Annotated in this window: 44 protein-coding genes (1 of these 44 cut by a window edge); 21 read left to right on the forward strand and 23 right to left on the reverse strand. The window is 59.0% G+C overall.

The annotated features are described in order from the left end of the window. The 4 genes from RBB49_RS14930 to RBB49_RS14945 all read right to left on the reverse strand — a co-directional run. Positions 1-315 carry the beginning of a fumarate hydratase gene (locus RBB49_RS14930; protein ID WP_306143638.1) on the reverse strand. 1,323 nt of this gene lie to the left of the window's left edge, so the window shows 315 of its 1,638 coding nt (coding positions 1-315); the start codon lies at positions 313-315; the stop codon falls past the left edge of the window. A gap of 137 nt (positions 316-452) precedes the next feature. After that, the gene (locus RBB49_RS14935; RefSeq protein WP_306143639.1) at positions 453-1,010 is read right to left on the reverse strand and encodes a YceI family protein; all 558 of its coding nucleotides are present in this window, start codon (positions 1,008-1,010) and stop codon (positions 453-455) included. A 24-nt stretch (positions 1,011-1,034) separates the two neighbouring features. Further along, on the reverse strand, positions 1,035-1,619 hold the full coding sequence (locus RBB49_RS14940; protein WP_306143640.1) for a cytochrome b: 585 nt from the start codon (positions 1,617-1,619) through the stop codon (positions 1,035-1,037). Positions 1,620-1,672: 53 nt separating this feature from the next. Further along, entirely contained in the window at positions 1,673-2,257 is a 585-nt protein-coding gene (locus RBB49_RS14945) for a YceI family protein (RefSeq protein WP_306143641.1), read from the reverse strand. Positions 2,258-2,647: 390 nt separating this feature from the next. Between RBB49_RS14945 and RBB49_RS14950 the strand changes: the two genes are divergently transcribed. From RBB49_RS14950 to RBB49_RS14970, 5 genes are all read left to right on the forward strand, one after another. Continuing rightward, on the forward strand, positions 2,648-3,370 hold the full coding sequence (locus tag RBB49_RS14950) for a glycerophosphodiester phosphodiesterase family protein (protein WP_306143642.1): 723 nt from the start codon (positions 2,648-2,650) through the stop codon (positions 3,368-3,370). A 150-nt stretch (positions 3,371-3,520) separates the two neighbouring features. After that, a complete protein-coding gene (locus RBB49_RS14955; RefSeq protein ID WP_306143643.1) occupies positions 3,521-4,465 on the forward strand; it encodes a FecR family protein in 945 nt (314 codons plus the stop codon). Positions 4,466-4,523: 58 nt separating this feature from the next. Next, the gene (locus RBB49_RS14960) at positions 4,524-7,295 is read left to right on the forward strand and encodes an EAL domain-containing protein (protein WP_306143644.1); all 2,772 of its coding nucleotides are present in this window, start codon (positions 4,524-4,526) and stop codon (positions 7,293-7,295) included. A gap of 125 nt (positions 7,296-7,420) precedes the next feature. Beyond that, positions 7,421-8,224: a DeoR/GlpR family DNA-binding transcription regulator gene (locus RBB49_RS14965; RefSeq protein ID WP_306143645.1), complete on the forward strand. Its 804-nt coding sequence runs from the start codon at positions 7,421-7,423 to the stop codon at positions 8,222-8,224. Beyond that, a complete protein-coding gene (locus tag RBB49_RS14970; RefSeq protein ID WP_306143646.1) occupies positions 8,221-9,375 on the forward strand; it encodes an MFS transporter in 1,155 nt (384 codons plus the stop codon). Before RBB49_RS14965 ends, RBB49_RS14970 begins: the two co-directional genes overlap by 4 nt. Positions 9,376-9,451: 76 nt before the next feature. Here the strand turns inward: RBB49_RS14970 and RBB49_RS14975 are convergent, their stop codons facing one another. From RBB49_RS14975 to RBB49_RS15010, 8 genes are all read right to left on the reverse strand, one after another. Beyond that, positions 9,452-10,909 (reverse strand): NAD-dependent succinate-semialdehyde dehydrogenase, encoded by a 1,458-nt coding sequence (locus RBB49_RS14975; protein WP_306143647.1) that lies wholly within the window; start codon positions 10,907-10,909, stop codon positions 9,452-9,454. A gap of 236 nt (positions 10,910-11,145) precedes the next feature. Then, complete coding sequence (locus RBB49_RS14980) at positions 11,146-11,499, reverse strand: helix-turn-helix domain-containing protein (protein WP_306143648.1); 354 nt, start codon at positions 11,497-11,499, stop codon at positions 11,146-11,148. 217 nt (positions 11,500-11,716) lie between these two features. Then, complete coding sequence (locus tag RBB49_RS14985) at positions 11,717-16,066, reverse strand: translocation/assembly module TamB domain-containing protein (RefSeq protein ID WP_306143649.1); 4,350 nt, start codon at positions 16,064-16,066, stop codon at positions 11,717-11,719. Positions 16,067-16,192: 126 nt separating this feature from the next. Further along, entirely contained in the window at positions 16,193-18,100 is a 1,908-nt protein-coding gene (locus RBB49_RS14990) for an autotransporter assembly complex family protein (RefSeq protein WP_306143650.1), read from the reverse strand. Positions 18,101-18,469: 369 nt separating this feature from the next. After that, positions 18,470-19,381, reverse strand: a complete 912-nt coding sequence (folD, locus tag RBB49_RS14995) for a bifunctional methylenetetrahydrofolate dehydrogenase/methenyltetrahydrofolate cyclohydrolase FolD (RefSeq protein ID WP_306143651.1) — start codon at positions 19,379-19,381, stop codon at positions 18,470-18,472. A 132-nt stretch (positions 19,382-19,513) separates the two neighbouring features. Next, entirely contained in the window at positions 19,514-20,692 is a 1,179-nt protein-coding gene (locus tag RBB49_RS15000) for an AGE family epimerase/isomerase (RefSeq protein WP_306143652.1), read from the reverse strand. A gap of 174 nt (positions 20,693-20,866) precedes the next feature. Beyond that, positions 20,867-22,405, reverse strand: coding sequence for a trimethylamine methyltransferase family protein (locus RBB49_RS15005; RefSeq protein WP_306143653.1), 1,539 nt, complete (start codon positions 22,403-22,405; stop codon positions 20,867-20,869). A 769-nt stretch (positions 22,406-23,174) separates the two neighbouring features. After that, positions 23,175-23,489: a putative Ig domain-containing protein gene (locus tag RBB49_RS15010; protein WP_306143654.1), complete on the reverse strand. Its 315-nt coding sequence runs from the start codon at positions 23,487-23,489 to the stop codon at positions 23,175-23,177. A 756-nt stretch (positions 23,490-24,245) separates the two neighbouring features. Between RBB49_RS15010 and RBB49_RS15015 the strand changes: the two genes are divergently transcribed. Together RBB49_RS15015 and bmt are read left to right on the forward strand one after the other, a co-directional pair. Beyond that, complete coding sequence (locus tag RBB49_RS15015; protein ID WP_306143655.1) at positions 24,246-26,807, forward strand: FAD-dependent oxidoreductase; 2,562 nt, start codon at positions 24,246-24,248, stop codon at positions 26,805-26,807. Positions 26,808-26,971: 164 nt separating this feature from the next. Next, entirely contained in the window at positions 26,972-28,003 is a 1,032-nt protein-coding gene (bmt, locus tag RBB49_RS15020; protein ID WP_306143656.1) for a betaine--homocysteine S-methyltransferase, read from the forward strand. 23 nt (positions 28,004-28,026) lie between these two features. Here bmt and RBB49_RS15025 read toward each other — a convergent pair whose 3' ends face one another. Beyond that, on the reverse strand, positions 28,027-28,524 hold the full coding sequence (locus RBB49_RS15025) for a hypothetical protein (RefSeq protein WP_306143657.1): 498 nt from the start codon (positions 28,522-28,524) through the stop codon (positions 28,027-28,029). A gap of 154 nt (positions 28,525-28,678) precedes the next feature. On the opposite strand from RBB49_RS15025, the gene RBB49_RS15030 reads away from it, so the two are divergent. From RBB49_RS15030 to RBB49_RS15045, 4 genes are all read left to right on the forward strand, one after another. Beyond that, entirely contained in the window at positions 28,679-29,107 is a 429-nt protein-coding gene (locus RBB49_RS15030; protein ID WP_306143658.1) for a PaaI family thioesterase, read from the forward strand. A gap of 246 nt (positions 29,108-29,353) precedes the next feature. Then, positions 29,354-29,821 (forward strand): 50S ribosomal protein L13, encoded by a 468-nt coding sequence (gene rplM, locus RBB49_RS15035; protein WP_306143659.1) that lies wholly within the window; start codon positions 29,354-29,356, stop codon positions 29,819-29,821. Between the two features lie 2 nt (positions 29,822-29,823). Then, positions 29,824-30,300 carry a 30S ribosomal protein S9 gene (rpsI, locus tag RBB49_RS15040; protein WP_306143661.1) on the forward strand — a complete coding sequence of 159 codons (477 nt, stop codon included), beginning with the start codon at positions 29,824-29,826 and terminating at the stop codon, positions 30,298-30,300. A 191-nt stretch (positions 30,301-30,491) separates the two neighbouring features. Continuing rightward, positions 30,492-31,889, forward strand: coding sequence for an MATE family efflux transporter (locus RBB49_RS15045; RefSeq protein WP_306143662.1), 1,398 nt, complete (start codon positions 30,492-30,494; stop codon positions 31,887-31,889). A 117-nt stretch (positions 31,890-32,006) separates the two neighbouring features. Here the strand turns inward: RBB49_RS15045 and RBB49_RS15050 are convergent, their stop codons facing one another. Continuing rightward, positions 32,007-32,492: a hypothetical protein gene (locus tag RBB49_RS15050; protein ID WP_306143663.1), complete on the reverse strand. Its 486-nt coding sequence runs from the start codon at positions 32,490-32,492 to the stop codon at positions 32,007-32,009. Between the two features lie 40 nt (positions 32,493-32,532). Continuing rightward, a complete protein-coding gene (locus RBB49_RS15055) occupies positions 32,533-32,970 on the reverse strand; it encodes a helix-turn-helix domain-containing protein (protein WP_306143664.1) in 438 nt (145 codons plus the stop codon). 67 nt (positions 32,971-33,037) lie between these two features. Between RBB49_RS15055 and RBB49_RS15060 the strand changes: the two genes are divergently transcribed. Continuing rightward, a complete protein-coding gene (locus RBB49_RS15060) occupies positions 33,038-34,255 on the forward strand; it encodes an MFS transporter (RefSeq protein ID WP_306143665.1) in 1,218 nt (405 codons plus the stop codon). Positions 34,256-34,260: 5 nt separating this feature from the next. Here RBB49_RS15060 and guaD read toward each other — a convergent pair whose 3' ends face one another. Beyond that, positions 34,261-35,586, reverse strand: a complete 1,326-nt coding sequence (guaD, locus tag RBB49_RS15065; protein WP_306143666.1) for a guanine deaminase — start codon at positions 35,584-35,586, stop codon at positions 34,261-34,263. 251 nt (positions 35,587-35,837) lie between these two features. Here guaD and speB point away from each other — a divergent pair, with 251 nt between their 5' ends. After that, entirely contained in the window at positions 35,838-36,821 is a 984-nt protein-coding gene (gene speB / locus RBB49_RS15070) for an agmatinase (RefSeq protein ID WP_306143667.1), read from the forward strand. A 49-nt stretch (positions 36,822-36,870) separates the two neighbouring features. On the opposite strand, the gene RBB49_RS15075 is transcribed toward speB, so the two are convergent. Beyond that, positions 36,871-37,458: a DUF6653 family protein gene (locus RBB49_RS15075; protein WP_306143668.1), complete on the reverse strand. Its 588-nt coding sequence runs from the start codon at positions 37,456-37,458 to the stop codon at positions 36,871-36,873. Positions 37,459-37,758: 300 nt separating this feature from the next. Here RBB49_RS15075 and RBB49_RS15080 point away from each other — a divergent pair, with 300 nt between their 5' ends. Then, positions 37,759-40,080, forward strand: coding sequence for an EAL domain-containing protein (locus tag RBB49_RS15080; RefSeq protein WP_306143669.1), 2,322 nt, complete (start codon positions 37,759-37,761; stop codon positions 40,078-40,080). Positions 40,081-40,141: 61 nt separating this feature from the next. Here RBB49_RS15080 and RBB49_RS15085 read toward each other — a convergent pair whose 3' ends face one another. Then, the gene (locus tag RBB49_RS15085; RefSeq protein ID WP_306143670.1) at positions 40,142-41,947 is read right to left on the reverse strand and encodes an alpha/beta hydrolase; all 1,806 of its coding nucleotides are present in this window, start codon (positions 41,945-41,947) and stop codon (positions 40,142-40,144) included. Positions 41,948-42,841: 894 nt separating this feature from the next. Here RBB49_RS15085 and RBB49_RS15090 point away from each other — a divergent pair. From RBB49_RS15090 to RBB49_RS15115, 6 genes are all read left to right on the forward strand, one after another. Then, positions 42,842-44,059, forward strand: a complete 1,218-nt coding sequence (locus RBB49_RS15090) for an LL-diaminopimelate aminotransferase (RefSeq protein ID WP_306143671.1) — start codon at positions 42,842-42,844, stop codon at positions 44,057-44,059. Between the two features lie 22 nt (positions 44,060-44,081). Further along, on the forward strand, positions 44,082-45,404 hold the full coding sequence (locus tag RBB49_RS15095) for a homoserine dehydrogenase (RefSeq protein ID WP_306143672.1): 1,323 nt from the start codon (positions 44,082-44,084) through the stop codon (positions 45,402-45,404). A 46-nt stretch (positions 45,405-45,450) separates the two neighbouring features. Beyond that, a complete protein-coding gene (glpX, locus tag RBB49_RS15100) occupies positions 45,451-46,446 on the forward strand; it encodes a class II fructose-bisphosphatase (protein WP_306143673.1) in 996 nt (331 codons plus the stop codon). A 48-nt stretch (positions 46,447-46,494) separates the two neighbouring features. Continuing rightward, positions 46,495-48,312 carry a single-stranded-DNA-specific exonuclease RecJ gene (gene recJ / locus RBB49_RS15105; RefSeq protein WP_306143674.1) on the forward strand — a complete coding sequence of 606 codons (1,818 nt, stop codon included), beginning with the start codon at positions 46,495-46,497 and terminating at the stop codon, positions 48,310-48,312. A 363-nt stretch (positions 48,313-48,675) separates the two neighbouring features. Beyond that, the gene (locus RBB49_RS15110) at positions 48,676-49,590 is read left to right on the forward strand and encodes a nitrilase-related carbon-nitrogen hydrolase (RefSeq protein WP_306143676.1); all 915 of its coding nucleotides are present in this window, start codon (positions 48,676-48,678) and stop codon (positions 49,588-49,590) included. 87 nt (positions 49,591-49,677) lie between these two features. After that, a complete protein-coding gene (locus RBB49_RS15115; RefSeq protein WP_306143677.1) occupies positions 49,678-50,163 on the forward strand; it encodes an NUDIX hydrolase in 486 nt (161 codons plus the stop codon). Here the strand turns inward: RBB49_RS15115 and RBB49_RS15120 are convergent. From RBB49_RS15120 to RBB49_RS15140, 5 genes are all read right to left on the reverse strand, one after another. Further along, positions 50,160-50,906 (reverse strand): endonuclease/exonuclease/phosphatase family protein, encoded by a 747-nt coding sequence (locus tag RBB49_RS15120; protein ID WP_306143678.1) that lies wholly within the window; start codon positions 50,904-50,906, stop codon positions 50,160-50,162. The two genes, RBB49_RS15115 and RBB49_RS15120, sit on opposite strands and share 4 nt — an antisense overlap. Positions 50,907-51,084: 178 nt before the next feature. Next, a complete protein-coding gene (locus RBB49_RS15125; RefSeq protein WP_306143679.1) occupies positions 51,085-51,660 on the reverse strand; it encodes a sarcosine oxidase subunit gamma in 576 nt (191 codons plus the stop codon). Next, a complete protein-coding gene (locus tag RBB49_RS15130) occupies positions 51,653-54,655 on the reverse strand; it encodes a sarcosine oxidase subunit alpha family protein (RefSeq protein ID WP_306143680.1) in 3,003 nt (1,000 codons plus the stop codon). Before RBB49_RS15130 ends, RBB49_RS15125 begins: the two co-directional genes overlap by 8 nt. Continuing rightward, complete coding sequence (locus RBB49_RS15135) at positions 54,652-54,957, reverse strand: sarcosine oxidase subunit delta (protein WP_306143681.1); 306 nt, start codon at positions 54,955-54,957, stop codon at positions 54,652-54,654. Before RBB49_RS15135 ends, RBB49_RS15130 begins: the two co-directional genes overlap by 4 nt. Positions 54,958-54,973: 16 nt before the next feature. After that, positions 54,974-56,227 carry a sarcosine oxidase subunit beta family protein gene (locus RBB49_RS15140; RefSeq protein ID WP_306143682.1) on the reverse strand — a complete coding sequence of 418 codons (1,254 nt, stop codon included), beginning with the start codon at positions 56,225-56,227 and terminating at the stop codon, positions 54,974-54,976. A 394-nt stretch (positions 56,228-56,621) separates the two neighbouring features. On the opposite strand from RBB49_RS15140, the gene RBB49_RS15145 reads away from it, so the two are divergent. Further along, a partial coding sequence (locus RBB49_RS15145) for an alcohol dehydrogenase catalytic domain-containing protein (protein WP_306143683.1) occupies positions 56,622-56,930 on the forward strand: 309 nt, incomplete at its 3' end.

The raw sequence follows: 56,930 nt of genomic DNA on the forward strand, positions 1-56,930 counted from the left end.
CACGCCATGGGAGGCGATGTTGGCGTTTTTCAGAAGATCGAAGGCAACGAATTTGTCGTTTTCGGTTGCTTCCGGATCGTCGAGAATTTTCTTCAACTGTTCCAGATGCCCGGGGCGCAGATAATGATTGATGTCCTTGAAGGCTTCCTCCGCCAGGAGGCGCAGACCTTCCGGCTCAACCATCAGCATTTCCTCGCCGTTGAATTCCGCCGTGCTGACGAAGTCGGATGTCAGCTTCCGGTACGGGGTCTGATCCGCGTCCTGCGGAAAGAGGGCGCTGTGATGATACTCGGGCGGGTTTACGGGAGCGTTCATGGGACGTTTTTCCTGATCTGGCTACGCTCGGCGTAACCCGGCGGAGCTGGAAACATATGTGCCGTTCTCATACGGCAAAAAGGCCGCGAACGCCAAGTCCCGCGGCCTGCACAATTGGTTGCACGCGAATGCGTGTGTCAGCGTGTTGCTGTCAGATCGAGCATCACGGTAACAATATCGCCGACCGTGTCCGTGCCGACGCCGGCACCGAGCTGGTAGTCGAGGCGATTGAGTTTTGCGGTCCCGGTGGCCTTGGCGGTGTCGCCGTCGATGTCCAGCGTGAAGTCGAGGGTGACAGGATGGGACGCGCCCTTGATTGTGAGTGTGCCCTCGGCCCGGTAACTGTTGCCTTCTACGAGCGAAGCGCCCTCCGCCTTAAACTCGGCAACGGGAAAACCGGCGGCGTCGAACCAGTCCGCGGCGGGCAGCGTTGTGTCGAACTGCGGATTGCCCGTTGAAGCGCTGGCCGGATTGATCGTTGCCAGGATCACGGCATTTTCCGGAGCTGAAACATCGAATTCGATGCTGGCATCCCAGGCGGTGAACGTACCCTTCAGCGGCGAACTCCCCTGTGGAACTTCGAAGCCGAGCGTGCTGTTGGCCGCATCCACCGTCCAACTCTCCGCCTGGGCAGCGGATAAGGTCCCGATCATCGAAAGAAAGAAGATTGGAAGTGCAAATTTTTTCAATATCATGCTACGAAGTCCTGAGGTGAGAGTTTAAGACTTGGTCTTGGCCGGCCCCGTCGACACCATGCGCTTGAGCGTGTCGTCCCGGGCGATGAAGTGGTGTTTGAGCGCAGCGGCGACATGAACCACGATCAACGCGATCAGTAGAAATGCGCCATACTCGTGCAGGAACTTGAAGAAGCCTTCTGCCTGTTCCTTTGTGCCAAGGGCCTCGGGTACCGGAAGATGCGGAACGGGCAGGACATTGAACAGGACCGTCGGAATGCCCCAGGGCGATGCCGAAACCATGAACCAACCTGTGATCGGCATCGCGAAAATGAGTGCATAAAGGCCGGCATGACCGAGATGCGCTGCCGTTTTTTCAAGCGGATGCATTCCGGCAGGTAGCTTCGGCGTCGGATTCACAAGCCGCCAGAGCAATCTGAGGATGGCGAGCGCCAGCACCACGAAACCGACTGACTTGTGCAACTGATAGAGCTGAAACGTCTCGGGATCAGTCGGCGGAAGTGACGTCATGTAGAGCCCGAATGCAAGCATTCCGGCGATCAGCAGGGCCATCGTCCAGTGAAACGCGATCGCAACGCGTCCGTAGCCGGTCGAAGTATTGCGCAGCATGGCAGGCTCCCTGGGTTGGGAGACCGGATAAACCGGCCTCCGTTTCTGTCAAATCAGTTCGTGGCTTCCGAAAGCAGTGTTTCTGTATGGAATGTCACGGTGACCTCGTCACCTACATAGGGCACAAATTTGTCCATGCCGAAATCGGAACGCTTCAAGACGGTGGTAACCGCGAAGCCGGCGGCTGGCTTCTTGGCCATCGGATGGTCACCCAACGCCAGAACGTCGACTGTCAGCGTGACTGGTTTTGTGATGCCGCGCAGCGTCAGGTCGCCGGTGACGTCAAGCTGGTTTTCACCGGTCTGCTCAACCTTGGTGCTTTTGAATGTTGCCTGCGGGAACTTGGCTGCATCGAAAAAGTCGGGGCTCTTCAGGTGCGTGTCACGGTCCGCCCAGAATGTATCGAGGCTGTCGATGTTGATCGTGAATTCGACGGAAGAGTTGGCAGGGGTGTCCTTGTCGATCAGGAGCGTGCCGTCCCAGTCACCGAAGCGGCCATCGGTTGTCGAGTAACCGAGGTGATTATAGGTGAAGGAGAGGTTGGCGTGGGACTTGTCGAAATCATAGGCGACCGGTTCGGCGACTGCCGGTGCGGCCAGAAGCGATAGAGCCAGTGCGGATGCTGCAAGACGGATCATGGTTGAACCTCATATCGTTGGTCGGAGAGCGTTCGCTCATGAACGCTGCACCGGGAAAATAAGAAAGAAATTTTGCAGTGCAATTTGACTGACCGTTCGGTGTGGCTGAACAATATGTCGCACCGTGGCCGGACTTCTTCGAAAGGGGGAGTGGTCGTCGATTCTTGGCGTTTCGCGCACGAATCGAAGCGGGATGTGTTCTGACGAAGATGCATTTTCAGGTTGTGAACCAAAAAACATCACCTTTAAGCCCATGAAAAGACGAAACAAGTTGGTCTGTCATCAACCCATCAAGAAATTCAGGCAGCTAGCATTGATAATCTTGTCCAAAGAGGTGAGAAGGCAATTCGGGGGGCGACCGCTTCGGTACGGCTACAAGGAGTATGTTACGTGAAACAGGCAGTCATCGTGTGCCATCGGGGTGCGTGCAGACACGCTCCGGAAAATACATTCGCCTCGCTCGAAAAGGCCATTGAGCTCGGTGCGGACGTCGTTGAACTCGATGTCAGGCCATCGCGGGACGGTGTGCTTTACGTCCTGCATGACGAGACGCTCGAACGGACAACCAACGGATCGGGCCGTCTGTCGGATTATTCCTCCGCCGAATTGGACCTTCTTGACGCCGGTTCTTGGTTTTCGCCCGAATTTTCCGGAGAGCGCATACCGCGTCTGGACGCGTTTCTGGATGCCTGCCGAGGCCGTATCGCAACCTATGTGGAAATCAAGGAAGGCGACCCTGGCGAAGTCCGGGACATGCTGGCCGCCCGCGACATGCTTGACGACGCGTGGACCTTTTCCTTCGATCAGGCGATCCGCGCGGAGGCGCGCGCCAAGGTTCCGGATCTGAAGCGCATGCTTCTCTTCGCGCATGTAGGCTCGGTGGAGCGCGCAGTTGCCCAGGACGCTCACATCCTTGAATTCGACGTCGACACGTTGGAAGAACAACGTGTTCAGGAAGCCAGGGCCGCAAACCTCGTCACCCAGATGTTTTACGCCGGCGACGATCGGCAGGTATTCGAAAATGCCGTCCGCTTTGGCGTCGAACAGATGAACATCGATCACGTCGAAGTCTTCAGAGACGTCGAGAGCGCGGTGCTGTCACCTGTCGGGTGATCAGCACCGTTTTATTCAAAATTACGCACCTACATTAATTCCCTGGAAACCCTGTTTGTTGGTCGCGTCAATTATTTCTAAATATTTATTTTCAGTTAAGCGGAAATCGATAAGAAAAAAGCTGAATTTTACCTGCGAGGTAGTTTAGCTATGGTTGTCTATGACCTTAAAAACAACTTAAAGGCTTCGTGCGAGGCAAGACATTCCAAATATAAAAGCTGGCTGAAACACAAAGTGGCGGTGTTTTTTGCTGCCTTGTTTTTAATACCAGTTCTTCTGACGGCAACCGCGACAGGTGCGGTGGCTTCCGAATGGGTGGTGAAACGCGTGTCGGGAATCGTCTATTTTGTTGCGCCAGGTGTCGAGGCCTTCCGAGTGAAACGAGGAATGGCCTTTGAAGAAGGTTACACCATGGGCACGCGAGCAGGTGGTCGCGCGCTGATCGCGCGCGGTGAAGAAACCATCAGCGTCGGCCCGAACACCACCTTCGCTATGTCCAAGTATCTCAGCAACAATTCTAAAACCACGCTGCTGCAGCGCAAAGGCACGGTTACGGTCGATGTTGCGAAGCGGTCACGTCCGCATTTCTTCGTTGAGACACCGTTTCTTGCAGCCGTGGTCAAGGGTACGCGATTCGATGTGACCGTTGACAATACGCGCGCCCGGGTTTCGGTCGACAGGGGCGTGGTCGGAGTCGAGGACTTTTCGTCTGGTGATCGCGCCGATTTGACGGCTGGCCAGAATGCCTCGAGCGCAAATGGAAACAACGGCGGCCTGAGTGTCGGTGGACGCACCAAACCGGAAGTGCGCAAGGGGCCGAAGAGAAATCCGAAGGTTGCGACACTTGGCCGTCCGGAACCAGTCAATATTCAGAGCGAGAAACCTCAAAAATCAAAAGGTCTGTTTGGTGGACTGTTCGGCTCCAACAGCAACGGTAACTCGAACGGCAACAGCAACGGCAGTTCGAATGGCAATGGCAACGGCAATTCGAACGGCAACGGTAACGGCAATTCGAATGGCAACGGCAACGGCAACAGCAACGGCAACTCGAATGGAAACGGCAACGGCAATTCGAATGGCAACAGCGGAAAGTAACGTGAAGGCGAAGAAGTCGCGCCCGATGCAGCAAGATCTACGAACCGGGTGAGGTGGGGTGCAGGTCTGGTACGAGAAACTTGGTGGGCGTCTCCTGAACGCAATCCTGGTCGCGGTCTTTCTGACCGCGGCTATTCTCGTTTTGCGGGCTTTCGGTCTGACAGAGACCATCGACAGATTTGCCTGGGAAGCCCGGTTCGGTCTGGACACCAAGCCGGTGTCGGATCAGATCGTCTTCATCGATATTGATGCCGGTAGCCTGGAGCAGATCGGTGTCTGGCCGTTTCCGCGTCGCGTCTACGCCGATCTGGTTGACCGCCTCGCTGGGGCAGGAGCACAGGACATTGTCTTCGATGTTGACTTCAGCGCCGCATCAAACGCCGAAGATGACGCACTGTTTGCACGCGCGATCGAGCGGGCGGGCAATGTAAGCCTTGCCGCGTTCCGGCAGGCGGCCTCCGCACATTCGAGCGAGACCGAGGTGATCAATCTTCCCGCGGGCCCGTTTCTGGATCATGCATGGCCGGTTGTTGTCATGGTGCCGATGGAAGCCGACAGCCGGATCTGGCGCAATCTCTACGGCTACGAGATAGACGGGATCACGGAGATCTCCGCCGCCGCCTTTCTGGGAGAACACAGCGGCGACACGCAAGGGGCGTTCTATCTCGACTATGGTATCGACATCGACAGCATGCCGCGCATTCCGCTGACCGATGTTTTGACTGGTGCGGCGCCTCTGGACCAGTTCTCCGGCAAGAAAGTGATCATTGGGGCGAGCGCGCTCGAACTTCGCGACCTTTTTGCCGTGCCGGTCTACGGAATTCTGCCCGGCGCAATGGTTCAGGCACTCGGCGCGGAAACGCTCCTCCAGAAGCGCGCGCTCACCCCGGTCAGCGAAGGATATGCCCTTCTGTTCGCGGTGCTCGTATTCGCGCTTCTGCTGGTCACCAAGATCGAAGGATGGGCGATCAAGCTTGGCATCTTCGTCCTCTCCGCTTCAGCAATCGAGATCGTGGCCTTCGCCGTTCAGCAGTCGCACCCGGTTCTTGTTCCGACCGGTAGTGCGCATGTTCTGCTGGCCCTGGCTGCAATCATTGTAGTTTTGCGTGAGCTTGGTCTGCACAAGCTGCTTGCGCATGTTGCCGATATCAAGCAACGCAACAGCGACCGGATGCTGGGGCAGGTATTCGATGACAGTTTCGATGCCATCATCGTCATCGACAGTGACTGCCTGATCACCGCCGCCAACCGAACCGCACGGTTGCTTTTCTCAAGTGAGACGCTGGCCGGCAGCAGTGCGCGTTCGGTTCTGCCAAATGCCCTGGTGGAAGAAGCCATCGCAACCCTCCAGGCGGCTGAAGGGCGCGCGTCCGTTCCACAGATCCTGGTTCTCGCACAGGACGGCACAAGGCGCCGTTTCATCGAATATGTCGTCACCAAGGCCGAGAAGACACTCGCCGAAGCCAGACACCCGAACAAGGTGGAAACGCGGTCGCTCGCCTGTCTCACTTGCAGGGATGTGACCGACGAGCGGGAATCTGCGGCCCGGCTGGAATATCTGGCACGGTTCGACCCGATCACCGATCTCCTCAACCGCAATGGTTTTGAGCGGGAACTGAAAAAACAGACCGAGAATGCCTGCTCGAAAAGCGAGGCAGTCTGCGTCGTTCAGTTCGCCGTCACCAACCTCGACCAGATTGTCGCAACGCTCGGGTTCACTTATGGCGACCGGGTGCGGCAGTCGATCGCCTCGCGTTTGAAGAGCCATCTTGCCAAGGACGTAACCTGGGCGGCGATCACCGCCGATGTCTTTGCCGGTCTCGCAGTCTCCAGAACCGGAAGCGAAACGGAACTCGGGATTGTCGAGGAAGTCCGGAAAATCATCGGCGAAGACTACGCCATCGACGGCGCGCGTATCTCGGTCCAACTGAAATTCGGTTATGTCGTTTCCGAAGGCGAGGGTGATCCTGACCTTATCCTGAAACGCGCGGGCAATGCTCTGTCGACGGCACGGCGTGACAGTCAGAATCCGATTGTCTGTTTCAAGTCGGAAATGGACACCGCCCTTCAGCGGCGCAGGAAACTTGAGACCGAACTTTTCAAGGCGATCATTCGCGACGAATTGCGTTTGGAATACCAGCCTCTGGTGCGTTTGAACGACGGCACGCTCTTCGGCGTCGAAGCTCTTTTGAGATGGGACAGCCGCGAGTTCGGCCCGGTTTCACCGGTAGAGTTCATTCCGATTGCCGAGGAGAACGGATACATTCAGGAACTGGGCGCCTGGGTGCTGAACCGGGGCATGAAGGAAGCGCTGCACTGGAAACAGCCCTTGCGGCTGTCGGTCAATGTGTCGCCCGTGCAATTCTTCCGCGGTGATCTTGTTGAAACAGTTTCCGAGGCGTTGGAACGTTCAGGCTTTCCAGCCGAAAGGCTTGATCTCGAAGTCACGGAATCGCTTTTCGTCGATGATAGCCCGGAGCTGATGCAGTGCATGCAAGACCTGAAGCAACGCGGCTGCAGTTTCTCGATGGACGATTTCGGAACCGGCTATTCTTCGCTCGGGTACATCACCAAGTTTCCGTTCTCCAAGATCAAGCTCGACAGATCCTTCGTCAAGGAAACGATCGACCGTCAGGAAGACACAGCCGTGATCGAGGCGGTTCTCCTGCTTGCCGAAGGGTATGGCATGTCGGTGGTTGTTGAGGGAATCGAGACTTTCGAGCAATCCTGCCGGCTGCAGGAACTCGGCTGCCTGCTGGGCCAGGGATATTATTTTGGCCGCCCGATGACCGCGATTGACGTAGCCGAACGTCTTGTGGTCGCCGCCTGATCCGGCCCTCTCCACGTCCGTGAAGCCATTTTTTTGAAAACACCTCTTTCTCATGACGGGTGAGTTTTGAGTCACTTTCGTAATTTTTCTTGTTTATGCACATTAATGCATGCTAATGCACGTTTATGTCCAATATCTCTCATCTCCCCAACCAACGCCGGGCTGCCATCCTTGAAACTCTGGCCCGAGGTGAGGCAGTATCGGCGGCGAAGCTCGCAGCCGACTACGCGGTCTCCGAGGATGCAATCCGCAGAGACCTGCGCAAACTGGCCGCCGAGGGCCTCTGTGAGAAAGTCTATGGTGGTGCGCTGCCGGTTGCGCCGTCGGCGCAGCCTGTTTCGGTCCGCACCACGGAGGACGTCGAGCGCAAGGAAGCTCTGGTAAAGGCTGCTCTCACACTGATCAAACCGAGAGACTGTCTGTTTCTGGATGTAGGCAGCACGAACATCTTCCTTGCCGAACACTTGCCCCGGAACTTTGAACTGACGGTCGTGACCAACTCCGTTCCCGTGATTGCAAAGCTGATGGGACGGAAGGGCCTTGCGCTCTTTTCGCTCGGCGGTGCGGTCAACGCTGATGTTGGCGGCACGACCGGATCGCAAGCCATCAAGGCCCTGGAGCAATTCCAGTTCGACCTGACCTTTCTGGGCACGTGCGGCCTCTGCCGTCAGACCGGCGTGAGCGCCTATGATGCCGGGGATGCCGAGGTGAAACGCGCAGCAGTCCAGAACAGCCGGCGCGTCGCCATTCTGGCGACAGCGAAGAAGCTAGGCACGCGCTTGCCGCACAAGGTTCTCTCCTTTGAGAGGATCGACTGTCTGGTTCTGGAGGCCGATGCAGGTGAAGAGCACCGCACGGAATTCGAGACAGACGTTAACCAGGTGGTCGTGGCGGGGCCTGCCGCGGCAAGCCGGACGGTTGTTCGATGAGTGTGCAGGCGACCGAGTTTTCGCCGGACCGGCCCGAAACCAGGCTCGCGACGCGCCTTGCGTTTTTTGCAGCCGGGTTCGTGCTGGGCTGCTGGTCGCCGCTTATTCCCTACGTGAAGCAGAGACTGGGCCTGGATGATGCAGGTCTCGGCCTGCTGCTCCTCAGTCTCGGAGCCGGGTCGGTTGTTGCCATGCCGCTCGCCGGTATTGCCTGCACGCATTTCGGAACGCGCCGGGTAACGGTCGTAGGTGGCCTGGGCCTGGCGCTTCTGTTTCCCGCAGTCGGGTTTGTTGGATCTGTGTGGGAAATGGGCGCTTGTGTCGTCCTGATCGGGGGCTTTCTCGGCATGCTTGAAGTCGGCATGAATTCACATGCCGTTGAAGTGGAGCGCGGATCATCGAAGCCACTCATGTCCGGGTTTCATGCATTGTTCAGCATTGGAGGATTTGCCGGCGCCGGAGGTGCCACGGTGTTGCTGTCTTCCGGTGCAACGCCCGGTGTCACCGCAGGTGCCTGCGCCGCGCTGGCACTTGGCGCCATCCTCGTGTCCTGGCCTATGTTGCTGAAGGCGGAACCGGCATCAGAGGCAGGTGCCATCGTGTTCCCGAGAGGGATCGTACTTGTCATCGCATTGCTGACCGCCGCGACATTTCTTGTCGAAGGCGCAATCCTGGATTGGGGCGCCTTGCTTGTCACCGAACAAGGGCTCGTCGGCATTGCCATGGGCGGGTTCGGTTACATGCTGTTCTCGGTTGCTATGACGGTTGGCCGGATATTCGGCGACAGGTTTGTTGCCGCGGTCGGGAGCCGCCGGTGCCTTCTTTGGGGCGGAGCCGTCACGATTTCCGGAATACTGCTCGTCACGCTGACGCCTCACATCGCGGTCTCTGCAATCGGCTTCGTCGCGATCGGACTTGGTGCGTCCAACATCGTGCCCGTCCTGTTCAGTCTCGCCGGAACCCAGACCGACATGCCGAGCGGGCAGGCGGTCGCGGCTGTCGCAACGACCGGCTATGGCGGCATCCTGCTCGGACCGGCGGCCATAGGTTTCGTGGCGAATGCCACCAGCCTTCAGACCGCTTTCCTCGCGCTTGCGCTCCTCATGTGCCTCGTTCCGTTCCTGGCAGTCCGCGTGACGCGGACAACCTGACGTCTAAAAACCAAGAAGGTTTTTAGCTTTGACTAACGCAGACGGGGCACGGAGAAAGGCAGCCCGACCGTCGCACTTAGAGGCCGAGCCCGCCGAGGCAGTTGTATTTGACGTTGAGATAGTCATCGAGGCCGTATTTCGAGCCTTCGTTGCCGACGCCGCTTTCCTTGAACCCGCCGAAGGGCGCAACCTCGGTGGTGATCACGCCTTCATTGACACCAACGAGACCATATTCAAGCGCTTCCATCACGCGGAAACACCGGCCGAGATCCTGCGAATAGAAATAACAGGCGAGACCGTATTCGGTGTCGTTGGCGAGTTGGATGGCATCGGCCTCGGTTTCGAAGCGGAACAGCGCCGCGAGCGGACCGAAGGTCTCTTCATGCGCGACCTTCATATCAGGCGTGGCACCAAGAATGAGCGTTGGTTCAAAGAACGTGCCGTCTCCCCCTGGGCGGTTGCCGCCGGAAACGAGTTCACCGCCCTTGCTCAGGGCGTCCTGCACATGCGCTGCAACCTTGTCGACGGCAGCCTCGTTGATCAGCGGGCCCTGGGTAACCCCGGCCTCAAGCCCGTTGCCGACCTTCAGTTGCTCGGCCATTGCGGCTTTGAGTTTTTCTGCAAAGGCGTCGTAGACACCCGCCTGTACATAAATCCTGTTGGCGCAGACGCAGGTCTGTCCGGAGTTGCGGAACTTGCTGGCGATTGCACCGCTGATGGCCCGGTCCAGATCGGCATCGTCGAACACGATGAAAGGCGCATTGCCGCCGAGTTCCATCGATATCTTTTTCATGTTCTTGCCGGCATTCGCTGCCAGCAGCTTTCCGACCCGTGTCGACCCGGTGAACGTGATCTTGCGCACGGCCGGATTTTCGCACATCTCTTCGCCGATCGCCGGTGCGTCGCCTGTGACGATGTTGACGACACCTGCCGGAAGTCCGACCTTGTCAGCCATGATGCCGTAGATCAACGCGGAATAGGGTGTGAATTCGGCCGGTTTCATGACCATGGTGCAGCCGGAGGCGAGCGCCGCGCCAAGTTTCCTGGCAATCATGGAATTCGGGAAATTCCAAGGCGTGATCGACGCGACCACACCAACGGGTTCCTTCGTGACCAGGATACGGCGGTCCGCCCAGGGTGAGGGGATCGTGTCGCCGTAAATGCGTTTTCCTTCTTCGGCAAAGAAACGGATGTATTTCACGCCCAGGGTGATCTCGCCCTTCGCCTCTGCGAGCGGTTTGCCCATTTCGGTGGTCAGCAGCACCGCCAGGTCGTCTACCTGGTCCATGATCGCGTCGCAGAGCTTGTGCATGTAGTCCGCACGCGCATCCGCCGTCAGCGCTTTCCATGCGGGAAACGCCGCTTTTGCGGCGGCAATGGCGCGCGCCGTCTCGCCACGTCCGCAATAGGGGATCGTCCCGATGCTTTCGCCGGTTGCCGGATTGGCAACGGCGATGGTCTGGCCGCTATCCGCATCAACCCATTCGCCGTTGATATAGACATTCTGCTTGATTAGAGCGGTGTTCAAGGACATGGATCACTCCCGATTTTTGTGCGGAGAAGGGCTGCCGACAGGCCAGCCGTACCGGTTTTCAAAGAGATAGAGCGCCTTTCCGCCGTCTGGCAAGCGCTTTTCAGGCCACGAAGGCAATTGAGCCTGGCGCGCAGCGTCCACCAGGTCGGAAAATCGGCAAACACGTTCGCAGGGGCGTGTGGATCAGCTTGATGGCGGGGAAAGGAAAACGGGCCCTGGAGGGCCCGGTGTCATCTTCAGGATCCGCTGAGGCGTTCCTGCAAAACCGCGATTTCATCGGCGAGTGCCTGGGCCTGTTTCTGCACGCGGTCGAGCGCAACCTTCATGCTGTCGAGATCCGTGTTGTCCTGGTCTTCGGCAAAAGGAGGCGTGCCCCGGCCGACAAGAAGCCATGTCGGGCTGACATTTAGAACGCCCGCCAGCAGCACCAGTTTGTTGGAACGCGGTTCGGAGCGATCGCTTTCCCAGCTCTGCATGGTCGAGGTCTTGATCCCGAGGCGGCGGGCAAGCTGAGCCGTCGACAGCCCGGAGGCGTCGCGCGCCTTGCAGATACGCTCGCCCAGAGTGTATTCGCTGCTTCTTGTCGACATGACTGAACTCCCGTCGCGACCGGTTCGATCCGTCACCAAATGAACGGTTTCGTCCGGCAGGAACGGAACATTTTTTCTGAAATGATGGGTCATGGCGCGCACACTTGCATGTTCCGCCTGTGCAGTGCAACAGCTGCCGGGCGATTTGTCGCATTGAGAGTGTGTCGCGGCGGGATTGCGCAAATTGCTCGTCAAAAATAACGGTTTCGGTCGGCGCTCAGTATTCCCGTTCGAAGAAAATACCGGCCTTTGATTCACCGTCCGCACCGACTTCACCGCGTACTTTCAGCCCGCGATCGAGATCGATGTCGACCTTGACGCGGCTGGAGCCGGACCCGGTTCCCTGTTCCACGCCAAGATAGATGTTGTCGTTTATGTATTTTCCGACAGCGACGGACGGTCCGTCTTCGCCATCTGTGTTGATATCGATCGCATCCAGTCCGAGCGATTTCCTGAGCGTTGCAAGCGGACCGCTGTCGCTTCCTCCCGTAAGGGTCGCGATTGCGGCTGCAAGACTGGCTATTTGTGTCGCCGAAAGATTACCAACGCTCTTGCCGAACAGCAGAAGGGCCAGAACCTCGTCCTGAGGCAGTTCGGGCGAGGATGTGAACGCGATTTCCGGATCGTCCGCCTGGCCGCTCACGGTTACCGTAATGGTTGTGTCGTTGACGGTTGTCGTTGCCGCGAAATCGATCAGCGGCGTCAGCGAACCATCGAAGGTGGCGCTGCCGCGCTGGAATGTCAGACGGCGGGTCAGGATATCGAGCTGCCCGCGCTTCAACGAGAAGGCCCCGATGGCCTGCGGGTCCGCGGTCGTGCCGACCACCTTGAGATTGCCCTGTAGTTCCGCATCGAGGCCGCGGCCCCTTATGAAGATCCGGCCCGGGGCCTTCAGCACTATATCAAGGCGCGGCGGAACCGATTTCTGCTCGGCCTGCGACTGTTTGGGTTCGCCGCCGAGATCGGCCACCTGTTGCCGGATCGCCTGGGAGGCATTCACGTGCTTCACCTCAACGGGCGGGATGGCACCCGGGAGATATTCGGGGATCGAGACATCTGCCTTGTTGATGGTGACCGTTCCGCCGATCAGCGCCGAGTTCGACGCGGAGGCGAGCGGTCCGGTAATCTTGATATCCGCATCGACTTCCGCCGTGACAAGACCGGGATCGACGTAACGTCCGCGATTGAGTTTGAGGGCAAGGTCGGCGGGAAATCCATTGTTCATCCCGACGGTTCCGGATGCGGCGAGCGAACCGCCGGTGGCGAGTTCCCCCGTGATCGAATTCAAGGAAGCCTGTTCCTGTGTAACCGTTGCCGTGCCCGCAATGTTCTGAACCGTCAGACCTGTCGACAAGCTGGTGACCTTGAGACCTGAGGGCGTCGCGGTAATCTGGTATGTCGGCGCACTCGTGGAGCCTCCGACATTGCCCTTAAGGGACACGGCTCCGTCACCCCGTAGGCCGGCCTCGAGCAATGGACGCTTCAACGCGTTGATCGGAACCGTTCCGTTGAGTGTGATTGCAAGCGCATTGGGCTGCGACAGTCCCACGGTCCCGGACGCTGAGAAGGTGAGGCCGTTCGGGTCACTGACCGTTGTTTCCTGGGAAACCTGATTGTCCTTCAGCGTGCCTGTTGTCTTCAGGGCGAGCGTGGAAAGGCCGTTGTTCTTGAGTTCGGTTGCCGTCAGGCCCGCACCCGTGATCGACCAGGTCGCTTCCGGCGAAGACGAACTGCCCTGGGCCTTCACAGAACCGGAGAGTGTCCCCCCCAGCCCGAGAGAAGGCACAAAGGCGTTGGCGAGATTGAGCGGCACGGCATTCAGCTCTGCGGACATGTCAAGCGATTGTCCGGCGGTTCCTGAAACGGCCAGCGATCCGTCACCGAGCTTGAGCCGGAGCGGTTGGATGTCGGCATTTCCACCCGCATACGAAATCCGTGTTGCCTCGAGGAGCTGGCTTGCCAGGCCCTGATACCGCATCGACAATTCGGACAGGTCGACAACGTAGCTGTCGGTGGCGGGTTGGGAAACCCGGGCGGCTAGGGAAAGCCCGTCATCGCCGCCCTGGTCAATCTTGACATCCGCATTGATCGACGTGCCGTCTCCCTCGGGCTTTGCAAGCAGCCTCACCGCGTGGACTGGCGTTGCGTCCGTGATCAGATCGGAGAGCTCGACATCGGCGGTCGCCGTTTGCGGAGAGTAGGGAGCAGCAATGTCCGCTTTCACCTTGACGCTGCCGATGCTGAGAGACGGAACATCTATGTCGGAACCGGTGAGATCGATTGCGAGTTTCTTCGCGTCCGGATCGGCAAGCACGCGTCCCTTCAACTCGCCGCCGATCTCAGTCAGGACGAGGGGAGACAGCGACGCAAGATCAGGGGCATTGATCTCAAGGTCGCCCTTCAGTGTCTCGACGGGCTTTTCCAGATCGGTAATCGCGAGTGCGCCTGTCACCGTGTTTCCGGCAAGCTTCACTGAAAGCGGGTTGATGTCTGCGCCGCCATTTTCGCTTTTGAGTTCGATGTCGACGGCAATCGGCTGGCCCTTGAGGCTGGCCGTGGATGTCACTTTGGCGCTCGGCGCGGCCATGTCCGCGATCGCTGTCGCGGTGAACTCAAGCGCATCCAGCGGCGTCCCGGCAAGCAGGATCTGTTCAGACGATGCATCCAGTTCGACATTCAGCGCATCGATGGCCCCGGACGTTTTGGCGGAAAGCGTTGCGGCTCCGGCAAGTTGCGCATCGAGTTTGCTCAGATCGGAAAGATCTAGCGAGACATTCGAAGCAAGCTCCGATTTTTCATAACGCGCGTTTCCGTCAATCGCGATAGCGGCGTTTTTGACGGAAAGGCTCTCCAGCGTAACATCGTCCACGCCCTCGAGCGTGACAACGGCGTCGAGCTGGGTCGAGCCGGCCATCAGCGCGTCCGCCTGGGCAATCCCCGTCACCACGTCCCGCGTCGCGACGGCCGCTGTCGCCTTGCCGGAGACGTCGACCGGGTTCAGATCCGCCGTGAACGTTGCCGAAACGCTTCCGCCGAGATCCCGCTGCGCAAGCTTCGAAAGGACACCGAGGTCGGAAAGCGAAAGCCGGCCCTGACCGGAAACACTGCTGGCGGAAAGCAACGTGTCGGTAAGGGCGAGCGCGGCCGCTGATGAGGTGAACGCAAGATCGGATATCCGGGCCTCCTGCGCGCTTCCGTTGGCCGTTCCCGACGCCTTGAGCGACAGGTTGCCGGTGAGCGGTTCTGTCTCGGCTGTCTGACCTTCGAGATCGGCGACCGAGACTTCAACGTCGAAGGGGGAGGTCAGGACATCCGCTTGCAGATTGGCACCGGAGCCGCTGGCTTCAAGCCGGATTGCGCCTGTCCTGGCTTCGGTCGTCTGGAACGAGCCCATACCGATCTTTGCCGACCAGTCCGCATCTGACTGGCTGCCACTGACCGAAAGCACCGCGTCGACGGGCCCGAAAACGATACGCCGGTCACCAAGATCAAGGGCAATGAGGGCATTGTCCCCGGCATTGACCGATATTTTGGCCCCGGCGTTGATGTTTTGGTCGGCAAGATCCGCTGACGCATCCAGCGCCACGGTTCGGGTTTTGAGGTTGATATCAGCCGAAACAGGAGCGAATTCGGACGTGAAGCGCGCGCTGCCGGCCGCGTTTGTCGTACCGGCCAGAAACGCCTTTGCCTGCGGTGGTGCGAGCGGCTCCAGGTCTCCGTCCAGATCGAAGGTCAGGACCCGTTCCGTCTCGCTCTCTTCAAGATTGGCGGACCCGGTTACCGTTGTCCGGCCATCCAGAGCAATGCCGAGATTGGCTGCCCAGTCGGTGAGCGGACCGCTTCCTTGCAGTTCCAGACGGATCGAGGGAAGATCCGGAACTTCAAGAAGGCGTGCTGCCATTCCGCCTCGGGGTTCCGACAGGGCAAGATCGAAGGCAAGTGTTTCCGCGGAAGGCTCGAATTCGGCGCTGGCATTCAGCGTTGCATCGATGCCATCCACCCGCTGAACGTCGAGTTTTCCAGAAACCAGGGCCGGGTCGCGCACGAACGCGCCGGAACCGGAAACCGAAACAGAGACCGGTTCGCCGATCACGGGAGCGCCGACATTGATCTCGCGAAGTTCCAGCGTGTTCAGTGAGATATCAAGCGGCAGAGCAAAGCCTCCGGACTGCTCGCTCGTCCCGGTCTCGCTTTCGGAAGATGCTGCCGGTTCGGAAGAGGGGAGCCGGTTGAGATCCATCCTGTCAGCCGTGAATGCGGCGACATCGAGCGTTCCGGACAGGAGTTGCAGCGGATTCCAGTTCAGCCCGACTTGCTCTGCCTCGAACCAGACACCCTGCTGATCGGCCAGCGAAACGTCCTCGACTGCCGCGTTCAGGCCGAAGCTGAGATAGAGCCCTTCGATCTTGATGGTCTGTGTTTCGCTAGAAGCAACCGAACTGACAACATTGGAGACAAGATTGCGGCCGGAGGGAACCTGAAGAATCGCGATCAAAAGCAAGGGAATCGCGACAACGAGTGCGATGATAAATCCGAAAATACGTAAGGTCAGGTTCAAAAAACGCATGTGGATCAGAAGTTTCTACTGTCCGGTTCTGTGCAGCTGATTAATTTGTCTTCGCGGGTTTAGCCGGTTCGGCAGCATCAGGCGAGGGAGCCGCACCGTCGAACATGTGGTCATGGTGCCAGGGTCCTAGAAGGCCTGACTCAAGCCCACATACAGCGCGAAGTCCGGATCATCCTTGCCCGGGTCGAGCGGAATCGCGGCGTCAACACGAAGCGGGCCGATGGGTGTAAAATACCGCAAACCGGCACCGACGCCCACCTTCAATTCCTCTGAAAAATCGGGAACACTGTCTTCATAGGCATTTCCGGCGTCGACAAATCCGACAACGCCGATGGTTTCCGTTACCCGGACCCGGACTTCTCCTGACAGTTCTACCAGGGAGCGTCCGCCGACAACCTCACCATTTACCCTCGGGCCGACATTGCGATAGGCGTAGCCGCGGATGGAGCCGCCACCACCGGCAATAAGACGGCGGCTTGCCGGAACCGATTCGATCGACGGTGCGAAGATCGACCCGAGCGAGACCCTGCCGGCCAGAATGAACCGCTTGGCCTTGTCCAGCGCGTAATAGCTGGAAACCGTGCCTTTCACGAAACCCATCGCGTTGGAATTGAGCGTGTCATAGGCCGGCTCGGCGAAGACCGCCGCAAACACACCCTTGGACGGGTTGAGCTTGTCGTCCCTGTTGTCGAATGTGAGATCGGCAGGCAGACCGACGAGCAGATATTCGTTCTCGCCGAATGCATCTTCCTCGTCGGCAAAGAAAACCTCTGCGCCCGCTCGGCCCTTGAGGGTGTCTGAAAATTCGCGGTTGAGAAACGCATTGAAGGTCGCGGTGCGGCTCTTGTAGGCGTCCGGATTCTCCTGTCTTGCCTCAAGGCTGGTGGAAAAACTCGTCAGAGGGCCGAAAACGCCGGGTTTTTCAAACGCGATCCGTGCCGAATATTCCTGGTTTTCAAAACTCTCGGTGCCGATACGGCCAACAGAGCCTTCGACGGAAAGCAGTTCGCCGCGGCCAAAGAGGTTCCGTCGGCGCCAGTAGGCCTCGACACCGAAGCCCTCGGTGCTCGACCAGGACGCACCGGCACCGATCACATGCCGTTTGCGTTCGCTGACCTCGATCGTGATCGGAAGAGTGCCGTCAGGTCCTGCAATGTCGCCCTCGACAAAACGGATGGAGGAAAAGATGCCGAGATCGTTCAGCCGCTTGCGGGCGCGCGCAATATCCTCAGGGGAATAGATGCCACCTTCCGGCAACATGGCCTGCTGTTTGACGAAGTCCGGATCGGTGACCTCGGTGCCGTTGACGGCGACCGGACCGAACCGCGCCTGCGGTCCCGCATCGGCCACAAGCGCAACATCGAGCCTGTTGGAGCTGTGATCGGCGGTAATCCGTCGCTCGGCGATCTTCGCCTTCGGATAACCGCGTCCGCGCAGGAGGGCGACAATACGTCCCTCTGCGGAGAGGATCTTTCCCGACTCTGCAGGCTCACCCTGCGTCAGACCCCAGAAAGAAGGGTCCGTCGACAATTCGCTCGTGTTTGAGGAAATCGAAACGTTGCCGAAGGTAAACACCGGGCCCGGGTTGACCAGGATGGAGACTTTCACCGGACGAGCGTTGGGCAGGTCGCTTTGCTCAAGCGCGGTTTCCAGCGGAATGCCCGCCAGTTTGATGGACACGGTGCCGCCGTAGCGGCCTTCCGAATAAAGCTTTGCAACGAGCCGCTCGCGGTCGGAAAGCGCGCGGGCGATCAGGCCTGCCTCACCGGATGGCGGTTTGTCCTGCTGCTGAACGAGAAGGGAAGCGCCCTTCAGATCGCCGGTCAGGTCTTCGTCACCTGTCGAGACGGCGAGCTCAGCCTCATACGGGGTCGGGTCAGGAACCGCTTCCCCCTGTTCTTCTTCCTCACCGCCAAAGGGTTTCCACCCGAAAATCTCGAATGCGGTGGCGGGAACAACGGGCAGCGCGAGGCACAGGAGCAACGTTGCGATTGCGGCAGCGGACCTGGAAACACAAAAAGGGCCGGCCGCCAAACTGGCAACCAACGTCCTTGGTGCGGTTGAAACCGCGCTCCGGGAAGTCCCGGAGAAGCAAGACGGTAGACCCTTCACTAACTGCCGCCTGACGGGTTGGTCCGACCGGCCTTTTGAATCAAAAGACACATCGGCCGGACTGCTTATGCAGCCCTACAATTGCAAGCGTATGCTGCCATGGTTAAATCTTGCTGAATCTTGATAGATCATGATGACTGTCTGAAAGCAAGAGAGAAGGCAGTGCAACGGCTTGGCGGAATAAGTTGAAGCGGTTCTGTTCGTGAACCAAAACTCATTTCCCTTAAGGAAAAATACCAACACGCCGGACAAGTCCGGCGTGTTTTACTGTCCATCGAAGGGTCTTTGCACTCAGAACAGGGGGTCTTCTTCGGGAAGTCCCATCAGCCGCCGGGCGGCTGTCAGCGTATTGACCATGAGCATCGCGATCGTCATCGGACCGACGCCGCCGGGAACCGGAGTGATTGCCCCGGCATGGTCCACGGCCTCGTCAAAGGCGACGTCGCCGACCAGCCGCGATTTGCCTTCACCGCGTTCCGGTGCCGGTATCCTGTTGATGCCGACATCGATCACCGTTGCACCGTCCTTGATCCAGTCGCCCTTGACCATCTCCGGACGGCCGACAGCGGCGACCACGATATCCGCGGCGCGCACCACGTCTGGCAAATCTTTTGTGCGGCTGTGGGCAATTGTCACCGTGCAGCTTTCCTGTAGCAGCAGGCTGGCCATCGGTTTGCCGACAATGTTGGAGCGGCCGACAACGACCGCAGTCTTGCCGGACAGGGAATCGCCGAGCGTGCGCTTCAGGAGCACCAGACTTCCCGCCGGGGTACACGGAACAAGCGCGCTGTCGCGTTCGCCGGCAGTCAGAAGACCGACATTGACCGGGTGGAAACCGTCGACATCCTTTTCCGGGCGGATCAGGCGCAGGACCTTGCTTTCATCGATGTGGCCGGGCAGGGGCAACTGGACCAGAATCCCGTGAATTTCCGGATCGTTGTTGAGCTGGTCGACCAGCGCCAGCACCTTCTCCTCGCTGGAGGCGGCATCAAGTGTGTGCTTGACCGAATGAAAGCCGCAGGCTTCCGCCGCGCGGTCCTTGTTGCGCACATAGACCTGGCTGGCCGGGTCTTCACCGACAAGCACGACGGCGAGCCCCGGACGTTTCCCGCTTTCTTTCAGAAGAGCGGCTGCCCTGCGCGTGATTTCATCGCGCACGGATTCCGCAATGGCTTTGCCATCAATGATTTGGGCCTGGGGCATTCAGCCTCCTTGTCGCTGATACGATTGGAACAACAGAATTCGGCGAACAGCTATAGAATGGCCGTCGGAATTGAAAAAGGCAGATTGCGTCGTTTCTTACTCTGGTTTCGCCACGGCAGCGGTTCGCATCTTTCAGCCGCCGCGCGCAAATCTCTCCAGTTCCGATATCGCACAGACGATATGGTAAAGCGAACTGGCAGGGGCCGGCTCGTCGGCAAAACTGCCGTCAGGCGCCAGTTTGTCGAGGTAAAGTCCTGCCGGTGCGTTCTTGAAATAGACGCGCAAGGCTGCGACCGATGCCGGAATATCGGCGAGATAGGCTTCTTTCTCCGGACCGGATGAAATTTCGGCCAGTGCGACCGCCGCCTTGATCCATTCGGTCTGCCCCCAAAGGCGGGCAACCGGGTTCTCAACGGTGAAATCGTCGTTGAGCGCCATGAAGGTGACGCTCCGGTTTTCATCGATGCCATACGTCCAGGCAATGTCGTAGAGGCGCCTTGCGGCAACCAATGCACCGGCGTCGTCCCGGGACCGGCCCCATCTGCACAAAAGCCAGGCCCATTCGAACTGGTGGCCGGGTTCCATGATCCGGCCCTTGTCGCCGGGCATCGGTGTCCAGTCCAGATCGAAGAATTCCCTCAGGCCGCCGCTGACCGGATCTATGAAGCTGTTCATCGCAAGCTCGGCAATCTCGTCCGCAAGCTCGGCCCAGACCGGATCATCGGAAACCGCTTCCCAGGCGAGACACGCTTCGAACAGGTGCATGTGCGGATTGGAGCAAAGGGGCGGCTTGTCCGGATTTGCTTCCCTGAAACCCGCCTCGCTGTGCCGGTAGTTCTCCAGAAGGTAATTCAGCAGATTGGCGGCGTGTTCTTCCGCAAGCGCTTTCCGGCTTTCAACGGACGCAGCGATATTCGCGAAACCGAACAGCGCAAAGGCCTGATTATAGAGATCGAATGTGTCGTTCGTGATCTCGTTTTTCAAGTTTGCCGCGGCGGCAATGTAGCCGGCCTTCGTCAGATAGGTGTTTGTAAACCAGTCGAACAGGCCCGTTGCGATCTCTTCAGCCGGGCCGTTCCATCCCAGCCGAGCGCCTTCCAGAAACGAATAGATCTGCCGGGGCACGATACGTGCCCGGCGTGGCACATCGATGGCTTTTCGGTCAACGAGGTCGATGGCTTCGAAACATTCGCCCCGGGAAAGATCGACACCCTCGGCAAGCCAGATTGGCAGGGCCTCGTCATTCTGCCACTTGATGAGATCGGCGGACAGCTGCCTGATCGGCCCGGGGCCTGCGTTCTGGGATGCCATTTGTGTCCTCATGCCTGGGTAAGACGGATGCTCGAAGAGAATCGGATTGAAACCGGTCAGGACGTTTTAGCGAAAAAGTTCAAAGAAAGAAAAACACCGGACTTCGCGCGCGCATCTGCTTGTACCGGTGACATGAGGAGTGTCCCGGCGCGGGCCGGGACACCGTGTGCCGGTTCAGACATTGCTGTCCGGGAAAGACGCCTTGCGCTCGGCCATGAAGCTGACAAGAGCGTCGTCGATGGCCGGGTCCAGCTCAGGGCCGGTATAGGACCTGAGCATTTCCTTCCATTTGCCATTGGCCCTCTTGGCAGCATCGAGTTCGCCGTCCGCGAGCCACTGTTCGTAGGAATTGTTGTCGGCGATTGAAGACCGGTAGAAGGCGCTCTCGAAGTTCCGCTGGGTATGGGCTGCGCCCAGGAAGTGCCCGCCCGGGCCGACTTCCTGCAGGGCATCCATTGCCAGGGTTTCGTCATCGACCTCGATCCCTTTCGCCAGCACGTGCATCATGCCGAGCTGGTCGGCATCCATGACGAACTTTTCGTAGGACGAACACAGCCCGCCCTCCAGCCAACCTGCGGAGTGGAGAGCGAAGTTCACACCCGACTGCAGCGTCGCCAGGATCGTCTGCGCCGATTCCTGCGCAGACTGGGCATCCGGCAGCTTGGACGCGGTGAAGGAACCGCCCGAGCGGAAGGGCAGGTTGAGCCGGCGTGCCAGCTTGGCGGCCCCGTTCAGAAGGAGCGAGCCTTCCGGGCTGCCGAAGGTCGGTGCGCCGGACTGCATGGAGATGGAGCTGACAAAAGCGCCGAACACGACAGGTGCACCGGGGCGGATGAGCTGTGTCAGTGCGCATCCCGCCATCGCCTCGGCCAGGACCTGGGACAGCGTTCCGGCAACGGTGACCGGGCTCATGGCGCCGGCCAGGATGAACGGTGACACGATGCAGGCCTGGTTGTTCTTCGCATAGACCTTCAGCGCGCCCAGCATGGTGGCATCGAAGACAAGCGGCGAGTTCGCGTTGATCAGCTGGATCATGACGCAGTTCTGGTCGACGAACTCCTCGCCGAAGGTGATCTGCGCCATCTTGACGGAGTCTTCCGCGCGCTCAGGGGCGGTCACCGAGCCCATGAACGGCTTGTCGGAATACTTGATGTGCGAATAGACCATGTCGAAATGGCGCTTGTTCACCGGAAGGTCCACCGGTTCGCAGACCGTCCCGCCCGAATGGTGCATCCAGGGAGACATGTAGGCCAGTTTCACGAAATTGCGGAAATCCTCGATCGTGCCGTAGCGGCGGCCCTGATCCAGATCGGTCACGAAAGGAGGCCCGTAGACCGGCGCAAACACGAGGTTGTTTCCGCCGATCTCGACGTTGCGGGCCGGGTTGCGGGCGTGCTGGGTGAACTGGCTTGGCGCGGTCTTCAGGATCTCGCGCAGCATGTCTTTCGGAAACCGGACACGCTCGCCGTCGACATCCGCGCCGGCGTCCTTCCAGATCTGAAGCACTTCCGGGTCTTCGCGGAATTCCAGTCCGATTTCCGCAAGAATGCGATCCGCATTCGCCTCGACCTTCAAAACGCCCTCTTCGCTGAGGACGTCGTAAATCGGCAGTTTGCGGGAAATATAGGGGACAGCCTGGCCGGCCGGACCCGCTTGCCTGCGCTCGCGGCGGGCGGATCGGCCTCTGCGGCCCGACGGGGCGGCGTCTGACATCATTCAGCTCCAAGGGTGGTGTTTTGAGTTGTGCGTAGTCTTTCTCAGGCGCAAGTGCAACCCGGCTCCAGATGCGTCGCACTTTGCCATAAATGCGTCATGTCCCTGTCTTGATCGAACTTAAGCTGCCGGTGCCGGGAAGCGCGCAGTTTAGCACTCTTGAAGGAAAGCCGTTTGAAATTCGGCTCTATGGCTACCTTCGGTTCGTTCCAGCCTCGATTGCCGCGTCGCCGATGATTATCGCATCCGCCCGATCCGGTATCTTTTTCGCGCTTCCGTTTTCGCGCAAATGGAGCCGGATCACCTCTGGCAATTGCGCCAAAACTTAAGGTGTCCAGAGGTGGCGATCTGGACACAGGCCAGCCTCCAACCGGCGTCATGCCATGGCTCGACCCACCGCTGTCCGCTTTAACCCGGCAATGATCTATTGCGGCGATCCCTGGTCGATGAACTTGTCATCCCTGCTGAAGCGGAGCGGAAGGAAGGGAACCAGTACCCTCTTGTTTCTCCATCTTCCTCTAACCTCCGGCGACACGGCGTACTGGGTCCCGGTCTTGCCGCATATGCGTCAAACCGGGACGACAAATCCGGGGAGCAAGTCTGTATCCCGACTTTGTGTCGATCGGAATTATGAAGCTTTCTCAACGGCATAAGTTCGATTGCAACTTCTAAACTGGACAGCAGTGGGCTCGACCAAGGCATCCAGGCCGTTTCGCCACCGTTTCACGGTGTTCGTGTCTGTTGAAGCGTCAGGGCATGGATCGCCGGATCAGGTACCTGTCACCGCATTGAAACTCAGCCAGGACGGCACGGCCGACCCGTCTGCCAGGGTGGCCGACAGGGTGAGCAGGTCGCCGTCGGCATCGGTAAAGGCATCTGTGGGGATGGTAAAGCTGACGGAGGTGTCCTCGTCGAAGGACTGATCAACAAGAGGGGCGCCTATCTCTGGACCGAAGTTGAAGCTAGAGACACCGACAGCGTCGGTCTCAGACGCGGGATCAGCGTTGCCGTTGCTTTTGCCTATGTTATTGATTTCCATGTCTCCCGCGGCATTTGCGAAACCAAAGACGGGTATGGTGCTCATTGTCCTGTCACTTTCTGTTTTTGCTTGTTGGATGGCGCGAGGGGCCAGGTGCTGCAAGAGCGGCCGTCAGGGGGGGCGGGGCTGTCAGAACGGAGGTATTCCCCGCCGCGCTGAAAGCTTTGCCGACCCCTTCCGGCAGGCAAATCGCACCGGAAACGGCGTCGGGACCGGATAGGCTCGTCTTTCTGGAAATGGCCTGATGGCGTGGCACTTGGGACCGGCCTTCTTGTTGAATTCATCCCCGGCAACCGGTCCCCACTGCTGCCGTGCCCCAATTCTTGATTGTCAGATTTTAGTGCGCAACCAACCGGAGATCCCGTATAAAGTGTATTCAGGTTGCGGCTTCTTAAAAGATGCGCTTGGGGAAGGTGTAATTTTTGCGTGTATTTCCGCTGCTTGGAAAACCTTCACGCCCGCAACCTGAAATCCGCGGTTATCGGAAATTTAGGAAAGCGTTAATCTTTTCGGGCGGAGCGCTCGCCGGGTCTCTTTTTGGGCTGCAGGGCATGCGAAGGTATTTGTCCGCCAATAGTGTCCGAAAGTGAACACCATGGCGGTCTTCCTTCTGACCGCTCCACTCCGGATTTGGCACCAAGGTGTCGTGGTCATAATGTCGCCGTGACGCATTCACGCTATTCGTGTTCCGGTTCTGTCGCGATACTGCGCTCCAAGGATCGATGCGTCGGTCGTGCACACCACAGGCGAACGAGGCGGCGAAGTCGCAGGCCGCTTCCGCGTATTGAAGAGGAATGAAACATGTCAGCATTTCCTGACAGGGCACAGGTAGTGATCGTCGGGTTGGGAGGCATCGTCGGTGCCTCGGTGGCACACCACCTTCTCGAGCGCGGCTGGACAGATGTCGTCGGCATCGACAAGTCCGGTATTCCGACCGACATCGGATCGACGGCGCATGCCTCCGACTTCTGCTATACGACCAGCCACGACTATCTGAGCGTCTGGACGACGCAGTATTCCATCGAGTTTTTCGACAGGATGGGCCACTACGCAAGGGTTGGCGGGCTCGAGGTCGCGCGCACCGGCGACGACACCTGGATGGAAGAGATCAAGCGCAAGGTCACGTCGGGCAAGGCCTTCGGCACCAATGTCCGCCTCGTCGATCCTGCCGAGATCAAGGAGCTGTTTCCGCTGATCGAGGAAGACCAGGTCCAGGGCGGCATGTTCGACCCCGACGCCGGGCTCGTGGTGCCGCGATCCCAGACCGTGGCCGGACGGCTCGTCGATCTTGGCGAGAAGACCGGCAAGCTCAAGGCGTTTGCGAACACGCCCGCGCAGTCGCTGATTGTCGAGGACGGACGCATCAAGGGGGTCGTGACCCATCGCGGCACGATCATGGCGGATCATGTCATCGTCTGTGCCGGGCTCTGGGGCCGCCAGATCGCGGCAATGGTGGGTGAGGATCTCCCGGTCATGCCCGTCGACCACCCGCTGACATTTTTCGGTCCCTATAACGAGTTCGAGGGCACGGGAAAGGACATCGGCTACCCGTTGCTGCGCGACCAGGGCAATTCCGCCTACATGCGCGACACCGGCGATCCGAAGACCGCCGAAGGCGGCCAGATCGAATGGGGCTATTACGAAACCGAGCATCCGCGCATGTGCCATCCGCGCGACCTGCTTGAAAAGGACCAGGCCCGCCTGTCGCCATCTCAGCGCGATCTTGAAATGGAACAGGTCATCGAGCCGCTCGAACGCGCCATGGAGCTGACACCGATCCTCGGTGAACTCGGCTACAATGAGGGCCATTCCTATAACGGCCTGCTGCAGGTTTCAGCTGCCGGCGGTCCGTCCTGCGGCGAGAGCCAGAAAGTGCGCGGCCTGTGGTACTGCGTCGCGATCTGGGTCAAGGACGGTCCGGGCTACGGCAAGCTGATCGCCGACTGGATCACTGATGGCCGCACGGAGATCGACCATGCGCCGATCGACTATTCCCGTTTCTACGCCCACCAGATGACCGAGGATTTCATTGCCGGGCGCTGCTACGAGGCCGCGCAGAAGATCTATTTCCCGGCGATCCACCCGCGCGAGCCCTACGCGACAGGGCGCGGTGTCAAGCGATCCCCCTTCTACGACCGCGAGGTCGAGCTGGGCGGCCATTTCATGGAACTCGGCGGATGGGAGCGTTCGCATGGCTACGCTGCCAACGAGCATCTGCTGGAAAAATACGGCAACCGTGTCCCGGTGCGCGAGGCGGAGTGGGACAACCGGCACTTCTGGCGGGTCTCCAATGCCGAGCAACTGGCCATGAGTGACGATTGCGGCATCATCAACCTGTCGCATTTTTACATGTTCGATGTTTCCGGGCCGGATCACGTCGCGTTGCTGGAGTGGCTGTGTGCGGCCAGGATCGGCGGTGACAACAACATCGGCAAGGGGATCTACACCCATTTCCTAGACGATGAGGGCAATGTGCGCGCCGACCTGACCGTCTTCCGCATGGAAGACCGGTGCCGCATCGTTGATGGAGCCGACGCCGGCCCGCGCGACTATCACTACGTCAAGCGCATCGCCGCCGACAAAGGCTTTGACGTTACGGTGACGGATGTCAGCGAGCAGTTCACGACAATCGGCATCTGGGGTCCGAATGCACGCGAGAACCTGAAGAAAGTCGTGTCGGATCCGGCTGCGCTGGACCCGGAGAACTTTCCCTTCGCCGCGATCCGCCAGATCGAGATCGCCGGCAAGCCTGTCTCCGCCCTGCGGCTGTCTTATGTCGGCGAACAGGGCTGGGAGCTGCACATGAAATACGAGGACGGACTTGCCGTTTGGGATGCGCTTCGGGATATCGGCGTCATGGCGGTCGGCGTGGAGACTTATGCCAACTCGCGGCGCATGGAAAAGAGCCTCCGTCTGCAGAATGCCGATCTGCTGACGCAGTACAATCTCTACGAGGCCGATCTTGCGCGCCCTAAAGTCAAGGAAGCCGATTTCCGTGGCAAGGCGAAGCATCTGGAATACCGGGCCCGCGACAAGCAGCCGGCCATGCTCTGCACTCTGGTGATGACGGAGAACACTGACAGCAACGGCGTCAAGCGCTACCCCGTCGGTGCCATGCCGGTCATGGATCCGGAAACGGGCGAGACGCTGGTCGACAGCCTGGGCCGGATTTCCTACACGACATCGGTTGCTTTTGGTCCGACGATTGGAAGGAACATCGCACTGGCATACCTTCCGCAGGACTATTGCGAGGTAGGGCGTAAGCTCAATGTGGAATACATGTCGGAAACCTACCCGGTCGAAGTGGCGGGTGTCGGTTATGCGCCGCTCTACGATCCGGAGAATGCCAAACCGAGAAGTTAGGAAAAGGCATTGAGCCTGCGGCGCTGGGCCATGAGAAAGGTCTCAGCCCCGTCTTGAGGAAACACTCAAAACCCGCGTGGACTTCTGCGCGGGTTCTGCTATTGCAGACACGGAATTCTATTGGGGCGGTCACACCGCTCAGATTTGACCTGAAAGACCTCCGCATGTCGAAACTTGAAGACCTGCTTTCGCGCAAGGGTGCACTCCTTGCCGATGGCGCAACGGGAACCAATCTTTTTGAAATGGGCCTGGTGTCCGGCGATGCACCGGAATTGTGGAACACGGACGAACCCGACAAGATCCGGGCCCTGCACCGGTCTTTCGTGGAGGCTGGTGCCGACATCATCCTGACCAACACGTTCGGCTGCAACCGTCACAGGCTGAAACTCCACCAGGCCGAGGGAAGGGTGAAGGAACTCAACATTGCCGGCGTTGAACTGGCGCGCGAGATTGCGGCGACTGTTGACCGCGAGGTGCTCATTGCCGGTTCCATAGGACCGACCGGAGAGCTGTTCCAGCCGCTTGGAGCGTTGAGTTACGAAGAGGGTGTGGAAGCGTTTCGCGAACAGATGGAAGGGCTTGTTGAAGGCGGCGCCGACGTGCTCTGGGCCGAGACCATGTCTGCGGTCGAGGAGATGAAAGCCGTCGCCGAGGCAGCTCAAGGCTTCGATCTGCCGCTGGTCATCACGGCGAGTTTCGACACGGCGGGAAAAACCATGATGGGACTGCCGCCCAAGGGGCTGGGTGACCTGCAGGCCGAATTCGCGTGTACGCCGGTTGCCATCGGCTCCAACTGCGGTGTCGGGGCGTCCGACCTTCTGGCGGCCATCATGGAAATCACGGAAGCCTATCCGGACGCGATTGTCGTTGCCAAGGCGAACTGCGGTATTCCGCAGATTCAGGGCGATGAGGTCGTCTATACCGGAACGCCGGAACTGATGGCCCGCTACACCCACAAGGCGCTCGATGCCGGTGCCCGCATAATTGGCGGCTGTTGTGGAACTTCAGCCCAGCATCTGGCGGAAATGCGCAAGGCAATCGACAACCATGAAATAGGTGACCGCCCGACGCTGGATGAAGTCCTGAGCGATATCGGCCCGCTTGTTTCGCCGCCGAACAAGGCCGCGGACGCTGCAAGGGCTGAGAGCGAAGAATCGGCTTCAGGCGGCCGCCGGCGTGGCCGGCGCAGGGCTTAAGCAGAGATACGCGGCGCTCGGCATCAGCAACTGCCGGGCTTCGCATCCTTGTATGGCGAATCCGATTTTTTCAAGCTTGCGGATTCGATTGCCATGGGCTGGTAGGGCGGGTCCGTTTGCATGCCGGGATTGGTCATGTGGATCTTGTAGCAGCCGGTGTAAACGAGGCTTGTGCCATCGCTCTGCACGGCTTCGATGACCACGGGGAGAGCCCAGTAGATCTGGCCCGCGCCCGGGTCGGGCTCAGTTGATCCGAATTTGACGCTGACCGATTGGGTTTTCGCGTATCCCGACAACCATTTCTCGAAGTTCTGCAGCGCCGTATCCGGTTTGAAGTAACTGTAGGCCTGGGCGTAGTTGCGGTTACCGATGGCGAAATAGTAGCTCTCGACCAGTTTCTGGGGGCTCGAACGGTCGTCCATATAGGTCCAGTCGCTTGCGACAGCAGTGGCCGAGAGCAAGGACAGGCCGGTGATTGCCAGGATTGCAGCCATGCGGGTGTGTCGGTGTATTTTCGTCATCTCTGTCTCCAGGCCGACCATCGAAAATGAAGTTGCCGGCGTATTGTGCCATCTGCAACCTTACCGGAAACCGCCCTTGCATTCTTTCCTGTTTGACGTTTACGTAAAAGAAGGCCGAAATACCGGCGTGAAATGAGAAGGATAGGAGACGCTCATGCAGCCCGTCATGACAGCCGGGGAGATTGCGGTCTTTCTGGACAAGGAGTTCCCGCAGATCCACGCGGGCGGCCGTGCCTATTCCATCGAAAGCGTTTCGAAGGGCGAGGCCGTCATGCGCCTTGCGGCGACCGATCAACACTTGCGCCCGGGCGGCACGGTTTCCGGCCCCTCCATGATGTCGCTTGCAGACCTTGCGGCCTATGTCGTCATTCTGGCGCATATCGGTCCGGTCGCCCTTGCGGTCACCACGAATTTCAACATCAATTTTCTGCGCAAGCCGCAACCGGGTGATCTCCTCGGCACCTGCCGGCTGTTGAAGCTGGGCAAGCGTCTGGCCGTGGTTGAATGCGGAATTGCAGGGGCAGGGGAGGAAGAACTTGTCGCCCATGCGACCGCCACCTATTCCGTACCCCCGCGCGACTGAGGGTTTGTCTGGACCCTGAGCATGCCCGGGTCAGGCGCAGTTAGACGCAAATAGATACGGTAACATATTACCGTTTTTGTAAGTATATGAAAATAAAAAAGAATTTGGCGCGTCTCGGAAATTTTCAGTCTTGACGGCCTTTTCCCTCCGGCGTATAAGCTGCCTCGAACGAATTCGGGGTCCGTTCGCTGGTTCAATAGCAACCGCGCGGACCCTTTCTTTAACCAACCAAGTTGGATCAAACACATGAAGACCTTCTCTGCCAAGCCGGCTGAGGTCGAGAAAAAGTGGATCTTGATCGACGCAGAAGGCATGGTTGTCGGCCGTCTCGCCGCCTACATCGCCAATCACCTGCGCGGCAAGCATCTGCCGACCTATACGCCGCATGTCGATACTGGTGACAACATCGTCGTCATCAACGCCGAAAAGGTCGTGCTTACAGGCCGTAAGTACGACAACAAGAAATACTATTGGCACACCGGTCACCCGGGCGGCATCAAGGAGCGCACTGCGCGCGGCATCATTGAAGGCCGTTTTCCCGAGCGTGTTCTGGAAAAAGCCGTGCAGCGCATGATGCCGGGCGGCCCTCTGTCCAACAAACAGCTCAAGAACCTCAAGGTTTACGCTGGTCCGAACCACCCGCACGAAGCTCAGTCGCCCGAACTGGTCGATGTCAAAGGCCTCAACGCAAAGAATGACGGCAGGAGGGCTTAACGATGGCTGAGCTGCAATCCCTGGAAGAACTGGGCGGCGCGGTCGAAACCGCTGCTCCCGAGGCTCCGGTCCATGTCCAGAAGCTGGACGCACAGGGCCGTGCATACGCAACCGGCAAGCGTAAAGACGCGATTGCCCGTGTCTGGATCAAGCCGGGCACCGGCAAGATCTCCGTCAACGGCAAGGACTTCACCGAGTACTTCGCCCGTCCGGTCCTGCAGATGATCCTGCGTCAGCCGATCATGCTGACCGACCGTGATGGCCAGTACGACGTTATCGCAACCGTCACCGGTGGCGGCCTGTCCGGTCAGGCTGGTGCCGTGCGTCACGGCCTGTCCAAGGCTCTGACCCATTACGAGCCGGAACTGCGCGGCATTCTGAAGAAAAACGGCTTCCTCACCCGCGACAGCCGCGTGGTCGAGCGTAAGAAATTCGGTAAGCGCAAGGCGCGCCGTTCGTTCCAGTTCTCCAAGCGTTAATCGCCCGATCAACTGGTTTGAAAAAGTCGAGGAAACCGCCGGAGCGATCCGGCGGTTTTTTTGTTTCGGCAGCAAACCGCTCCTCACGGCTTCTGCCGCGCCGAAATTTCGGCTAGAGCTGTCAAAACCAAACTTGTCCGTTTTCGCCACCGGGTCTGACCGATCCCGTGTGCCGACCCCGATCAGGCCATATGTCCCAGGCACGTTTTCTTGAAGGCAACCTGTTCCGCCATGTCACGGTGATGTCGCTGACGTCATCCGTCGGCCTGATGGCGATCTTCGCGGTCGATTTCGTCGACATGATCTTCATTTCCATGCTCGGCAAGGACGAGTTGGCGGCAGCGATCGGATATGCGGGCGCGATCCTGTTCTTCACGACATCTTTCAATATCGGCGTTGCGATAGCAGCCGGGGCGCTCGTCGCGCAGGCGCTTGGGGCCGGAGACAGGGAAAAGGCACGGCAGCGTGCATCGAATGCGCTCACCGCCGGTTTCCTGTTCGCGGCCGTGTTCGCGCTCGGCGTCTGGCTTTCCCTGGGTGAGCTTGTCACCCTGATCGGGGCAAGTGGCGTTACGCACGAACTGGCCGTTCTGTACCTTGCCATCATCGTTCCAACGCTTCCCGTATTGCTTCTCGGCATGGCGGGCGGCGCTATCCTGCGTGCACATGGCGACGCAAGACGTGCCATGATGTCGACCATCGTCGGCGGCATCGTCAACGCCGTCCTTGATCCTATTCTCATCTTCGGCCTTGACCTGGAACTGACCGGGGCGGCGCTTGCGAGCGCGATCTCGCGCTTTGCGATCGCGGCCTACGCACTGGCACCGATCATCCGGTATCACGGCGGCCTCAGTCTGCCGCAACCGATGCAGCTGTTCAGGGATCTGCCGCCCGTATCCGCCATTGCCTTTCCGGCTATTCTCACCCAGCTGGCAACACCGGTCGGTCAGGCCTGGGTGACCCGTTCCATGGCCGAATTCGGTGAAGATGCCGTTGCCGGAATGGCCGTGATCGGGCGCATGACGCCACTGGCCTTTGCAACCATTTTTGCGCTGTCAGGTGCTGTCGGTCCGATTGCCGGACAGAATTACGGGGCGGGACGGTTCGACCGCGTGCGCGAGACCTTGCGCGATGCGCTGTTGTTCACCGCGCTTGTTGTCGGCATCGCTGCGTTGACGCTCTACATGCTGCGTGAACCGATCGTGAGGCTGTTCGACGCCGATGGCATGGCACTCACGCTGATCTATCTCTTTTGCGGCCCACTTGCGCTGGTGTTCTTCTTCAACGGCATCCTGTTTGTGTCGAACGCTTTCTTCAATAATCTCGGACGACCGTTTCTTTCCACCTGGATGAATTGGGGCCGTCATACGCTCGGCACCATTCCGTTTGTCTGGCTCGGTGGCACGTATCTCGGCGCGCCCGGCGTCCTGATCGGGCAGGCGGCTGGCGGCGTCGTCTTCGGGCTGCTCGCGCTTGTTCTGGTGCGACAGGTGGTCAGGGACGTTGAAGAACACCCAGTTCAGCCGAAGGGCCCAGGCATCTTCCAGCGCCAGGCACGTCAGGTGATCCTGTTCTTTTCCAGAAGGTGAGGGCGGAGCGGGACCCGGCGAAACGGGTGCAGCATGGACTCAAATACGCTGGTACTCGGCTCCATATTTTTTCCGAAAAGGCAATGGCCCGTAGGCTTCTTGATGTATGTCTGCAGGTCAAAGCATGCTTTGCTTCAATTCCTTCAGTAAACCAACTGCCGAGACTTCGATCATCGGCAAGCTCCTTGTCTTTTTTTTAAAAAAAGTACGTCTGGTTTCGAAGCTGTTTGTCTTGATGGCTTCAGCAAGAATGTTGCCCGTTCTTGCTTCTGTAAGCGAACCTTCAAGCGACACGGAAACGGTGGGCGGAATTAGAAGCCAGGGCACCAACCCGATCGGGCCCAGAATATCATACGAGGCCGCACCTGTTTCATTACTTATCTCAGTGACCGTGAAGTTGAAAACCCAAGCGTTATTCATTGTCTCGTCCAAGTCCTTTGAGACTGGAATGCCGAGCAAAGCCGCGAAATACGCCTGCAGCGTTTTCTCGTCGCTGGTGGTGCTTTCACGTCGTTCAAACAATTCGATTTTCAGGTCAATCGTAATGCGTCCCATTAGGATTGGTGGATCGATTGGACGTTTGCGAATTTTTGGAATCTGCATTTGATGTCTCGATGTATTCGCAAGTTATTGTGGTGGTTGGTCACCGGACATTCAATTTATGACCTCCATCACGACGCGCCTTTTCTCGTGACCGGCTTCCGACGCGCAACAGCTTCCTGAACCGTGGGCATTCCATGTGAGATGGAGCCGTGCAGACGGCGACGTGACGGATCATGTCTCTGAGGCTGGCAAGGTGCCTGATCTGCTCATCGAGATCATCCGCTTTCCGGTTCAGTTTTTCGCGCGAAATGTCGGGGCGGCCGTCCGGCCCGAACATGTCCCTGATCTCGTCGAGCGAAAACCCGGCGGTCTTGCCAAGCGTGATCAGCGCCAGCTGGTCGAGCACCTCAGGACCGAAAAGACGTTTCAGGCCACGCCGTCCCAGCGAGGTTAGAAGTCCCTTTTCCTCATAGTGGCGAATGGCCGAGGCAGCGATGCCTGTTTGTTGCGAGATTTCAGAAATATCGAGTAATTTCATCTCTTGACCTCAAGTCGACTTGAATTGATAGCGTGGCGCGATCCTGATCAAATTGCAAGGAAAACCCATGTTCCAAAATCATCGAAATTCGTTGCGGCCATCCTGGCTGAATGCCGCGGCCATTGGCCTGCTGCTGACAGCCACTTTGAAGATCATGGCGAACGCCACCATCAGTCCAGCGTTGCCGGATCTTGAGGCAAGTTTTTCAGGTGTTCCGAATGCCGGGTATCTTACGCGTTTCCTGGTCGCTGCGCCGTCTTTGACTGTCATCCTTGTCGCACCGCTGGCCGGTGTGCTCGCCGACCGGATCGGGAAGGGAGGGCTATTGATCGGCGGAGTGGTTCTCTTTGCCCTCGCCGGAAGCGCGGGCGCTTATCTGCCGGATCTTCAGTCTATCCTGATAAGCCGGTTCATACTCGGCGCGGCTGTCGCCCTGACGATGACGGCTCAGGTCGCGCTTGTCGGTGACTTGTTCGAAGGCTCGCTGCGCAGCGCATTTCTCGGCTGGCAGACCGTCGCGATCAACTTTAGCGGACTGGTCTTCATTACTTTCGCCGGCGCTCTGGCAGGCGCGTCTCCAAGGCTCCCGTTTCTCGTTTACCTGCTGCCCGTTCTCTTGTTGCCGCTGCTTGTGAAGATACGTCGTCAGGAGCGGGAAGGGGTGTCACCAGAGAGCGCCAGCGCGCAGGCGCAAATGACACGGGTGAAAGGTCCATGGCTTGGCGCGGTGGCTGCCATTTGCGGTCTGACGATGTGCACTGTCATGCTGTTCTTCCTGATGCCGAGCCAGATACCGTTTTACCTGGTGGAAATCGGGGGCGACCCCGCGTCGGGAACCGCCGTGACCCTTGCGGTCCTCATGCTGTCAGGTGGCATGACAGCCATGCTGTTCAAACGTTTGAGTGACATTTTCGGTCTCCCGGCCGTTTTTGCAGCCGGATTCGCCACGATGGCGGCAGGGTTCGGTGTCATCGTTTCACATCCGGACTGGGCGCTGGTTCTCACGGGAGCCGCATTGATCGGCGCAGGTTATTCCCTGGTGCAGCCCGGTTTCTTCGTGCTTGCCCTGAAGGTTGCACCGGGCGATCGCAGAGGCAGCGTTTCCGGGTTGGTGACCACCGCCATGTTTGCCGGGCAGGTGGTTTCGCCCTTGCTGTTGACGGCCTTTCTGCAATCATCCGGTTTTCAACCTGTCTTCTGGGGAGCAGGAGGTGTTTTTGCCGCATTCGCGATCGGGGCAATGGCCGCCGCATTCCTTGGCGTGCCGGGAAAAGCAAAGGCTTGACCGGATCAGCCGGTGAGGGTGGAGAGCCCGTCCTTTTGCGGCGTACCCGCGACATAGGTTTCCACCACGCACCGGTCATCCCCGAGCGTTTGCAGGAGGAAGAGCTCCTCGGACAAGGTGGTGACTGTTTCCATGCGCAGCGCTTTTGCCGGCGTTGCAGTCGCGTCGAGCACCACCAGATCCGCGTCCGTTCCGGGATCGAGCGTTCCGATCCTGTCGGCAAGCGACAAGGCCTGCGCATTCCCCAGTGTGATCCAGTAGAAACTGGTGAGCGGGTGCATCCGCTGGCGCTGCAGTTGCAGGATCTTGTAACCCTCATCAAGTGTGCGCAGCATGGAATAGTTGGTTCCGCCGCCGACATCTGTTGCGATTGCGGTCCGGATGCCTGCGCTTTCCAGGCCGGACTTGTCGAAAAGACCGCTGCCGAGGAACAGGTTCGAGGTCGGGCAGAAGACGGCGACAGCGCCGGTCTCGCGCATCACGTGAAGCTCATGTCCGGTCATGTGAATGCAGTGACCGAGTAATGTCTTCGGCCCCAGAAGACCAAAGCTTTCATAGACCCCGAGATAATGGGCGGCATCCGGATAAAGCTCGCGTGTGAATGCGATTTCATTGTGGTTTTCGTTGATGTGGGTCTGAAGATGGCACCCGGGATGTTCCCGGAGAAGGCTTCCGGCAGCCTCGAGCTGCTCCGGTGTCGAGGTGATCGCGAAACGGGGCGTGATCACGTATCTCGCGCGGCCCTTTTCGTGCCACTTGGCAAGCAGCCTTTTGCTGTCGTCATAAGAACTTTGTGCCGTGTCGCAGAGACCCGGCGGCGCATTGCGGTCCATCATCGTCTTGCCGCCAAGCATCATCATGCCACGGCGGTCCGCTTCCTCGAAATAGGCATCGACCGAATTGGGATGGCTGGAGCAATAGGCAACTGCCGTGGTCGTGCCATGCGCGATCAGGGCGTCGTAGAAATGCGCTGCAATCCGGTCGGCATGCGCCTTGTCGGCAAATTTCTGTTCGGCCGGAAACGTGTAGTCGTTCAGCCAGTCCAGCAACTGGTCGGCCCAGGAGGCGATCACCTGTGCCTGAGGAAAGTGAATATGCGTATCGATGAAACCGGGAAGGATCAGGTGCGGCCGGTGATCGATGATCTCCACGCCCTCCGGTGCCTGCGTTGAAAGCTCCCCAAAGCCGCCGCACGCCTCGATGACACCGCCGCAAAGGAGGAGGGCACCGTCTTCCACGTAGGTATAGGCAGCCGTATCGTCCGCCCCCTTCGGACAGGCATGAAAGCTCAGCAGTCTGCCGCGCAGGAGTGTTCTTGTCTGGTCAGCCACAGCGTGAGGTCCTTGATCAGTCTGCAGGATGCGGGAAGAAACCCAGTTTTAATCGCGCAGGCTCGATGGAACAATGGGCAGCATCGGCTTGTTGAAAAAACGATGGTTCTTGCAGGACAACCGGGGTGCACAGCTTTGCGAATATCCGCGATTGTTTCATTTGGCAGCGCTTGTCCGCGTCTGTTAAAGACCGTTTGCACGAGGTGAAAGTCTTCTGGACCCGAACCGCAGGCCGCACAAAGGAAGATGAAATGTCAGCAGATTTACCGCGTCCGACGGACAATGCCTTTCTTGGAAAGTCGCTGAAGGGCGGGTCGCATGAATCGACTTATGCTGGCGCGCTGTCGTTCATGCGGCGGCGCTACAGCCGGGACCTTGACGGCGTTGACCTCGCGGTCTGGGGCATCCCCTTTGATGCGTCTGTGTCCAACCGTCCCGGAGCGCGTTTCGGGCCGCAGGGCGTGCGCAGGGCCTCGGCCATCTTTGATGGCGATCCCCAATACCCCTTTCACATGGACCCGTTTGAAGATCTCGCTTGCGTCGATTACGGCGACTGCGTCTTCGATTACGGCCGCAACGCAGACGTTCCGGGACACATTCAAGCTCAGGCCGCGGAAATCCTGGCAACGGACACGCACCTGTTCTCAATCGGCGGTGATCATTTTGTTACCTATCCGCTGTTGCAGGCCCATGCGGCCAAACACGGCCCGCTCGCGCTGGTGCAGTTCGACGCGCATCAGGACACGTGGCCCGACGAGGGCGACCGGATTGATCACGGCACCTTTACCGGACGCGCGGTCCGGGAGGGCCTGATCGACCCGAAAAGATCAATCCAGATCGGCATCCGCACCCATGCGCCCGAAACCTGCGGGCTGGACATTGTTTTCGGTTATGAACTTGAAGATCTCGGGGTGTCCGGCGTGATTGATCTCGTGAAGAGTCGCGTCGGTTCCGGCCCCGCCTATATGACCTTTGACATCGATTGCCTGGATCCGGCCTTTGCGCCTGGTACCGGGACACCTGTCTCCGGGGGGCTGACATCGCGGGAAGCATTCTCCATCTTGCGGGGGTTGCGTGAGATTGACTTCGTCGGGGGCGACGTTGTTGAAGTCGCGCCGGCCTACGACCACGCCGATATCACCTCGATCGCCGGTGCCAGCGTCGCGCTGACCTATATCGGTCTACTGGCTGAAAAACGAAAGGGAGCAGGGAAACAGGACAGCTCAATGCGCTGACCCGTCCCGTGGCTGTTCCGGTCTTGGTGCAGAGCGCGTGTGAAGAATGTCAGGCGTGTCTGCCCGTGTTGTCATTGTCGGGTGCTGATGACCAGAACTGATAGAGCGGCGACTTGTTTTTCATCTGCTCGAACAGCACGGCCAGCTTCTGGAAACACACCAGTTGCGCCGAATAGGCAACGACGAGGCCGGTGCCGGTCAGTACGGGCGATGTCGTAACTCCGCCCGAGTAGGCAATCACCGCACCGAGCCAGTAGACGAAGAAAAGGGTGGTTATGCGCGCGCTCAGCTTGTCGGGAATGGGTGTGTGCAGCCGGTTCAGCCAGATCCGCTCACCGTATCCGACAGCACGTGCCCAAGACGGTTTCCCCGGCTCAACTGTCCGCTGACGCTGAAGAACAAGAAGCCCTGCAAGCGATAGAATAGTCAGGGCAAAGGCGGCCGGAATGCCGACCCAGATGTGTGACCAGATCGCAAGGGAGAGGAGCGCTGGCGACAGGATCTTGGCGTAGGTCGCGCGCGCACTTGCCGGCTTGCCGCTGCCTGTCGTGCGCAGGTTCCCGAGAACGGAGTTCGCAGGGTGCCCCCTGTGATGTGCCGGCTGAACCAGATGGAACTGTCGTTCGGGTGTTTGCATGGTTAACGCTGCGTTTACGATCGAAGCGCAACCATACCCTCACTCCGCGACGCTTGGCAATCTCGGCCACACCATGCGCCGAAAGTGCCGCAGGGCAGGCCAACTGAAGCCGTCGCAATATTCTCGCTACGGCGAAGCGGACAATCTCCGAAAACTGGCTTCATTGGCCATGAAACAGAGGGAGTTTCTTTGCGTAATCCGGTGTTTATTTCTCAATGTACCTGCCTATTTATTGTTTATTAGGTGCAAAATACATAAAATATCGAATTATCCGATGATCCGGCCTGGTGAATCGACTGGATGACAAAAGTGACAATGCTTGCAGGTGAAAATCACGTCCATTTGACGAACGGAAAGACTCTCGCAGAAGAGCTTGACCGCATCAACTTGCTCGATCATCTGGAGAAAGGTGATCAACTGCATTTGAGCGATGACTGGGTTCAGACGCTGTTCAACAACGTCTCGGACTACATTTTCGCCAAGGATCGTCATCACCGCTTCGTTATGGCGAACCGCCAGGTTGCGCTTGATCTCGGCCTTGAAGATCCGTCCCAGGTGATCGGCAAGACGGACCTTGAACTGCACCCGTTGGAGACCGGGCAGGCGTACAGGGATACGGAAGCCGAGATCATGGCTTCAAAGTTAGCCCGGATCGATTACGAGGAAGTCGCAACACCGAAAAACGGTGCGCGTCGCTGGCTGTCGACGTCCAAGTACCCGGTTCTGAACGAGAACAACGAAGTCGTCGGTATCGTCGGTATCTCGCGGGACATCACGGAGCGCAAGAAAGCGGAACTTCTGCAGCAGGGCCAGAACAAGGTGTTGCAGGAGATCGCCACGTCCAAACCCTTGGATGAGGTTCTGGAGACGCTCGTCCTCACCATGGAAAGCCAGATGGATGGCGTCATGGCCTCCGTCATGCTGGTCAGCGAGGATGGCGAACATCTGCGTCCGGCCGTTGCGCCCAACCTGCCGGAACGCTACGTCGAACTGTGTCAGGGCACGCCGGTCGGGCCAAAGGTCGGCTCATGCGGGACAGCGGTCTACAGACGGGAGAGCGTGTTCGTGGAGAATATGCTCGAACACGAACTCTGGAGTGATTTTTGGGATCTCATCCGGGAGTTTGATATGCGCTCCTGCTGGTCCGTGCCGTTTTTCGGCAAGGACGCGCGCGTTCTCGGCACGTTTGGGCTTTATGCGAACGAAGTGCGCGGGCCGACGGAGCATGAGCACAGGCTTGCCGTTGAGGCGGCCCGCCTGGCTTCCATTGCTGTAGAACGGGAGCGCGCCGAAACCGAGATTCGTTACCTTGCGAACCATGACGTTCTGACGGGGCTTCCGAACCGGCACGATTTCAAGGCCAAGCTGGCGGAGAAGGTCGCAGACAGTCTGCAATCCGGCGAACCGGTTGCCGTTCTGTTTGTCGATCTCGATGATTTCAAGCTTGTGAATGACAGCTTCGGCCATGCGGTCGGGGACCAGGTGCTCATGATCATCGCCGAGCGCATTCTTTCCGTTCACAGCGGCCAGCACGAATCCGTGCGTTTCGGCGGGGATGAATTCGTCCTCATCGTTGAGGGTGAGCATGCGCAGAAACTGGCGCTCGTTGATCTGATGACGAAGCTGAGGAACGAAATCACCAAAACGATCTCCATTGGTGATCTGTCGTTCCACGTCACCTGCAGCATCGGTGCGGCAAGCTGCCCGTCGGATGCCGAAGATGCCGAACAGCTATTGAAGAATGCCGACAAGGCGATGTTCGAAGCCAAGTCGCAGGGACGGGACGGTTTCAAGCTTTTCGAGCGCACCAGGCCCGAAAAATCCTTCAACAGGCTGACCTTGCTGGAGGATATGCGCCGAGGGATTGACAATGGCGAGTTTCGTCTCGAATACCAGCCTCAGTATGATCTCTTCAGCGGCAGGATCGTGGGTGCCGAAGCGCTGGTGCGCTGGCGGCACCCGTTCCTGGGCAGACTGATGCCTGAAGACTTCGTGCCCCTGGCCGAAGACAGCGGCCTGATCGTGCCACTCGGGCGATGGGTGTTGTTTGAGGCCTGCCGCCAGAACAGGGAATGGCAGCTCCAGGGCTTGCCGACGATCACCATCGGCGTGAATGTCTCTCCCCGGCAGTTTCGCGATGCCGCCTTGACCGGAGACGTCTGTGACACGCTTGAGCGAACCGGCCTGTCGGCGCAGCACCTTGAACTGGAGGTCACCGAAAATCTCCTGATGAAGAACGCGGATCAGGCGGTCAAGCTGATGGACGATTTCCGCAAGATCGGCCTGAAACTCGCTATTGACGATTTTGGAACGGGATATTCGAGCCTGATCGCTTTGAAGAATTTTCCGCTGACCCGTCTGAAGATCGATCAGAGTTTCATCCGGGATCTGGAAACGGACGAGAATGATCGCAGCATCGCGCGCGCGATCATCTCGCTCGGGCGGGAACTCGGCCTGAACGTCGTCGCCGAAGGTGTCGAAACCGCAAAACAGCAGGCGTTCCTGGCAAGCTGCCAGTGTGAAACCGTGCAGGGCTTCCACTTTGGAAGACCGATGGCACCGGAAAAATTCGCAGCACTCCTCGGCATGACCTTCATGCCAATCAGCGCCCAGTCGGGCTGAACGGTTTTTCGGTGTGCGTTGACCCGATCGGGTGTCTTCGGAGCCTGCCGCCAGACCGGACCTAGACCTTCTGCATGACATACGATCCGGGCGCGTCTTCCAGGATCTTGACGCGGTTCGCACCCGGTTTGCGCGCCTTGACGGTCGCTCCGTCGTTTGAACGGATCCACTGATCCCAGTATGGCCACCAGGAACCGGGATGTTCTTCGGCATTCTTGAGCCAGTTCTCAAGCGTGCCCTTCGCCTCGCCCCCGGTCCAGAACTGGTACTTCTTCTTCGCCGGCGGATTGACGACGCCTGCGATGTGCCCGGACCCGGCCAGAACATAGTCGACGGGACCGCCGAAGCAGCCAGACCCCAGAAAGACCGATTTGGGCGGTGCGATATGGTCCTCGCGCGTGGCAAGGTTGAAGATCGGAATGGTGACTTTGGAAAGGTCCAGCATTTCACCTGCGACCTCCATCTCTCCCTTGGAGAGCTTGTTGTCCAGGTAGCAATTGCGCAGGTAGAAAGAATGGTTTGCAGCCGGCATGCGCGTGGAATCGGAATTCCAGTAGAGCAGGTCGAACGGGAAGGGGTCCTGGCCCTTGAGGTAGTTGTTGACCACATACGACCAGATCAGATCGTTCGACCGCAGCATGTTGAATGCCGACGACATTTTCGATCCGTCCAGGTAGCCCTGTTCTTCCATCCGCTTTTCAAGGACCGAGATCTGCTCTTCGTCCACGAAAACCTTGAGATCGCCCGCAAATGTGAAATCGACCTGTGTCGTGAAGAAAGTTGATGTCTTGATGCGGTCGTCACCGGTCTTCGCCATATAGGCAAGCGTTACGGCCAGCAGTGTGCCGCCCACGCAGTAACCGATCGCGTTGACCTCCTGCTGACGGGTCGCGCGCTTGATGACGTCCAGAGTGTTGAGAATACCTTCCTTCATGTAGTGCTCGAAGCTCTTCTGAGCTTGCCGTTCATCCGGGTTGACCCACGAAATGACAAACACTGTATGGCCCTGATCGACAGCCCACTTGATGAAGGATTTTTCCGGGTTCAGATCGAGAATATAAAACTTGTTGATCCATGGTGGCACGATCAGCAGGGGTCGCTTGAGGACCTCGCCGGTTGTCGGCGTGTACTGGATCACCTGGCAGACGTCATTCTGGGCGATCACCTTGCCCGGAGTGTTGCCGAGGTTGTCGCCGAGCTTGAACTTGGAGGGGTCCGTCTGCCGGATCTTGAGTTCACCCTGACCCGTTTTCAGATCTTCGGCCAGATGTTGCATACCCTTCACCAGATTCTCGCCATTGCTTTCCATCGTCAGGCGCAGCAGTTCGGGATTGGTCAGAACGAAGTTTGAAGGGGAGACCGCGTTTGCGATCTGGGTGACGTAGAACTCCGCCTTGTGACGCGTATGCTCATCGAGGCCCTGGGCGTCATGGACCATCTCCTCGGCCCACTTGCTGGTGATCAGATAAAGCTGCTTGATGAAGTCGAAGTACTGGTTGTCCTTCCACTCCGGATCTGCGAAGCGCCGATCTTTCGCCGGTGTTTCAACGGCCGGTTCCGCCTGCTCTCCCATCATGCGTTTCAGGGAGGAATTCCACAATTCGATGTAGCCGCCCCAGAGCCGGGACTGCGCCTCCAGGGCGCGCTGCGGATCGGACGCCCAGTACTCGCCAACCTGGGCCAACGTCTTGACCACGCCTGTCAGTTCGTCCGTCGATTCGTGCTTGATCTTGCCTTGTTCGCGCGGCTCGATATAGGCAGCCAGCGCTTTTCCCGCCTGTTCCAGGGTCTTTGCCAGGTTTTGGGCAAACGCTTCCGGGTTGTTGATTATGTAATGCAACATCGGATGCGGGCGGTCGTCGGACATCGGTGCGGTTTCCTCCGGTGTGTTCTTGCTTCCTCCCGCCGCGGCCAGCCGGAAGGTATTGGTATTCAATTCGAGTTATCTGGTTCTTTTCCCGCCAGTATTTTGCCTGCCATTCCTATATGGCATATGGCGCGCGCACAGTCGATCCGTATTGAACCGCAGACGGTGGCGGATTGCTTTGGTTACGGCGCGCGGCGCGGGTGGCGGATCCCGTGCATGTTCGCGCCACAACATCTTCATACTTCTGGAAAAGATCTGAAACTTGCCGCACCATGGCCAAATACCTGATAGCGTTTCGACGCAAGTTCGAACGGTCTCGTTTGCATCGCCGCGGGAGGAACACGGTGAGTCTGACTGGAATGCGTGTGTTTTGGGGCGCAATACTCCTCTGTTTAGCCGTCACCGCATGTGGCGTCGGTCCGGGCACGCCTCTCATTGTCGCCCTCAAGCGCGACAAGTCCCAGTTGGACGGCAACGTGCCGAAGCCAAAGGGGTATGACCGTCCGGTGAGCGCCGGTGAGTCGAGTGGCCTGATCAACCCTTCAGAGCGCGAGGAGACGGCAGAATACCTTGAATCACTAGCCGGTTCGCAGTGAATTCACACGCACTGAGGACGAAAAGCGCGCGTGACCGAGACACGCGACCTTTGGAACCCGGCCATGCGGATGATTTACCGGCGTCGGGCCGCAACAAAGAGGTGGCGCGGACTTAATCGTTTTAAATCCGCGGGCAAGGGCAGTGCTGGAAATTACTTTCCGCAAAACCTGCCAAAATTAGGTGGCTAGTTTCGCAAAGACGGATGCGAAAACGCTTCGAGGCTGCTAAAAGAGCCCCGCCGCGCGGACATGCCATGGCCGTGTGCTGCTAAAACGTAAACTCGCAAGGATCAGCGCCATGGAGGAATTCCATAAGATCAAACGGCTGCCGCCGTATGTCTTCGAACAGGTCAATCGTCTGAAGGCAAAGGCGCGCGCTGCGGGTGCTGACATCATCGACCTTGGAATGGGCAATCCTGATCTGCCCACTCCGCAGCACATCGTGGATAAGCTGACGGAAGTGGTTCAGGATCCGCGGACACACCGCTACTCGGCGTCAAAGGGCATTCAGGGCCTGCGAAAGGCACAAGCTGCGTATTACGGCCGCCGCTTCGGAGTGAAGCTCGATCCCGATACACAGGTGATCGCCACCCTTGGATCCAAGGAAGGGTTCGCGAACATGGCGCAGGCGATCTCCGCGCCGGGGGACGTGATCCTGAGCCCGAATCCCAGCTACCCGATCCACACGTTTGGATTTCTGATGGCCGGTGCATCAATCCGCAACGTTCCCGCCGAACCCGGTCCGGCGTTTTTCGATGCACTTGAGCGTGCCGTCATCCACTCGGTTCCAAAACCGATCGCGATCATTCTTTGCTATCCCGCGAATCCGACGGCTTATTGTGCTGATCTCGACTTCTACAAGGACGTCGTTGCCTTTGCGCGCAAGCATGACATTTTCATTCTGTCCGACCTGGCCTATTCGGAAATCTATTTCGGAGCGACACCGCCGCCGTCCGTTCTCCAGGTGCCGGGCGCGATGGACGTCACCGTCGAATTCACCTCGCTTTCCAAGACATTTTCCATGCCCGGCTGGCGCATGGGGTTCGCCGTCGGCAACGAACGGCTGGTATCCGCGCTCTCGCGCGTGAAATCCTATCTCGATTATGGTGCGTTCACGCCGATCCAGGTTGCCGCGACCGCTGCACTCAACGGGCCGGAGGAGTGCATCAACGAGACCCGGCAGGTCTACAAGAAACGCCGGGACGTTGTGGTGGACAGTTTCGGACGGGCCGGCTGGGACGTGCCGGCACCGGACGCAAGCATGTTCTGCTGGGCTCCGATCCCGGAGAAATTCCGGGCGCTTGGCAGTCTCGAATTTTCCAAGCTCCTTCTCGAACGTGCCGATGTTGCCGTGGCACCGGGCCTGGGCTTCGGCGAACACGGCGATGATTACGTGCGTATCGGTCTGGTCGAGAATGAGCAGCGCCTGCGGCAGGCAGCGAGAAATATTCGCCGCTTTCTTGAAACTGCGGACCAAAAGCTGCACAACGTCATCCCGCTTGAGACTTCTGGCTGAATTGAACTGGAAAATAATCTGAATGGCTGAGGCATTGAAAATTGGCGTCGCCGGTCTTGGCACGGTCGGCACGTCGGTTGTGCAACTACTGGAAAAACACGGTGAGCAGATCGCCCGCAAAACCGGGACCGCTGCAACGGTGAGCGCGGTAAGCGCCCGCGACCGCTCCAAGGACCGTGGCATTGATGTTTCCGCCTGTGCATGGTTCAGCGATCCCGTCGAGATGGCGAAGAGCGCGGACATAGACATCTATGTGGAGCTGATCGGCGGCGAATCCGGTGCGGCTGAAGACAGTGTCCGCGCAGCGCTGGAACGTGGTGTCCATGTTGTCACCGCCAACAAGGCGCTGCTGGCCCGCCACGGTGTCGAACTGGCCGAACTGGCCGATACCAACAATGCTGCCTTGAACTACGAGGCTGCGGTCGCCGGCGGGATTCCGATCGTCAAGACGCTTCGGGAGTCCATGTCAGGCAACGATATAAGCCGCGTTTACGGGATCTTGAACGGAACGTGCAATTACATTCTCACACGCATGGAAGCGGAAGGGATCAGCTTCGAGGATTGTCTCGCCGATGCGCAGCGTCTCGGATATGCCGAAGCGGACCCGACCTTTGACATTGAGGGCAACGACACCGCACATAAGCTGGCGATCCTGACCAGTCTTGCGTTCGGCACCAAGATATCGAGCGACAACATTTATATGGAAGGCATCACCTCCATAACCACGGCCGATATTCAGGCGGCAGACGAACTCGGTTTCCGCATCAAGCTCTTGGGTGTGGCACAGCGCACCGACACGGGTATCGAGCAGCGTGTCCACCCGACCATGGTGCCGAAGTCTTCGGCGATTGCCCGGATCGACGGTGTTCTGAACGCGGTCGCCGCTGACGGCGACTTCGTTGGGGAGATTGTGCTTGTCGGACCCGGTGCCGGGGGGAACGCAACAGCGTCTTCCGTTGTGGCCGATATCGCCGACGTTGCCCGGGGTGACAGAACCAGCGCCCTCGGGATGCCTGCGCGCGATCTGAAAGACTACCAGCGCGCACGCATGAGACTGCATGAGGGCGGGTATTACATCCGGCTTTCCGTGTTCGATCGCCCCGGTGCCTTTGCCGAGATTGCGCGGTGCATGGGTGATGCGGGCATTTCGCTGGAATCGATTGTTCAAAAGAGGCAGTCGGCTGAAGAGCCGCCGGCATCCGGCAACACGGAGCCACCTCAACCTGTCATCTTGATCACGTATGAAACGACAGAGGTCGCGATCAAGGAGGCTCTGGACGTCATCATGTCCAAGGGCGTCGTCGCCGAGCCTCCGCAGATGATACGCATTGAAAAGCTGAACTGAGAGTAAGGTACCGCCGCTTGCCGCGGGGGAGAGACTGGAGATGTTGATGTCCGATACTGAAATTCAGCCGTCGAGTGGACTGGACCGGATTCTGACCCTTGAACTGGCTCGTGTGAGCGAGAGGGCGGCCGTGTCTGCTGCGCGTCTCCGGGGACACGGTGATGAGATGGCAGCTGATCAGGCGGCGGTCGACGCCATGCGGCGCGAACTGAACCGTTTGCCGATCGATGGCACGGTTGTTATCGGCGAAGGCGAGCGTGACGAAGCGCCTATGCTCTATATCGGCGAGAACGTTGGCACCAAGCAGGGGCCCCAGGTCGATATTGCTCTCGACCCGCTGGAAGGCACCACCATCTGCGCGAAGAACCTGCCGAATTCGCTGGCCGTGATCGCGCTGGCCCCTGCCGGCGATCTACTTAATGCGCCGGACAGCTACATGGACAAGATCGCCATCGGCCCGGGCTATCCGGCTGGCTTGATCGACCTCGATGCGCCGGTTGCCGACAACATCGCAGCGGTTGCCAAGGTAAAGGGTGTTGCCGTCTCTGAAGTGACTGCCTGCGTGCTCGACCGTCCCCGCCACGCGCGTCTGATCGAGGACATCCGAGCGACCGGCGCTGCGATCCGTCTGATTGGCGATGGCGACGTTGCCGGTGTCATTCACACAACCGACCCCGACGAGACCGGCATCGACATCTATGCCGGCATCGGCGGTGCACCCGAAGGTGTGCTGGCCGCGGCTGCCCTGCGCTGTATCGGCGGACAGATGCAGTCCAGGCTGGTGATCACGCGCGACGAACAGGTCGATCGTGCCCATCGCATGGGCATCGAAGACATCAAGAAGAAATACACGCTGGAAGAAATGGCCGGGCCTGATGTGCTGTTCGCGGCCACGGGCGTGACGGACGGCAACTTCCTGCAGGGTGTCCGGTTTGGGCGCGAGCACATCACCACCCACACCGTGGTGATGCGGTCCTCGACAGGGACAGTGCGCTACATCAAGGCCCAGCACCATGATCTGGAAAAGTTTCACCTGGACTGAGAACCGGATCAGGTCTTGATTGAGGCTCGGTATCCGGTCGTGGCTTGAATGATCGAAAAAGACGGCGAGGAAGACGGGCGGCTCGTACTCGGGGTTGCCAAATCTGCAAACGACAATGCCTGGCGTGAGCGGCTAAGCGCTTCCGAGGCACGGACCGCGATGGCGATTGCGCAACTGCAGGGCCTTCCGGACGTGCTGGCGCGTGTTCTGGCGGCGCGCGGCGTGTCGCAGGAAAGGGCTGCCGACTTCCTGGAGCCGACTCTCAAGTCCCTGATGCCCGACCCGTCCAGCCTGCAGGACATGGACGCTGCCGTGGAAAGGGTCGCTGACGCCGTTCAGGCATCTGGAAAAATCGCGATCTTTGGTGACTACGATGTTGATGGTGCGACGTCCTCTGCCATTTTTGCCAAGTACCTCAATTGGTTGGGGCTCGACCCGATCATTCACATCCCCGACCGGATCGTGGAAGGATACGGCCCCAATGGCCCGGCGATCGAGCACCTTCATGCAGGCGGGGCCGAACTGCTGGTCACGCTGGACTGCGGCAGCACTTCCGGCGAAGCGTTTGAAACAGCCCGCGCCCTGAACCTCGATGTGGTTGTGATCGACCACCATCAGGTCGGTGAAACGCTTCCGGACGTCGCAGCGCTCGTCAATCCGAACCGTCAGGATGATCTCTCAGGGCAGGGGCACCTTGCCGCCGTTGGTGTGACATTTCTCTTTCTGGTTGGCCTGAACCGGGAGCTACGGCGCCGAGGGGCATTCGAGGGGAAACGGCAGCCGGATCTGATGTCGCTGCTTGATCTTGTCGCCCTTGGAACTGTGTGCGATGTCGTGCCTCTGAAGGACCTGAACCGCGCCTACGTGACGCGGGGCCTTGCAGTCATGCATCAGCGGCAAAATCCCGGTCTGACAGCGCTTTCCGATGTGGCAAGGGTGAACGGCAAGCCGGTTCCCTACCATTTGGGTTTCCTTGTGGGGCCGAGAATAAACGCAGGTGGCCGGATCGGCGACGCCGCGCTCGGCGCACGCCTGCTCACGACCCGGGACCCTCACGAAGCGCGCGCAATCGCCGAGCGGCTTGATCAGCTGAACAATGAACGCCAGGCGATGGAAGCGCACATGCTGGAGGAAGCGGGTGCCGAGGCACTCGCCGCCATCGACACACGTGACCCGGCGGTCCTTCTCACCGGTTCAGAGGACTGGCATCCCGGAATAGTCGGCTTGATTGCCTCTCGTTTGAAAGAAACACACCGGCGGCCCGCCTTTGCCATTGCCTACGACGCGACGGGCAAGGGGACCGGCTCGGGCAGGTCCGTTCACGGCGTCGATCTTGGCAGCGCCGTGCGCCAGGCAGTCGAAAACGGGCTCCTTGAAAAGGGCGGCGGACATGCGATGGCAGCCGGCCTGACCGTGCAGCGGGAAAAAGCCGATGACCTGGAGGCGTTCTTCAATCAGGTTCTCAAAAAAGATGTTGAAGCGGCTACAAAAAAAAGAGAAATACGAGTTGATGCAGCTCTGACGGCCGCCGGGGCAACGCTCGACCTTATGGAGATGCTTGAGAAAGCCGGTCCCTTCGGCGCAGGTCACTCCGAGCCTGTGTTTGTCTTCCCCGCGCATCGGATCTCTTTCGCGGATGTTGTGGGAAAGGGGCATGTCCGGGCAACGGTTGCCGCCGGTGACGGGTCGTCGCTGAAAGCCATCTGTTTCAAGGCGGAAGACAAACCTCATGGGAAGATGCTGCTGGAAGGCAGGGGCCGCAATCTTCATCTTGCCGGCACGCTTTCCATCGATACCTGGCAAGGCACGCCAAAGGTGCAATTGCGCATTCTGGATGTTGCCGATCCACAGAAAACCCGTCTGTGAAGTCCCTGGCCCACAGGGTAAAGGCGCATTAACCAAACCCTAAGGCCCTTGACGTTAGTTTTTCCTCACGAAGGAATCGTGAGGGATCGATATGCGCGCTCAGAATGAGCTTTCGCCATATTTTGCGGAAATCGAGAAACGCACGGACAATGCCCTAAAAGGCATTCGCGAGGTGCGCAAGTCGGCAAAACTGAGATCTTTGCCATCGCAGCCGAAGGGAACTGTCGTCGGAAGCGGATTCCTTGTCTTTTTCGCCGTTTTTGTTGGTTTCTTCCTGGATTGATCCGGACCAACATTCACGCTTGAAATCAGCGCGATACCGCCGCTATGTCTGACAGGTCAACTGTTGGAGAGACGTGCGGCATGTCCGATTATCCTATTGCGCTCTGGTCGTTTAACCTGAGCCGTGCTCCGGCTTCGGTGGAGGTACTGGCACGCCTCATCGACGAAGAAATGCGCAAATCCGCTGTGACCGGTGCAAGACTGATCATGCTTCCGGAGTACTTCATTGAATGCTGCCTTGCATTCAAGCCGGCGGATCTGACACCCGATCTTGAAATGGCGTTCCTTGCTGACGTGGGCGTTGAGCTGTTGAAACTGGTGGCTCCTCTGCCTCAAAAGCACGGCATTTCCATTCTCCTGGGAACCATGCCGGTGAAGTCGGACAACGGCATCACCAATTCGGCGTTTCTTTTGACAGCGGATGGCCGCTGTATCCGGCAGGACAAGCTTTGCTTGACACCATTCGAACAGGACCCGGAAACCTGGCGTCTTACACCCGGCAGCGAACTCGTGGTCTTTGAGCTTGATGGCCTGAAGATGGCGATTCTCATTTGCCTCGATATCGAGATGCCTGCGTTGAGTTGTCTGCTCGCCGCAACGAAGCCGGATCTCGTACTAGTGCCGTCCATGACCGAAAAACTCTCCGGTTATCATAGGGTTTTCGGATGCGCCAAGGCGCGCGCGGTCGAACTCATGTGCGCCGTCGCCGTTTGCGGTGTGGTCGGGGTTTCGAAGGGTACGACGCAAAACGAGTCCAGTGTTTCCGGAGCCGCCTTGTACGTTCCATGCGAAGAAAGTCTTGGTTTCACCGGCGTTGCGGCCGAGATTGCGGCGACCGACGGAACCGGTTCGGAAGAACCTCTTCTGACTTGCGCTGTTCCCATGGCAGAGCTGACAGCCCTGAAAGACGGCAAAGCCGAGGTATGGCCGGGGGCGTGGAGCGCAGCATTGGTCTCGCTCAACGTCGATGACGCGAGGGAATTTGTGAGTAAGTAGATAGGCTGATGCACAAAGTGCGCTTTTGTCTAGACAAATAGTGCGAACACCACTATGTACACACCTCCATCAGAGGAAGGTGTGAAAGTGAGTCTGTCCAGACCGTTTGGAAATGGGGATGCGTCGTGGCTGCAGGGGCTTTTGGGTTTGTTCTACAAGCCGGCCCGCTTGCAGATCGCGGCCCTGTGCATTCGTCCGGGCGAGACAGAGAACGAGATTCTGCTGGTATCGACGCGGGATACAGGTCGTTTGATCCTGCCCAAAGGATGGCCGGAGCCTGACAGACAGGATTATGAAACGGCCGCCACGGAAGCTTACGAGGAGGCAGGTGTCATCGGAAAAACCGATCCACACGCACTCGGCACTTTCAGTTCGTACAAGGGCCGGTCGGACGGGTCGAAGGAGCCGACAAAGGTTCTGGTTTTCAAACTGCAGTTCGAGAAGCAGTTGAGCGAGTTTCCGGAACTGGGTCAGCGGCAATGTCTTTGGCTGCCGTTTTCCGAAGCCGTGGAGCACGCGAACGAAAACAGTCTGAAACAATTCCTCCACCACCATCGGGCGGAAATCGCTTAGGAAACCTCTTCAGAGGAGTTTTCTGCACTGACGGACAGGTGACCTGAAGCTTCCAGGGAAAGATGCGCCCAGACGGGCAGGTGATCCGACGCCACGCGCGCCGTTTTCGACTTGTGAACACCGGCCTTTTCAACCGTGAACTCCGGACTGGTGATGATGCGGTCGAGACTTCCGACCGGAAGAGGGCTCGGAAAGCTCTTGCCCGGTGTCGTGACCTCGTAACGCTCCTCGAAAAGTTTCAGGCTGCGCGCCGCGTCGCGCCATTCGTTCAGATCCCCGATCAGTACTGTCGGCAGATAGTCGAGGTTTTCATGCAACTGGTGCATCAGCGAACTGATCTGTTTCTTGCGGAAATGTCCCACAAGGCTGAGATGCATGGCGGCAACGCGGATCCTTTCACCGCCTATGTCGAGATCCACCGCGACCGCGCCACGCGGCTCAAGTGTCGGCAGGTTCAGTTTGCGAAACTCTATGATCCCGATTGAATCGCGAACAAGGATCGCATTTCCGTGCCAACCCAGGCTCCTGCCGTTTTCTGAAAACGGCACGGGCCGATAGTCGGTTTCTGAAAGGATCGTGAGCCTGTCCAGAGTGCTCTCGCGTGGACCAAAGCGTTTGTCGGCTTCCTGCAGGGCCAGAACATCGCAATTGAGCTCGCGAATGACTTTCAACGTCCGTTCGGGGCGGCGACGGGCGTCGACGCCGATTGCCTTTTGAATGTTGTAGGAACCGATCTTGAGCATGCCGGAGAGAGTTGCGGGATTTGGCGCGTGTTTGCAAGTCAACGATTGGAGAAAACAATGAACGTTGAAACACGGCAACATGGATTTGCACGCAGCGTAAGCCCACTAAAACAAAAAAGCCTCCATGAACCTGGCCACAGAGGCTCCGCATTGTTGAGCCTGGATGCGTCAGGCTGCGTCAGGCTGCGTCCAGTTCCCCGGCTGACTGAACCAGAAGCCCGGCAACGTAGTCCATGAAGGAAACCCACGCTTCCACGATGAACGTGTCCGGTCCGGTTCGCCATATCATCACAGGTGACTTGTGGAAGATCGTGCGCGAGACCGTTCCGACCGGAAAGGCATCGAGTGAGAAGTCGATGAAGATGCCGGTGTTGAGCAACCAGGCTGCCTTTTCACCGCTCACGATGATCGCTTCCGAGCGCTCTGATATGTCGACCAGCGCATGCGGCTGATCCTTGAGTTTGGTCTCGAGCGCCCCGAAAACGTCGCCCAGATCCTCTTCCGGGGCGATGAGCGTCCACTCATCGGGGCCCATCCAGAGCGCGGCGCGTTTGGGAGCCACTTCACAGGTGAGCGCTTTGGTGGGCAGCGACACGCCAAAGGCGCTGCCGGCATCAACCACGCCGGCAGGTCGTGCACGGAACGACAGCCGTGTTACCGGTGCCGCCTTGAGGATTGAAACATCGCCGAGGCTCAAGAGCGGGTCGGCCCCGGCGTCGGGCGTGATCAGGTCATTGGCCAGAACGTCAGACATTGATCCGTGCTCCTTCCTTGTCATAGAACACCGGACCGGTTACCTCGACCGGAATGCTGCCGTCCGGCATGGGGACGTAAAGCGTCTTGCCTTCAAGGGCATGACCGTTCTTGACGACGGCCAGCGCGATTGTCCGGTCAAGGGCCGGGCTGAAATAGGACGACGTAACGTGTCCTTCGGCGGGTGTCCCAGTGGCTGGATTCTCGGCGGTCGTTATCTGAGCGCCTTCTTCCAGCTTCACCTTCGGGTCCTTGGTGAGAAGCCCGACGAACTGCTTGCGGTTTTCGGCGACGAGATCGGGGCGATCCAGCCCGCGTTTGCCGACGAAGTCGAATTTTTTCTTGCCGATGGCCCAGGTCATGCCGGCGTCTTGAGGCGTCACCGTTCCGTCCGTGTCCTGGCCGACGATGATGTAGCCCTTTTCGGCGCGCAGGACGTGCATGGTCTCGGTGCCGTATGTGGTGCCGTCATGCTTTTCGATTTCCCCGGCAAGCGTCTCCCACATCATCTTTCCGTGGCGGCGCGGCACGTTGATCTCGAAACCGAGTTCGCCCGTAAACGAAATCCTGAAGAGGCGGCAGGGTACACCACAGAAGGTGGCTTCCCGTACGCTCATATGCGGAAATGCGTCGTTGGAAAGGTCGACGCCTTCGATGAACGGGGCGATGACCTCACGCGCTTTCGGCCCCTGGACCGCCGCGACCGCGTATTGTTCGGTCGTCGAGGTGATCCAGACATCGAGGTCCGGCCACTCCGTCTGCAGATAGTCTTCCATGGTGGCGAACACGCTTGGCGCTCCGCCAGTCGTGGTGGTCACGTGGAAGCGGTCATCGGCCAGTCGTCCGATAACACCATCATCGGAAATGAAGCCGGCGTCATTCAAGAGAAGGCCGTAACGGCAGCGACCGGGCGCAAGTTTTTTCCACGGGTTGGTGTACATGCGTTCAAGAAATTCGGCCGCATCCGCCCCGACAACCTCGATCTTGCCGAGCGTCGAGGCATCGAACAGCCCCACGCTGTCGCGCACCGTCTTGCACTCGCGCGCGACCGCAGCATGCATGTCTTCACCCGGCTTTGGAAAATACCATGTACGCTTCCACTGTCCGACGTCTTCGAAGACACCGCCATGCTCGACAACCCAGTCGTGCGAGGGGGTTTTGCGCACGGGATCGAAGAAATCGCCACGGGCAACGCCCGCGAAGATTCCGAATGTCGTCGGCGTATAGGGCAGGCGGAACGTGGTCAGACCGACATCGGTCATCGGACGTTCCAGCGCGCCGGACGCGATCTGCAGCGCGTTCATGTTGGAAAGGCGTCCCTGATCCGTTGCCATGCCCGTCGTCGTGTAGCGCTTGATGTGCTCGATCGAATGCATGCCTTCGCGAACGGCCAGTTTGACGTCTTTGGCGGTGACGTCATTCTGGTAGTCGACAAACGCCTTGACCTTCGACGCGTTGCGGTCATGGGGCAGGGCGCCAAGCGTGCCGCCTTCACCGGGTTCACCGCCGCTCGCCGCGGCGTAGGTGACCTTGGCTGATTTCCCGGTCGCGGCCTTTGCGGCCTCTTCACCGGCGGCATACCCGTCCTCGAGCGTTGCCTGCAATCCATAGAGCCCCTTCGCGCCGCCGACGGAGCGTTCTTTCTGAACGGATTTGCCGGGAACATAAGCGCCTTTGTCGCCGTCCCAGACGACCTTTCCGCGAGACTGCGAATAGAGGCTGACGGTCGGCGTCCAGCCGCCGGACATCAGCAGGGCATCGCAATCGACCTGACCGCCGGAGGCAACCTGACCGGATGTCATGAGTTTGCCCAGGAGCGCAGCCTTGATGCGCTTGCGCCCAAGCGTGCCGGTGACGACGCACCCGGCCTCGACGCGGATGTTCCGTGCCTTGGCGATTGACAGAAGGCTTTCAGGCGGGCTTTCGCGCAGATCGACGATGGCGGCGATTTCGACACCATTATCGGCAAGGTCGAAGGCAACCTGCCAGGCGGTGTCACACGCGGTGGCAATCACCACCTTGTGCCCGACCTTGACCCCGTAACGGTTCAGGTAGGTGCGCCCTGCCTCGGCAAGCAGGATCCCGGGGCGGTCGTTTTCGGGAAAGACCATCGGCCGCTCGATCGCACCCGAAGCGATCACGACTTCCTTGGCCCTGACCTGCCACAACCGTTCCCGGGGGAGTTTGGGGTCGGGCTGCGAGAGATGCTCGGTCACCCGTTCGGCGAGCGCGACATAGTTATGAGCGAAGTAGCCGAAAGCGGTGGTTCTTGAGAGCAGGCGGACATTGTCCGTTGCCGCAAGTTTACCGATCGTCTCTGCAACCCAGTCGGCGGGAGCCTTGCCGTCGATGGTGGCATTTGTTTCCGTCAGCAGGGAGCCGCCGAATTCTGCCTGTTCGTCACACAGAATGACGCTTGCCCCGGATTCGGCCGCCGCAAGCGCGGCTGCAAGACCTGCGGGGCCGGCACCTGCTATCAGCACATCGCAATGCGCAAACTGGTTGCCGTAAAAGTCCTGATCGGGATTTTGCGGTGGCTTGCCGAGCCCGGCAGCGGCCCGGATAACCGGTTCGTAGACCCTGTCCCAGAAGGACTTCGGCCACATGAAGGTCTTGTAGTAGAACCCGGCGGGAAAGAACATCGACAGCCGGTCGTTGATCGCACCGACATCGAAACCGAGCGACGGGAAGCGGTTCTGGGAGATCGCTTCAAGCCCCTGATAAAGCTCGACCTGCGTTGCGCGCAGGTTCGGGGTCTGGTCGCCGTGCCGGTAAATGCCAACCAGCGCGTTCGGTTCTTCCGAACCGGCCGTGACGATGCCGCGGGGCCGGTGATACTTGAACGATCTGCCGACAAGGTGGACGCCATTGGCAAGCAGGGCAGAGGCGAGCGTGTCGCCCGCGTGCCCCTGCATCTGTTCACCGTCGAAAGTGAAGCTGATCTCTCCGGCCCTGTCGATCCGGCCGCCTTTTTCGGTACGGAATGGCTGGCTCATTTGCCGGCCTCCTTGGCAAGCTCTTCAAGGTCCGGCATCGGTTCGCCTGCCTTGTAGAAACTGAGAAAGTCGTCGGTGACCGTGTTGCGCACCGCATTGAAGAAACGCCCGCATCCGTGGGTATGGCGCCAACGTTCGACGTAAACACCCTTGGTATTGCTGCGCATGTAAAGGAAGTTGACCCAGTCTTCTTCGGTGGCCGCGGACGGATCGACCGGGCGTGCGATATGAGCCTGGCCGCCGCAGGAAAACTCCGTCTCCGGACGCTCGACACCGCAATAGGGGCAGTAAACCAGCAACATCTGATGAATTCTCCCCTCAGTGCGCGACGGCGGCTGCGGCCGCTTCGTCGATAAGACGCCCGGTGCGGAACCGGTCGATTGTGAATGGTGCATTGATCCGGTGCGGTTCGTCCTTCGCGATCGTGTGCGCAAAAACGTGTCCGGAACCGGGTGTCGCCTTGAAGCCGCCTGTGCCCCAGCCGCAATTCACATAAAGGCCCTGGACCGGCGTCTTGGACAGGATCGGTGAGCGATCCGGGGTGACATCGACAATACCGCCCCAGTTGCGCAGCATGCGCATGCGCCGGAAATGCGGAAAGAGTTCGCAAATGGCGTCGATCGTGTGGTTCGAAATGTGGATGCCGCCGGTCTGGGAATAGGAGATGAACTGGTCCGTACCGGCACCGATCACCAGTTCGCCCTTGTCGGACTGGGATATGTAGGCGTGGATCGTGTTGGACATCACGACACACGGGAAGGCCGGTTTGACCGGTTCGGAAACAAGCGCCTGAAGCGGGTAGGACTCCAGCGGCATGCGCACACCTGCCATATCCATGACGGTCGAGGTATGACCGGCCGCGACGACGCCGATCTTTTTCGCCTTGATGAAGCCCTTGGAGGTTTCCACCCCTTCGACCGCACCGTCCGCACCACGGCGAATGCCGGACACGGCGCAATTCTGGATGATGTCGACACCCATGTCGTCCGCACCGCGCGCATAGCCCCATGCGACCGCATCGTGACGTGCGGTTCCGCCGACGCGCTGCAGGGCCGCACCCATGACGGGATAGCGGATATCCTTCGAGATATTCAGCGGGGGGCAGTAATCCTTCGCCTGTTCGGGCGACAGCCACTCGTTCTGTACTCCGGCCAGCCGGTTTGCGTGGATGTGGCGTTGTGCGACCTGAACATCGTGCACCGTGTGGGCCAGCATCATCACACCACGCGCGGAATACATGACGTTGTAGTTGAGTTCCTGCGACAAACCCTGCCAAAGACCGATGGCATGATTGTAAAGTGCCGCGCTTTCTTCCCAGAGATAGTTCGACCGGACGATGGTCGTGTTCCGCCCTGTGTTGCCGCCACCGAGCCAGCCCTTTTCAACAACGGCGACGTTGCGCACACCGTGTTCCTTGGCAAGATAGTAGGCGGTTGCCAGACCGTGTCCGCCGGCTCCGACAATCACGACGTCATATTCTGATTTCGGTTCCGGCGAGCGCCATTGGCGTCCCCAGTTCTGGTGCGCGGAAAAGGCGTTCTTTGCCAGTTCCAGGAAGGAATATCGCTTCATGAAGCAGCGGCTCCGCACGTTTCGCGCCGCTTTCCCGCATTGGGTTTCGTGAATACGGCACGGCTGGATTGAGTTTTCAGGCGGCGACCATACCGGCGCGGTTCTGGGCCGTCCATTTCCGGGCATAATCACGATTGAACCCGCTTGTGCGTATCAGGTTTCGGTCGCCTGCTTGTCAGAATACGACATAGGTGTCGTATTGCCCGTGTCCATTGCACGCAGCGCTGATGAAAGGCCTTGGATTGAAAAGACTTATCGGATTTGACGCGGATGCAATGCAGCGCTGACCTGGACGGATTTTTCGCTTTCCGAACACCCGGCGTCGTTTCGGTTCTTGCAATTCGGACCGGGGCCGGTAACTCTCGTTACCAAGCAATTTCAGGGAGGTCTTTCTATGGAAGTACGTGCAGCTGTGGCCGTGGAGGCCGGAAAACCGCTTGAGGTAACGACGGTCAATCTGGAAGGTCCGCGTGCCTTTGAGGTGCTTGTTGAGGTGAAGGCCACGGGCATTTGCCACACGGACGAATTCACGCTGTCGGGTGCGGATCCGGAGGGTCTGTTTCCTGCGATCCTGGGTCATGAGGGGGCCGGTGTCGTGGTGGAGGTCGGACCGGGCGTGACCACGTTGAAGCCGGGCGATCACGTCATTCCGCTCTATACGCCCGAGTGCCGCAACTGCGAATACTGCCTCAACCCGAAAACC

The organism is Roseibium sp. MMSF_3412, assembly GCF_030733265.1.
GTDB lineage: Bacteria > Pseudomonadota > Alphaproteobacteria > Rhizobiales > Stappiaceae > Roseibium.

Bases quoted from the DNA above. Each gene is read 5' to 3' on its own strand.
- RBB49_RS14935 (WP_306143639.1), bottom strand. From the start codon at position 1,010: ATGATATTGAAAAAATTTGCACTTCCAATCTTCTTTCTTTCGATGATC.
- RBB49_RS14940 (WP_306143640.1), bottom strand. From the start codon at position 1,619: ATGCTGCGCAATACTTCGACCGGCTACGGACGCGTTGCGATCGCGTTT.
- RBB49_RS14945 (WP_306143641.1), bottom strand. From the start codon at position 2,257: ATGATCCGTCTTGCAGCATCCGCACTGGCTCTATCGCTTCTGGCCGCA.
- RBB49_RS14955 (WP_306143643.1), top strand. From the start codon at position 3,521: ATGGTTGTCTATGACCTTAAAAACAACTTAAAGGCTTCGTGCGAGGCA.
- RBB49_RS14965 (WP_306143645.1), top strand. From the start codon at position 7,421: ATGTCCAATATCTCTCATCTCCCCAACCAACGCCGGGCTGCCATCCTT.
- RBB49_RS14970 (WP_306143646.1), top strand. From the start codon at position 8,221: ATGAGTGTGCAGGCGACCGAGTTTTCGCCGGACCGGCCCGAAACCAGG.
- RBB49_RS14975 (WP_306143647.1), bottom strand. From the start codon at position 10,909: ATGTCCTTGAACACCGCTCTAATCAAGCAGAATGTCTATATCAACGGC.
- RBB49_RS14980 (WP_306143648.1), bottom strand. From the start codon at position 11,499: ATGTCGACAAGAAGCAGCGAATACACTCTGGGCGAGCGTATCTGCAAG.
- RBB49_RS14985 (WP_306143649.1), bottom strand. From the start codon at position 16,066: ATGCGTTTTTTGAACCTGACCTTACGTATTTTCGGATTTATCATCGCA.
- folD (WP_306143651.1), bottom strand. From the start codon at position 19,381: ATGCCCCAGGCCCAAATCATTGATGGCAAAGCCATTGCGGAATCCGTG.
- RBB49_RS15000 (WP_306143652.1), bottom strand. From the start codon at position 20,692: ATGGCATCCCAGAACGCAGGCCCCGGGCCGATCAGGCAGCTGTCCGCC.
- RBB49_RS15005 (WP_306143653.1), bottom strand. From the start codon at position 22,405: ATGTCAGACGCCGCCCCGTCGGGCCGCAGAGGCCGATCCGCCCGCCGC.
- RBB49_RS15010 (WP_306143654.1), bottom strand. From the start codon at position 23,489: ATGAGCACCATACCCGTCTTTGGTTTCGCAAATGCCGCGGGAGACATG.
- RBB49_RS15015 (WP_306143655.1), top strand. From the start codon at position 24,246: ATGTCAGCATTTCCTGACAGGGCACAGGTAGTGATCGTCGGGTTGGGA.
- bmt (WP_306143656.1), top strand. From the start codon at position 26,972: ATGTCGAAACTTGAAGACCTGCTTTCGCGCAAGGGTGCACTCCTTGCC.
- RBB49_RS15025 (WP_306143657.1), bottom strand. From the start codon at position 28,524: ATGACGAAAATACACCGACACACCCGCATGGCTGCAATCCTGGCAATC.
- RBB49_RS15030 (WP_306143658.1), top strand. From the start codon at position 28,679: ATGCAGCCCGTCATGACAGCCGGGGAGATTGCGGTCTTTCTGGACAAG.
- rplM (WP_306143659.1), top strand. From the start codon at position 29,354: ATGAAGACCTTCTCTGCCAAGCCGGCTGAGGTCGAGAAAAAGTGGATC.
- rpsI (WP_306143661.1), top strand. From the start codon at position 29,824: ATGGCTGAGCTGCAATCCCTGGAAGAACTGGGCGGCGCGGTCGAAACC.
- RBB49_RS15045 (WP_306143662.1), top strand. From the start codon at position 30,492: ATGTCCCAGGCACGTTTTCTTGAAGGCAACCTGTTCCGCCATGTCACG.
- RBB49_RS15050 (WP_306143663.1), bottom strand. From the start codon at position 32,492: ATGCAGATTCCAAAAATTCGCAAACGTCCAATCGATCCACCAATCCTA.
- RBB49_RS15055 (WP_306143664.1), bottom strand. From the start codon at position 32,970: ATGAAATTACTCGATATTTCTGAAATCTCGCAACAAACAGGCATCGCT.
- RBB49_RS15060 (WP_306143665.1), top strand. From the start codon at position 33,038: ATGTTCCAAAATCATCGAAATTCGTTGCGGCCATCCTGGCTGAATGCC.
- speB (WP_306143667.1), top strand. From the start codon at position 35,838: ATGTCAGCAGATTTACCGCGTCCGACGGACAATGCCTTTCTTGGAAAG.
- RBB49_RS15075 (WP_306143668.1), bottom strand. From the start codon at position 37,458: ATGCAAACACCCGAACGACAGTTCCATCTGGTTCAGCCGGCACATCAC.
- RBB49_RS15080 (WP_306143669.1), top strand. From the start codon at position 37,759: ATGACAAAAGTGACAATGCTTGCAGGTGAAAATCACGTCCATTTGACG.
- RBB49_RS15085 (WP_306143670.1), bottom strand. From the start codon at position 41,947: ATGTCCGACGACCGCCCGCATCCGATGTTGCATTACATAATCAACAAC.
- RBB49_RS15090 (WP_306143671.1), top strand. From the start codon at position 42,842: ATGGAGGAATTCCATAAGATCAAACGGCTGCCGCCGTATGTCTTCGAA.
- RBB49_RS15095 (WP_306143672.1), top strand. From the start codon at position 44,082: ATGGCTGAGGCATTGAAAATTGGCGTCGCCGGTCTTGGCACGGTCGGC.
- glpX (WP_306143673.1), top strand. From the start codon at position 45,451: ATGTCCGATACTGAAATTCAGCCGTCGAGTGGACTGGACCGGATTCTG.
- recJ (WP_306143674.1), top strand. From the start codon at position 46,495: ATGATCGAAAAAGACGGCGAGGAAGACGGGCGGCTCGTACTCGGGGTT.
- RBB49_RS15110 (WP_306143676.1), top strand. From the start codon at position 48,676: ATGTCCGATTATCCTATTGCGCTCTGGTCGTTTAACCTGAGCCGTGCT.
- RBB49_RS15120 (WP_306143678.1), bottom strand. From the start codon at position 50,906: ATGCTCAAGATCGGTTCCTACAACATTCAAAAGGCAATCGGCGTCGAC.
- RBB49_RS15125 (WP_306143679.1), bottom strand. From the start codon at position 51,660: ATGTCTGACGTTCTGGCCAATGACCTGATCACGCCCGACGCCGGGGCC.
- RBB49_RS15130 (WP_306143680.1), bottom strand. From the start codon at position 54,655: ATGAGCCAGCCATTCCGTACCGAAAAAGGCGGCCGGATCGACAGGGCC.
- RBB49_RS15135 (WP_306143681.1), bottom strand. From the start codon at position 54,957: ATGTTGCTGGTTTACTGCCCCTATTGCGGTGTCGAGCGTCCGGAGACG.
- RBB49_RS15140 (WP_306143682.1), bottom strand. From the start codon at position 56,227: ATGAAGCGATATTCCTTCCTGGAACTGGCAAAGAACGCCTTTTCCGCG.